The organism is Sphingobacterium athyrii, assembly GCF_003071065.1.
GTDB classification, from domain to species: Bacteria; Bacteroidota; Bacteroidia; order Sphingobacteriales; family Sphingobacteriaceae; genus Sphingobacterium; species Sphingobacterium athyrii.
The window spans coordinates 57,672-115,342 of the sequence record NZ_QCXX01000012.1; the positions used below are offsets into that span (position 1 = coordinate 57,672).

A 57,671-nucleotide genomic window follows, 5' to 3' on the forward strand; every position below is an offset into this window, starting at 1 on the left:
CCTTTAATAATATTCATTTTTATTTGCTATTGATTTTAATTTCTAATATTTCCTTCCATTGTTGATAATTTTCTTCGTATTGTTCCACATATTGGGGTTCCACGGTATAAACAGGTTTTAAACTCCTGAAAGCTTCGGTGAGATCACTATAATAGCCGCTGCCGATGCCTGCTCCCAAGGCCGCGCCAACACTACCATCATGATCATATACTTCCACAGGAACATTGGTCGCCCCCACGAATGAGTCGCGGAATACCGGGCTCATAAATAAATTGGCGTGTCCGGCACGGATCATCTGCGGATAAAGGCCATTTTCACGCATAATATCCAAGCCATAGCGAAAAGCAAAGGCAATCCCTTCCTGAATAGCCCGTAAGATATCGGATGTTTCATGTCTATTCAGGTCAATGGATGAGATCGAAGCACCTACCAGCTGATTATTTAACATACGCTCAGCACCATTGCCAAAGGGAACAACCTGCAAGCCCTTACTTCCAATCGGCGAAGTAGCAGCCATGGCGTTGATCCGATCGTAGGATAAATCTTTTCCCAAAAGTTTCCTGCCCCAGCTATTCATAATCCCCGTACCATTGATACAGAGCAATACACCTGTCCGGATCGCATCTTCCCGATAGTTGACATGAGCAAAGGTATTGACACGGGACTCTCGGTCAGCGATCAGCTGATCACTCACCCCATAGATCACACCGGAAGTTCCCGCCGTGGCAGCCACTTCACCCGGCTGTAACACATTCAATGACAAGGCATTGTTTGGTTGATCCCCGGCCTTGTAATTGATGGTCACTGTGGATGAAAGCCCCAGTTCTTCGGCCACTGCCTTCTTGATCTGACCATGCTCAGCAAAAACCGGTAATACTGACGGAATCAGTTTGGAATCAAAACCGTAATAATCCATCAGCGTTGTTGAAAGTTCATTCTGTTGAAAATCCCAGAATACCCCTTCCGATAAAGCAGAAATGGATGTACTGATGGATCCCGAAAGTTTCATGGCAATAAAATCACCGGGAAGCATGATCTTGTCAATTTTATGATAGATTTCGGGCTCGTTTGCCTTCACCCAAGCGAGCTTGGAAGCCGTGAAATTACCGGGAGAATTGAGATGGTGGTTTAAATTGAATTCCTTTCCGATCTCCTCAAAAGCTTTATTTCCCAATGCAACAGCCCGGCTGTCACACCAAATAATCGCATTGCGCAATACCTGTTGATCCTTATCGACCACAACAAGTCCATGCATTTGATAAGCGATGCCGATGGCCGTGATCTGCTTCGGATCGTATAAGCCCGTGGCATTGGCCTTGGATAAGGCCTGCTTGAAATAGCTCCACCAATCGAGCGGATCCTGCTCTGCCCAATTGGGCTGCGGCGAATAAATGGGTGCTTCAACAGCGGGATACTGCGTTGAACAGATCTTTTGTTGTGAGGACGCTTCGACAATGGAAACCTTGACCGAAGATGTACCGATATCTATCCCTAAAAAATACATCTGATTTTCTTTTAAAACTGGTTATTTAAAACAATAAGCGGAAACAACATTGCAACCGGTTGCATAAAAGTAGGATATGTTTCTGAATTTTCCAAAATATTCAATAAAATTATTTACTTTGGGGCGTGAATAAAAAAACAACGATTTATGATATTGCCCGGGCGCTTGGAATCACGGTTTCAACGGTTTCCCGTGCCTTGAATAACGTACCTACCATCAGTGAGGCTACACGGCAGCTGGTTCTGGCAAAGGCCAAAGAACTGAATTACAGTGTCAATAAAATTGCGTCTTCGCTCTCTTCGGGCAAGTCCAATACCATCGGCGTTATCGTGCCGACGATGCAAATCCACTTTTTTGCAGAAGCTGTTCACAGTATTGAAAAAGAATTAAAGAAACACAACTATAGCCTATTGCTCTATCAGTCAAACGAATCCTATACGGATGAAGTAAATGGTGTAAAAACCTTACTGGAAGCACAGGTAGACGGAATCATTGCTTCCCTCTCCCTAGAGACACAGGATATTGCACATTTTCAGGAAGTCATCAAACAAGGCAAATGCCTGATCATCTTTGACCGTACACATCAGGACATTGCCGCCCCTGTCGTCAAGCTAAACGACTTTGAGGCGGGTTATCTTGCGGCTAAACATCTGATCGAACAGGGCTATAAAAAAATTGGTTTTATCACCACAAACAAAGAAATCGCTATTTTTCAGGATCGTTTCAGCGGTTTTGAAGCAGCGTTGAAGGAAGCGGACCTTCCCCAACTCGATGAACTTATTGTAAAGGGCGAACTATCTATCGAGGCGGGGATAAAAGGCACAGAGCAGATTTTGAAATCTTCCGTTAAACCGGATGCCATCATTGGCGGGGATGACTTTACTGCTGTCGGGATTATTCAGGCGCTTAAAACTGCACAGATAAATATCCCCGAAACTGGTGTGATCGGTTTCGCAAATCAGACCTTCTCTTCGTTTATCACACCGACCCTGTCCAGTATCGATCAACAGGCCAACAAAATGGGGGAAGAATGTGCCAAGCTCTTTTTACAAATGGTCAAACAAAAGGATCCTTATGAAGATATCCAGCAGGTTGTCCTCGATCCAATCCTGATAAAAAGAAAATCTACCTGCAGAATAGACAAATAATTAATAACTTTGCCGAAATTTGAAATAAATGCAAGCCCGGCAGAAGTTTAGAATTCTAAGTATTTGCTTACTATTTGTTATCCAGGCACTCTTTCTAGTAGCCATCTTTGTTGAAAACACCAGTTCATATATTGTCCTGTCTTTCATCGGATTACTCTCTTTATTCATGTTATATAGCTACTTTAAGTCGCCTATACATCATCATATACATGAATATGAGTCGATCAAAATAGCAGTATGGGTGCCCGTAGGTGCTATTGCCTCCTATTATTTTAATCAGATTTTTGGCCTTGGCCCAGTGATGGGTGCTGCACTGACAGGAACATTGGCATCATTTATCCCCAATATCAATAAAAAGTCCGGTTATCTCCCCCACCTCCCTGCCGCCGTCTATTGTGGTGCCTTTGTCGGCATGTCCAGCGCGCAGGTTGCCCACGGTTTTTCTTTTATCCTGACCGCGAGTGTTTTTACCGCCATCTTTCTGGTCATTTCAAAAAGCCTGCTGAATGGGATCGGTGGCAAATTGGGAACATTGGCTTTTCTTGGTGTTTCGATGACCTATTTACTGCTTTATCTTTTCAAATAACATGGAAACATTCATTCTCTATCTTGTCGGAATTATCGGAAGTACAGCAACATACTATGTCAATACCCGATACAAACAGGGGGCTGTCCGTTCCTCCGCCTTATTGACTTTGATCGTGTCCGGTTTTCTCTATTTTTTTCCACAGCTATTGTCCAGCTATCTCACACAGTATATTCCAGCCGTATTTATCGGTGCATCTTTTATCGGAATGGTGTCCAAAACGCAGTTGTCCACTTATTTCGGGCTCTCTTTGGCCGGCGTAATCTTCACCACCATCCTGCTCAATACCAGCAAGTTCTTTAATGGATATGGCGGCGCATTGGGGACATCGGCCTGTATATCGCTGCTTGTAGTATTGAGTATCCCCTATTTTAAATCACCTAGAAAAATGACGGTCGGTTTTCTGCAGTTGCGCAAAACAATCTTAAAAAAAGGGCGCAGGAGAAAAAGAAGAGGTACAGATTTATCGAAATAATATAGGTAGATTTACTGTTACAACGCGAGCGGAATTATGCAATAATACCATCGAATTTAACGCAAATAAACCGTATGGCAATGATATAACTGAATTTAATGTAATTATAGGGCTGAATTTACTGCAATAACTAGTATAACCACATGAAACCATTCTTATTTTTCTTCCTCATTCAGGTCTTTCTGACCGAAACACTATCCGCACAAAAAAACACGATTCAGTTGCTGAACCAAGAACGCAACAGTAGTTACCGTGGACTAAGCGTAGTTGACGATCAGACGCTCTGGGTCAGCGGAAACAATGGAACAGTCGGATTAAGTACGGATGCAGGAAAAAACTGGCAATGGATCAACCCCATAGGCTACGAAAAAATCGACTTTAGGGATATTGAAGCTTTTGATGAAAATGAGGCACTGATTATCTCCGCCGGTTCCCCGGCCTTGATCCTGCGCACCACTGATGCCGGCAGAAGCTGGAAAGAGGTTTTTAAAGATACACGACCTGAAATATTTTATGATGGCTTTGCTTTTACACCTAAAGGTGTTGGTATCGCTTTTGGTGACGCCATCAACGGGAAGATGCCTTTATTGAAAACGACAGATTTTGGACAGACCTGGCAGGATATATCCTCCAATCTAAGCTATACCATTTTCGAAGGTGAGGCTGGTTTTGCCGCCAGCGGTACCTCTATCTTTAGTCTGCCGACGGGGAATTTCTGGATCGCAACAGGCGGAACGGTTTCCAATATTTACACGAGCAGTGATCAGGGGGACACCTGGCAGCGTTACAGTTGCCCCATCACGCAAGGGCAAAATAGCAGTGGGCCATTTTCCATAGCATTTCATTCACCCAAAAAAGGCATCGTCGTCGGTGGAGATTACCGGAATGACAAGAATACGGAAAAGGCCTGTTTTCTGAGTCATGATGGCGGTAAAACCTGGCATCCGTCCCGTCAGCCCCTATCAGGCTTTAAGTCAGCGGTGATTTATCTTTCAAGCAAAAAGCTTATTTGCACCGGAACATCAGGCACAGACCTGTCGGATGATCAGGGAAAAACATGGCATACCATTTCCCGGGAAAGCTACAATGCGGTGCAAAAAGCAAAAAAAGGGAAAGCTGTTTTTCTGGTTGGGGATAAAGGAAAAATAGCAAGGCTGGTCCAATAGGTCAACCTTGCTATTTTTTGAGCTTCCCAGCTTTTGGTGCCGGATGCTACGAAAAGAATTGACGTCTTTTCTCCGGGTAATCGTCTTATCTGCGTGACAGCCGCGACTCTTCCAGATCCAGCGAATACTCCAGTTCTTTGATCACATCGCTATCATATTCTTTGCTCTCTTTCATCTTCGCTAATCCATCGCGACGCAAAGCCAGAATTTCCAGCATAATTTTGTTATATAATCCCCGTACAGCTGAGAGTTGCGCACGGGTATCTTCTTCCTTAGCACGTTCAGAAGCATTTACGCTTCTGATAAGCTGCTCTTTGACCCGTGCAATGGTTTCATATTCCATCATTTCTTTGGCATAATGCTTATCCAGATAAGCTATCGAATCCCTACCGAGCTTAACACGGATCTCATCAATTTGTTCTTCCACGGATACCTGTTCGTCGACCTCATCAATTTTTATTAGCTTAATTAACAGCGGCAAGGTAAGTCCCTGAAACACCAAGGTCACTAGAATAACGACAAAAGTGATAAACAAAATAAGATTACGGTGCGGAAAAGCTGTTCCGTCATATAATGTCATGGGAATGGCCAAGGCCGAGGCAAGTGAAACAACACCTCTCATACCGGCCCAACCGACTACCAAAGGCAGTTTCCAGCCCGGACCTTTTTCTTTGACACGCACCCGCTTGAACAATAGACGCGGCACATAGGCTGAGAGATAAACCGCTACCAAGCGCAGGACGATGACAATAACACAGATTGCCAAGGCGTAATCTATGGCTTCTTCCATCGAGTACTCACCCAATCCGTTGATGATCACGGGAAGTTCAAGCCCGATCAGGATAAAAACAAAACCATTCAATAGAAAACCTATTGTCGCCCAAACCTCCTTGGTCTGGATACGGGTATGATAGTTCAGATAATCACCTGCACGGAAGGAAAGGAATAATCCGCCACTGACCACTGCCAGAACGCCCGACCATTCAAAATGCTCCGCAACAATATACATCAGGTATGGGGCAATCAAGGTGATCGGAGTTGATATGCTGGAGGATTTGGCCACGTAACGCAAAAAGAAATACAAGATATGGCCGATCACCAGACCAACAACGACCCCCATCACGGACAGAACAAGAAATTGTGTTGTTGCCGTACCCATGGCAAATTGACCTGTTAAAATAGCGATGGACGCAAAACGAAACACCGTCAGAGAGGCCGCATCGTTGACCAGGCTCTCCCCTTCCAGAATGGCAATCCCCCGTTTGGGTATACTGATCCCCTTTAACACCGAACTCGCAGCGACGGCATCTGGTGGTGATATAATTCCACCCAGCAGAAAACCCAAGGCTAAGGTGAAGCCCGGGATAATGCTGACCGAAAAATAAGCGATTGCCAAGGATGTGAAAAAGACCAGGCCAAAGCCCATGATAAAAATAGATCGGCGCCATTTCAAAAAGTTTCCCCAATTCGTATACCAGGCAGCCTCAAATAACAATGGCGGTAAAAATACCAAAAAGACAATATCCGGATCTATGCTAATGACCGGTGCTCCGGGAATAAGGGAAATACCTAAGCCGCCAATAACCAACAGGATGGGATAGGATATCTTTAAGCGCTGACTGAGGACAAACAGCATCGCCATAAAGAAAAATAGCACCATCACCAGCAGCAGATTGTTGTGTATAGTATGTCCCTGCTTTCCTCCTAAGGCAGATTTAACATCTTCATAAGGCGCCAGCATCGCGATATTATACTGCCTGATCTTCCAATCGTTGTCTATTTTGCTCACTACGCCGGTACCACGAAAGTACTTCGTATTTATCTTAAAGGTTTCATCAAACCAGGCCGTTGTACTATCGCCATTAAAATGCACATATCTGTTTTGATAGGTATAATTCCAGGCATATTTCGGGTTAAAATACTGTTCAGAGAATTTATCACTATGGTTCTTATCCCAACGTTCCTGTCGGTCTGCCCCCAATATAACCGCATCTGCCGCAAGTGAATTGATAAAAGGGCCAAACTTCGCTTCGCCCGAAGATTTATGCCAGGCATCCAGGGTAGCATTGATCGCGTTGACAGGCTCCTGAGCCTTAGACGAAACGGCAAGTAAAAACAGGCTTAAAAAACAATAAATCGCTATATAGGTCTTTTTAATCATAAATTATGAAAACGTGTTTTTATTTTGTGGAAATATATTTCCATGTAGATCATAAAACAAAAAGCTGCATCTGCAGCTTTTTGTTTTATTTAATTATTTCTTCGATCTCGCGAATGATCTTTTGAGCAATCTGCTCAGCAGCTTCGGGGCTAGGGCCTTCAGAGTAGATCCGAATGATTGGCTCGGTATTGGATTTACGTAAGTGCACCCATTCATTTTCAAAATCTATTTTCAGACCATCAATAGTGCTGTGCTCTTCATTTTTATACTTTTCTTCCATTTTCGCCAATAGATTGTCGATATCCAGTTCCGGGGTCAACGTGATCTTATTTTTAGACATAAAATATTGCGGTAATGAGGCACGGTATGCTGAAGCTTTCTTGCCCAGTTTTGCCAAATGTGTCAGGAAAATGGCCACACCTACCAAAGCGTCACGACCATAGTGCGAAGCCGGATAGATAACACCACCATTACCTTCACCACCGATTACGGCATCCACCTCTTTCATTTTGGTGACCACATTGACTTCACCGACTGCAGCAGCATAATATTCACCGCCATGTGCTTTGGTCACATCACGCAAAGCACGTGTAGAAGATAAATTAGATACCGTGTTTCCTTTTTTATGCTGCAGAAGGTAATCTGCCACGGCAACAAGTGTATATTCTTCACCGAATAGCTCGCCATCTTCCATCATAAATACCAGACGATCCACATCCGGATCGACAGCAATGCCCAAATCAGCTTTATTTTCGATGACAGCAGCAGATAAATCTGTCAAATGTTCTTTTAAGGGTTCCGGATTATGCGGGAAATTACCATTGGGCTCACAGTGAATTTTATAAATTGTCTGTACCCCCAATGCATCCAACAAGGCCGGAATAAATGTTCCCCCCGTACTGTTCACCGCATCCAAAGCAACTTTAAAGTTGGCTGCTTTGATCGCCTCTTTATCAACATATTCCAAGGCCAATACAGCGTCAACATGTTTTTGTAAGTATGAATAGTCTTTGTGCACCGATCCGAGTTCTTCGACGGCAGAAAAATCAAAGTCCAGGGATTCTCCAAGTGCCAATACTTCCTGACCTTCCGCATCCGATATAAATTCGCCTTTTGCATTTAACAGTTTAAGCGCATTCCATTGTCCCGGATTATGCGAAGCTGTCAGGATAATACCGCCAGCGGCTTTTTCCAAGGGAACAGCAATCTCGACTGTAGGAGTCGTCGATAATCCCAAATCAATCACATCGACACCGATACTCTGCAGGGTACCGATAACCAGATTACTGACCATTTCGCCTGAAACACGGGCATCTCTTCCGACTACAATTTTCTTTATGCCACTTTGTTTTACAATGATCGTTCCGTATGCAGCTGTAAATTTAACAATATCTATTGGCGTAAGTCCTTCTCCTGCACGACCGCCTATCGTACCACGTATTCCTGAGATTGATTTAATTAAAGTCATTTCCTTTGAATTGATTAACGTGTAAATTTAGCATTATGCCAATAAAATCTCGAATTAAAATTATAATTATTGAATTTTTAACGTATCTTTGTTGCAACAAAGTTGTTTTTAAAAGAAACAATCGTTTGCAATGAAATTATTTTTACTTTTGAAAAGCGAGTTTTTAAAAGTTTGGGAATTTCATTGTAATCAACAACATTTATGATTCAACAATTAGTACACATCGATCAAGAGATTTTTCTTGCCATCAACCAGGGCCTGAGTAACCCCGTGTTCGATTGGCTGTTGCCTATATTGCGTAATCCATACACTTGGGCTCCTTTATATCTTTTTCTGATCATTTTTTTCATCAAAACGTATGGAAAAACAGGTATACTGATTGTAGCGATGACCTTGATTACCTTTGGTATATCCGATGGTATTTCATCTCACTTGATCAAAAAGAATGTTAAGAGAATCAGGCCCTGCAATGATGTGGAGTTTAAGGAGAATGTCAATATCCGGGTACGCTGTGGCTCTGGATTTAGTTTTACCTCCTCTCATGCGGCCAATCACTTTTCCTTGGCTTTCTTTTGGATCGTGCTATTCCGCAGAAGATGGAAATATGTCCTATGGCTCTGTATTGCCTGGGCATTTCTGATTTCGGTCTCGCAAATCTATGTTGGTGTCCATTACCCCTTTGACATACTCTGTGGCTCCGCGCTGGGAATCCTGGTTGGATTGGCTACAGGTTACCTGTTTAAGCGGTTCGTACCTAGCTTTTTTAAAACTGAACAAGTATAATGAATTCAATTTTATTGATTTTAATTTTATTCATACCTGCATTTGCAAGTGGAATCGCTGTTTTTTTCGTCCAGAAAAAAGGGACAAATTTTCTAAAATTGATCCTTTCTTTTAGTGGGGCTTACCTATTTTCCATTACGGTACTGCATTTAATTCCGCATGTTTATCAGTCAACGAATACTTCCCCCGAGGTATTGGGCATCTATGTACTCGGTGGCTTTTTGTTCCAGTTATTCCTTGAGCAATTTTCCCAGGGGATTGAACACGGACACATCCATACGGAGCATGAGCATGGACATCATAGCCATCGTTTTCCGATCGGTATTATGTTTAGCTTATGCCTTCATGCTTTCTTGGAGGGAATGCCATTGGCGGCAACACATCAGACCGAACTCGCGTTAGGGATTTCGATCCATCACATTCCGGCAGCGTTTGCCTTAGGCAGTATTCTCATCAGTACGCACCTGAAAAAAAATACCATTATCATCACGCTTGCGCTATTTGCAGCGATGACGCCATTTGGATTTCTATTGAGTAAGGCCATCAGTGCTGGCGAAGTCGGTGATATACAGCAGTATTTTGATAAGATTATGGCTGTTGTCATCGGTATATTTCTACATATATCCACGACCATATTGTTTGAATCCGGATCTATAGACCATCACAAATTCAACAAGAAAAAGATGATTGCGGTGATTGCCGGCGTGGCCATTGCCCTGGCAAGCTTTGCTTTCGTTGGCGAACACGATCATGCACATGGCCATGGAGAAAGCCACCAAGAAGAACGGCATGATCATGATCATCATGACCATGCACATTAATTAGCCCCTTAATTTGTCTAATAAAGCACTGAGCTGGATGGCTTCTTTTTCACTGATCCTATTGGGTAGAATATCCGTCATCAGCATAGGCTCCTCAAGATTTTCAAGAATCTTCAGGCCCTTATCGGTGATGAACAGATCAACAGCACGTTTATCACCACCGGATTGACAGCGGGATACGAGTCCTTTGGTGACCATGCGATCCATCATCCGGGAAATATCTGGCGTGTTGCTCAGCATTCTTGATTTGATCAGGTTATTGGTGGCCGGTTTTGGGTATTGACCTCGTAGGATACGTAAGACATTAAATTGTTTCAAAGTGATCCCCTCTTTGCCTGCCCTTTGTTCAAGTTCATTATTGAGCCAATTGTACGTGTATAGGATGTTTACGGTACATCGATGCCATTCATTGCTGAATTTGCTTACTTTGATTTCCTGCTCGATTTTCATTTTGGTTGATAATTAATCCCTTTTTAATCGTAAAGATAGCTGTTTTTTACGCTAAATACATAACTATGACATTAGAATCATTCTAAATGGTAGAAAATCTGTATATTTGGAGGATACAAAAAAATAGGTAGATGCGTGATAAAAGCAGCTTAGATAAGCTAAAAAAAGGGGAAAAAGCGGTGATTATTGATTTTGATTCGCACGATATTCCAGCTAAATTTTTCGAATTAGGCTTTGTGCCCGGTACTGAAGTAGAAGTGAAACATATCGCACCGCTCGACGGTCCTATATGTTTAAATATTATTGCTAATAACGCCTTGATTGCCATTCGCAAATCAGAAGCTAAAGTCATCCTTATTGATCAGAAATAATGAATAACCCGATTATTGCACTTTTGGGTAATCCAAACGTGGGTAAAACTTCCCTTTTTAACCGGATTACAAAATTAAACCAGAAAGTAGGAAACTATCCCGGTATCACCGTAGAAAAACGTGAGGGCCAGGTAAAAGCCAACAATAAGACCTATCGCATCATTGACCTTCCGGGAACCTATACCTTGTTCCCCAGTTCAATGGATGAAGAAGTCGTCTTCAATACCCTGGTCAATAAAGAAAACAGCTTTAGACCAAATCTCGTTGTCGTCGTTGCCGAACCGACCAACCTGAAAAGATCCATCATCCTTTATCAGCAAGCGCGCGAACTCGGGCTGCCGGCCATCTTTGTGATCAATATGATCGATGAAGCCAAAGAAAAAGGAATCAGCATAGATATCGCAAAACTTGAACAGTTACTCAACACAAAAGTATACGAAACGAATGCACGCACTGGACAGGGCATCGATCAGCTGATCAAAAGCTTTGATGCGGTACCACCGATGTATATCAGCAAATTCCAGTTGCCGACAATAGCAAATGAAGCTTTGGAAGAAACCAAAAGGCTGTTTCCGTTGGATACAGAATACCATACCTGGCAATATTTGGCTAAAGGTGAAGTTTCGTTTCTCTCCAAAGAAAAAAACCAGGCTATTCAGCAAATTCGTGACAAACATGAGTTAAAAGCCGAGAAACTACAAAAAGAAGAAGCCATCCTACGGAGCAAATCCTTGGATCATAGCTTATCCGAAATTTATACCAAGGACGATGCATCCAACAAAAATAAGACAAATGCCATTGATAGGATACTACTTCATCCGATCTTCGGTTACCTGATTTTCTTTGGTATTCTTTTCCTGATTTTTCAGGCAATCTACACCTGGTCAGGACCAGCCATGGACTTTATTGATGGACTTTTTGGTGATCTTGCGGCTTATACGCAGACCACGCTTCCCGCAGGTCCACTCACGGATCTGTTAAGCAATGGTATTATCAAGGGTATTGGTGGTATCGTCATCTTTATTCCACAGATTGTTATTCTGTATATTTTCATTTCCATTATGGAAGAAACGGGCTATATGAGCCGTGTTGTTTTCCTGATGGATCGTTGGCTCAGACCTTTTGGACTAAATGGAAAATCCGTCATTCCGCTGATCTCGGGCGTTGCCTGTGCGGTACCGGCCGTCATGTCGGCACGTAATATCGAAAATGCCAAGGAACGACTGGTCACGATACTGGTCACACCGTTCATGACTTGTTCTGCCCGCCTCCCTATCTACATCGTATTGATCGGACTGGTAATCCCGGATACCAAATATGCTGGATTTCAATTGCAGGGTATGGTTTTATTTGTCATGTATCTCCTGGGAATATTTGCCGCATTGTTTTCAGCGATACTCTTGACCAAAATCATTAAATCCAAACACAAGTCTTTTTTAATATTTGAGCTTCCGACCTATAAGTCTCCGGACTGGAAAAACGTCGCTCTGAATGTGTGGGAGAAAACGGCAAGTTTTGTCTTCGGCGCCGGTAAGATTATCTTGGCGATTTCCGTTATCCTTTGGGCATTGGGCAGCTTTGGTCCAAATGACAAATTCGCCAAAGCGGAAGAATATGTGACACAAAGCAATCCTAACCTCACGGGCGAGGACCTCGACCATGAGATCTCTTCTTACCGACTGGAGCACTCCTTCCTTGGCTATCTTGGCATGGCAATTGAACCTGTAGTGGAGCCCCTGGGCTATGACTGGAAAATGGGAATCGGTTTGATCTCTTCATTTGCGGCAAGGGAAGTTTTTGTGGGAACAATGGCAACCGTGTATAGTCTTGGTGACGAAGTGGATATTGAAGATGAAGCTACGAAGACTACAGTATTAAGCAAAATGCGGAGCGAAATTAACCGTAACACGGGCTTACCAGCCTATAATTTTGCTTCAGGCATATCGCTGCTTTTATTCTATGCTTTTGCCATGCAATGTATGAGTACAATAGCAGCCGTGAAACGGGAAACCGGATCTTGGAAATGGACATTAATTCAAGTTGGTTTTATGACAGGCCTGGCTTATTTCAGTGCCTTGATTGCCTATCAGCTTTTAAAATAAATTAACGCGTTGTGCGAGTGCCATCATTTGGACGTTCACAACCTTAAAAATTAAAGATCATGGATAATTTAACAGTACAGTATCTCATCGTTGGAGTTTTGGTATTAGCGGCTGTATGGTATGTCGTTGGAAATGTCCGCAAATCACTGAAAGGTAAATCAAGTTGCTCCAAAGGTTGCGGATGCAGCTGCGGAACAGTGGAAAAACCTCAAAAAGCAAATTAATTTATCTTTTACTGTATCATTTGCAAACAAAATTTCGTTCTAAGGTAGAGTGGCCAAAAATCACACTAGCTACGAACAAAAGAAACGCTACCATTCTCATGGTAGCGTTTTGCATTAAATATCATGTTATTCAGCAACATAAATCAAGATTACTTACCAGTTTAACAAAAAGGGATGCCTAAGGTGCATAAAATACCTAAGGGTTTTATTAACTTTATGCGCTTAGGTCAAAATATCATGGTAACAACATGAATAATTTGTGGTACTTTGCGGCTAAGTTGCTGTGCATCATGATTCCGCGCTGGACAGCAGCGATATAACCGTTGAAGACCAGACCGGCCAACACTAAATAAGTAACCGTATTAACCATACAGATGGAGAAACAGGATAACAAGGATTCGAAACAATTAAAAAGGGGACTACAAAATAGACATATTCAGCTGATCGCTCTCGGCGGTGCCATTGGAACAGGATTGTTTCTGGGAATCGGAAAAGCAGCGACACTGGCAGGACCGGCAGTGATACTCGGTTACGCATTTGCTGGAATAATTGCCTTTTTCATTATGCGCCAGTTGGGAGAAATGGTAGTTGAGGAACCCGTTTCGGGGAGCTTTAGTTACTTCGCGAATAAATACTGGGGATCTTTTGCCGGCTATGCTTCCGGCTGGAACTACTGGGTGCTTTATATTTTAGTGAGCATGGCTGAGTTAACCGCTATCGGTGTATATGTCCAGTTCTGGTGGCCAGAAATCCCATTATGGGGATCGAGTTTATTTTTCTTCTTCGCTATCAATGCCCTGAACCTTGCTTCTGTAAAAATTTATGGCGAGACCGAATTTTGGTTTTCGATCATCAAGGTTGTGGCTATTATTGCCATGATTGTATTTGGAGTCTATCTCTTGGTCAGTGGCACCGGTGGCGAGCAGGCGAGCCTGAGTAACCTGACATCTCATGGCGGCTTCTTCCCGAAAGGCTGGTTTAACCAGACCGGAGACGGAAGTTATGAAGGATTGCTATCGGCCTTGGCACTGATCATGTTTTCCTTTGGCGGACTAGAATTGGTCGGCATCACCGCAGCGGAAGCCGAACACCCTGAAAAAAATATCCCAAAAGCCACCAATCAGGTCATCTATCGGATCCTAATCTTTTACGTCGGTGCGCTAATTATCCTATTTTCGCTCACCCCGTGGACAAATATCACAGCCGATACCAGCCCCTTTGTTCTGGTCTTTGACAAGCTCAATGGTTTTGAGTTTAGCCTATTTGGAAAAACATTCCAGTTCACAAAAATTATAGCCAACGCACTCAACCTGATTGTTCTTACTGCGGCCTTATCGGTGTATAACAGTAGTGTATATAGTAATAGCAGAATGCTCTACGGTCTCGCTGAGCAGGGTAACGCCCCTAAGTTTTTATCCAAACTCAACAAAAACCACGCACCTATCAATGCTATTCTAGTTTCGGCGGTGTTTGCCGCAATCTGTGTTTTCATCAATTATGTCGCTCCAAAAAATGCATTGGAGATCCTGATGTCGCTGGTCGTATCTTCACTGATTATCAACTGGGTAATGATTTCAATTACACATTTGTATTTTAGAAAAAATAAACTCGATGTACATGTTCAAACGAAATTCCCTTCGTTTCTCTATCCATTGAGCAATTACATCTGTCTGATCTTTCTGATTGCTGTACTGGGCATTATGTGGATAACAGGCATGAAACTGCCGGTTGAACTGATTCCCGTCTGGCTCGTATTATTATATCTCAGCTATGTATTGATCAAAAGAAAAAATAAGGATTAAAAGTCAATTTTAGCGGTTTCATCATTTCAGAAGCCAACGATCTCCGTTCGAAATTAAGGTCCCGATTGTTTTAGAAATCGGGACCTTTATTCTGTTAAAATAAGCCCAGTTGCGTACCTGCATCCGGTAAGCGGAAAAGATCTTTTCGCAAGGAAGGCAAGGTGCCATTCCCCATATATTTTTTGACCGACAATTTAAACAGATGCTGCAGGCTCTCGGCCATATTGCCATCCCCTTTTATCCGTCGTCCGAAATCAGTGTCATTAATCTTTCCTCCGTGACAAGCCTCGATCCAATGCAATACCTTTTCAGCACGATCCGGATAATTCTGATACAACCAATCTTTAAAGATGCCACCGATCTGTCCGTTAAGCCTTACGATGGTATAAGACGCTGTAATTGCTCCTGCATCTGCTCCCGAACGGATCAAATCTGAAATCTCATCGCTATTGATTCCCGGAACGATGGGTGCCATCATTAGCATTACCGGTACACCTATCCCAGTCAATCCCTCGATCAGTTTTAACCGCGCTGACGCTGTAGCGGTCCTGGGTTCCATCTTCTGCCGTACCTCTTCACGTAGCGAATTAATGGTCACTGCAACGGATACCAGATTCAGTGCTGCAAGTTCGCGCAAGAGATCAAAATCTCTTCGCATCAATACATTCTTGCTGATAATGGAAACGGGATTCCTGTATTTAAGCATCAATTCTAAAAGCGAACGTGTGATCCCCAATTTTCTCTCAATAGGTTGATAGCAATCCGTATTGCCGGATAACATAATCAAATCAGGCTGATAGCTCGACTTGCGAAACTCATGTTCCAGGAGCTGCGCCGCATTATGCTTGACCAGAATTTTACGCTCAAAATCCAGTCCCGCACTAAAGCCCCAGTATTCATGCGAATTGCGGGCATAGCAGTAAATACAACCATGCTCGCAGCCCTGATAAGGATTTATAGACCTTTCAAAGCGCAGGTCTGGACTATTGGATTTGGAGATAATGGACTTCGGATGCGTCGGAATAAACTGTGTTTTTTCGGCCCCAAGAAATTCCTCGTCCAACCCTTCAATGTGCTCCTGCACATACTGGTTAGAAAAAAATTTGTTATTGGGATTGATCTGTGCCCCCCTGCCCTTAAAATATTCTGACGGATTCATAATTTAAAATTACTAAAATTATTAGTAATATTCAAACTAAAAAATAAGTGCTGGAATTTATCAGTTGACGCTATGAGGTAAATATTGACCCTCCATCCATTTAATCGCGGCTTTTATCTTTTCATCATCTTTCAATGACGGGAAATTATCTCCGCCTAAAATATGAATATCAGGAACAAATTTGTCCCCATATACTTGGTTATTATTATCCCTGGCATAGCCTGCAGAATACGTAAAGGAAACTCCGTCCGAAAGGTGATGAAGATCTGTCATTGTAAGATAGCCAGCGGTAGGTTCACCTATAAATTTTGCATCTTTAATCTTTCTCAAGGCAACTGCTGTCTGTTCTCCGGCGCTACCTGTTATCGGCCCTGTAATCACAACAATCTTTTTCCCTTTAAAGGAACAGCTGTGCAGCGATGTACTTACCTGTTTTGTGTTGTTAATATAAATACTGCCGTTAACAAGTCTAATTTGCTCATCTTTCGAACCAGTATTTGTTATACTAAAAAGATTCCCATCGCCTAGCAAAGGTATTAAAGCGCCCAAGTCTATCCAGAGAGTTCCACCCATGCATAACCTTAAATCTACTATGAGGCCTTTTAAATCATAATTACTCAGCGAGCATAGTGAATCCTGTAACTGCTGCGCCATTTGTGACACACGTGTTACTGCAATTAAACTATCCTTAGATTCCTCGAGCGTGAGCTGTGAGGAAGGAAGTGAAAAATACCCATATTTATGATCAATAACAGCGGTTCGGAATGCATAATTTTCATTAAAAGCATATTGATATAAAATAGAGTCCGAAGTTGAGTGCTCATCATTTCGAGAAGATCTGACTGATTTTGTTTTAGTCATAAATATCCCATGCTTGTCACCTAATTCAGTATACAATCTTCGAATTGCCGGAAGAGCCTGTTCGACAGGATCCAGCACAGTACGGTCTAGCGTTTCGGAAGTAGTTATCTTTATACGATTCCAATTCACGCGGTTTTTATAAATTGATTTTGCCTCTAAAACACGAATGACCGAATCCAATATCGTATTCTGCTGTCCAAAAACGCTAGTTGTAGGACTGAAAATCATTAAGATTGCGAGTAAATATAGATTTCTTAAAATTGGCTTCATGGATTTAATAAGTCATTTCCTTACATCCAACGGATATACGTCCAAAAAACAATGATCTCAACGAAAAATACAATTTTATTTTCTACTGCACAAGTAAATGTAGTAGAAAATCCCCCCACTCATTAACATCTTATCGGAGCTTAGAACACTAAAAAACATTTTTAGCATTGATGATTTGAGTTTCGGTATTTTGGTTCATTTTCAAATAGTTCTTGATCTTCCATAATTGCTCAAATAAAAAGCAATTATGGCCGATTATTGCTTTTTATTTGAGCAATAAATTAAAGTTCCCATGATCACAATTTTCAACGCGCTTAAAATGCTAAAAAACAATTATGGATACAGCCTAGCCCACTTTTCCATATTCCAGATATAGATAAGATGGAGCTGCTTCAATTACCCGTTGAAGATGTCTATGAAATAGTCCTTTATGAAAATAGCTTAGCTCTATTGTCTACCAGAGATTGGATCGAACAAATAAAAATCCCTATACTGTAGCTACAGTATAGGGATTAGAATTCTTATGCTGAATTTTGGATCAGTTTTTACTATTTCATTAAGAAACCACCTCCTAAGAGATCATTTCCTTCGTAGAATACAGCCGACTGTCCGGGCGCGATACCTTTTACATTATGCACAAAATCTATACGTACTTTATCGCCCTCTTGTGAGATTGTCGACAAAGCACCGGAGTCTTTATAACGTACTTTCGAAATAGCTTCCATCGGTTGGTCAAGACCTGCATATTTCACGAAGTTTACATTCCGGACGTAAGCGTGTGACTTTTCAAGTTCATGCTCCTCTCCCAATACCACGGTATTACTTTCAGGAAGAATTTCGATCACAAACATGGGTTTACCCAAAGCAATGCCCAAACCTTTACGTTGACCGATGGTAAAATATGGGTAGCCAATATGCTTACCAACAACTGTTCCGTCTGAAAGGATAAAATTGCCCGGACCGATCTGTTGATCCAATGTAGGCACTTTATGTCTCAGAAACGCGCGGTAGTCGTTATCCGGCACAAAGCAGATCTCGTAGCTTTCCGATTTATTGGCAAGTTCCTTCTGTCCCATGTCAAGCGCCATCTGACGGATTTCCTTTTTCGTGAAGGAGCCCAATGGGAACTGTGTACGCGCTAGGTTTTCCTGCGATACTCCCCATAGGACGTAGGATTGATCCTTATTTTCATCCTTACCCTTTGATATCACATAACGGCCATTATCGTGCATACGGATATTGGCATAGTGGCCCGTAGCGATAAATTCACAATCCAGTTTATCGGCACGTTTCATCAAAGCTTCCCATTTAATGTGGGTATTACAAAGAACACAAGGATTGGGTGTACGCCCAGCAATATATTCCTCTACAAAATTATCAATTACAAAGTCTCCAAACTCATCGCGTATATCTAATATATAATGAGGGAAACCATAGTTTACGGCTAATGTACGAGCGTCGTTGATACTGTCGAGGCTACAACATCCCGTCTCCTTAGATGAACCACCCGCGGACGCATAATCCCAAGTCTTCATCGTAATACCTATGACCTCATATCCTTGTTCGTGGAGCATGACAGAAGCAACGGAGCTATCGACCCCTCCACTCATTGCAACTAAAACTCTTCCTCTTTTACTCATCGCTATTTATTGAAATGCAAAGATACAGCTTATTCCTTTTTCTCTATGTTAGTTTCTTGTAATTTTATCTCAATCAAAATCAACACTTTCGAAAAAAGAGGAAAAATAATCCACATAAAAATTTTAGAATTCAAATTATCACACTATATTTGCATCGCAATAGGGGAACAAACCCATAGCAAAAAAGCGGTGCCATAGCTCAGCTGGTAGAGCAAAGGACTGAAAATCCTTGTGTCCCTGGTTCGAACCCAGGTGGCACCACGCTTCAATCTGATGATCACAGATTTAAATAAAAGGTCAACTGGTGCCATAGCTCAGCTGGTAGAGCAAAGGACTGAAAATCCTTGTGTCCCTGGTTCGAACCCAGGTGGCACCACAAAAAAAGCTTGTTCAAATGAACAAGCTTTTTTTGTTGCTACTCCGCGATAATCGAACGATCTAAATGAACATAACCGCCATCAACGTGGATCAATTGTCCCGTCGTATGGCTTGACTTATCAGACAGTAAGAATACGGTGGTATCCGCAATTTCTTCTGCTGTTGTCATACGGTGTTCTAAAGGAATACGATCTGTGATCTTTTTCAAAGTTTCCGCTGGATTTGACAAAGTTTGTATCCAGGTATCGTATTGTGGCGTTGCGCATTCGGCAACAATAATCGCATTTACACGGATGGAATAAGGCAACAGTTCTACCGCCCATTCACGTGTCAGCGCATTCCGTCCACCATTGGAAGCGGCATAGGCCGAAGTATTGCCCTGTCCGGTTTCTCCTGTTTTGGAAGAAATATTGACGATACTACCTTTAGATGCTTTCAGGGCGTCGAGGGCGTGATGCGCCATTAAATAATAATGGATCAGGTTTTTATGGAGTGAGGCTACAAATTTTTCGTAATTACCAGAAGCTAAGCCTACCCCATCATTTTGTCCTGCATTATTCACTAAACCATCGATACGACCATAGACCTCCAGTGTCTTTTGTACTGCTTTTTCACAATCTTCAGGTTTGGACAATTCAGCTTCGATACACAAAGCATCAATCCCAAACTGTTTCACCTCTTCCCTGACTTTCTCGTTGTCGGCCTGCTTACGTCCAACAATGACAGGAATAGCCTGCTCCCTGGCCAAAGCATGCACAACAGCACGTCCGATCCCCTTCGCGCCCCCCGTAACAATAACAACTTTATCTTTTAAATGAAGATCCATAATAATTTTATTGAATTGTGTGTTTCATTGATGCCTCCAACCTGTCCGCATCCATGAATTCGTTTCACTGGTTATTGATTAAAACCTATGTCGACAACCTCGCGTTATTTATTCCCGCTATTTGGCTGTCTTAAAAAATCAGTATGCATTCTTTCCCTTTCATGCATACTGATTTCTTTCTTATAAATTATATACACGTATAGCATTCTCAGCCCAAAACGCCTTTTTTTCCGATGCTGTAAAGCTGCCCAGTTTATCCTCCACAATTGCGATACTTTCTTCATAGGAAGCTGCTAGGAGACATACCGGCCAGTCTGAACCATACATAATGCGGTCCTTTCCAAAACGTTGAAAAATATGTTCGATATATTGTGTAAAATCATCCAATTTCCATCCTGACCAATCTGCTTCCGTTGCCAGTCCGGACACTTTACATACGACATTTGGAAAGGCAGCAAGCTTATCGATAAACGCGGCCCAGTCATCAAACTCTTTTGATTTAATGGGCGGTTTGGCGATATGATCCAGCACAAACTGCAGGTTTGGATTCTGCTGTACACATTGCAATGTAGCCGCGTAATGACGTGGACGGATCAATAAATCGTAGGTGTAACCAAAAGCGGCCAGCGCTTTCAACCCGTTCAATACAGCGGGCCGAATCAAAAAATCTGGATCCAACTCCCCCTCAACGACATGACGGAAACCCTTGATTACCGGTAATTCTTTATAGCTGATCAGCTGTTGCTCAATGTCTTCGGCCTGAAGGTCGATCCAACCGACAACACCTTTGATAAAGGGGTAACTTTTGGATAGCTGCACCAGGTAGTTTGTCTCCGCGTCAGACTGATCGGCCTGAACGGCCACACTACCTGCGAATCCATTTCGCTCCAAAACAAACTGCATATCCAAGGGCGTAAAATCCCGTTGGATGACCTGCATTTCGTCGGTAATCCAACTGTCTCTAACGGGATCGTATTGCCAAAAATGCTGATGGGTATCTATACGCATAATAAAACCTAAAATGTTAGCTAAATTAATTTTTGGAATAAGCAACCACTGTCTGACGCGACTCGCCGAGGCCATCTGCTCCCAATTCGATCACATCACCTGCTTTTAAATAAATTGGAGGATTGAAACCAAGGCCTACACCAGCTGGTGTTCCCGTTGAAATCACGTCACCCGGCAATAGCGTCATAAATTTGGAGACGTAGGATACAACATGGGCAATCGAAAAAATTAAATCTTTGGTATTTCCATCCTGATAGGTTTTTCCGTTCACTTTCAACCAGATGCGCACATTATTGATATCCTTGATCTCTTCTTTGGTGGCCATAAAAGGGCCCATCGGAGCGAAGGTATCACAACCTTTTCCTTTATCCCAGGTGCCACCACGTTCCAACTGATACTCGCGCTCAGAGACATCATTGTGCAAGACATAACCCGCCACATAATCCAGCGCTTCATGTTCTTCCACATAAGAAGCTTTTTTACCGATCACAATACAGAACTCCACTTCCCAGTCTGTCTTTACAGAATCTTTAGGAATCATCACATTGTCGTATGGTCCTATTAAAGAAGTCGTGGATTTCATAAAAATAATAGGTTCAGCAGGAATTGGGGCATTGGTTTCCTTTGCATGATCCATATAGTTCAATCCGATGCAGACAATTTTGGACGGACGGGCAAAAGGTGCTCCGATACGTTCTTCCTGAGGTATTTCAATAAGCTTACCTGCATTTGCCTTGACGAATTCTTCCAAACGAGCCAAGCCGTCTTCTGCAAAGAACTGCTCATTGTAATCACCACCAAATGCACTTACATCGTAATTTACACCGTCAATCTGAACTCCGATTTTCTCTTTGCCGAAGGCTCCAAAACGTATTAATTTCATAGTTTTATAGATTTGAGATTTGTCTAGTATCTAATATTTAATTATTCAATTTAATAAAACCGCCATCAATAGGATAATCATTGCCGGTAATAAAACCCGCATCATCACTACAAAGGAAAAGTGCCAATTTAGCAATTTCTTCCGGTTGTGCCATACGGCCTATCGGTTGGCTTGCAGACAACTTTTCAAACATTTCCTCTTCTTTACCGGGATAGTTCTTCGCTATAAATCCATCCACAAAAGGGGTGTGTACGCGGGCTGGCGAGATACTGTTGCACCGGATGCCATAAGCCATATAATCACGTGCTACAGACATGGACATCGCATAGATCGCACCTTTACTCATGGAATAGGCAAAACGATCTGTAATCCCAACCCATGCCGCAATTGAAGCCAGATTAAGGATAGCCCCTGCCCCCTGCGCCTTCATGATTGGTACAATTGCATATAATGCATTGTATGCGCCCTTCACATTCACATTAAAAATGCGTTCGAAGTCTTCGGATTTGCAGTTTTCTAAATTGCCAACGTGAGCAATACCAGCATTATTCACTAAAATATCAATTTTTCCGATATTTTGGGCTATCGTGCCAATTTCTTGTTGATCGGTTACGTTACAACGATTGAACACAGCCTGTCCTCCTAGAGCCAAAATTTCTTCCACTACAGCATGCCCACCTTCCTCATTTAAATCCAAAATATGGACTTTCGCTCCTTCCTTAGCAAATTGCACACTGATCGCACGGCCAATTCCACTACCACCGCCTGTAATAACAGCTACTTTTTGTTCTAATTTTCCCATTGTTATTTAATTGTTAGTGTTAAAACTAGATCCGCCTCATCATTTGATGTGGGCAAATCCAATCGTAAACTATGATCTATATTACTGAATTTAATATCCTTATTTCCGATAAATGTCTTTACTTTCGTCACCTCATAAGGAAGTTTTGCAATAACTAATTCTTTTTTTCCCGGTTTAAGGACATGCAGAAACACTTGATTTCCTTTTCGCGTCAATGCATAATCATCCGTAGGTGCTATTCCCCCTGCTTCGGTTCCGTAAATGGTTTCACCGTATACAGCCAACCATTTTCCGAGCTCTTTTAAGCGATCTTGTTGATAGTCCTGAATCTCGCCATTCGGCATCGGTCCCACGTTCAGTAACAGGTTTGAGCCATGTCCGGCCGCTTTAACCAAGTAAGTCAAAACCTCTCTGAACGATTTACGTGTCCTATCTTTTAGTTCAAAACCCCAAGATCCAGCAATTGTACCGCATACCTCTTTGGGCAATTTGCCGACATCATGTGCGCTTGTTCCAAATCCGGTGGTATTCTCCCCCGGCAGGTCACGTTCAAACATCTGAAAGTCTTCCCCTTCAAAAGGAGCCAGATGATGATTATTTCCCACCAAACATTGGGGCTGTAATTTGTGGATCAATTCATAAATTTCGCTTAGATGCCAATCCTCCTTTGGTTTGTCCCAATGACCATCAAACCAGATTCCGTCAATTTGCCCATATTGCGTAAGGAGCTCGGTCAACTGGCTTTTCATAAACTGCACATAATGATTCCAATCGCCTTTTGTGGAGTCACGCCCTGCAATGCCACTACCTGTTTTACCTGCTGGCAAATAATCATTCCGATGCCAATCCAGTAGCGAATAGTAAAACATGACTTTGATTCCCTCGGAACGACATGCTTTAACAAGTTCCTTCACGATATCGCGCTTGAACGGTGACTTTTTCACAATATTATAATCCGAAGTCTGACTATCCCACATCGAAAAGCCGTCATGGTGTCTGGTTGTGAAAGTAATGTACTTGGCACCCGATTGCTTAAATAATTTTGCCCATTGTTTTGCATCAAAAGAAATGGGATTAAAAAATTTAGGCAGCAATGCATACTCATCCAGACTGATGTTCTGATTGTTCATGACCCATTCGCCATCCCCCAACACGCTATATACCCCCCAATGAATAAAGACCCCGAATCGAGATTGTTCAAACCACTCCCTATTTTTTTGGTTTTCAGGGCTTGGCTGGTAATGTTGCTGGCTATAGCTATAGGAAATGGATCCAATGAGCAAGGCCAGGCTGCAGATGACATGTTTTAATTTCATTATGTTTGATTTTGGTTATTTACAGAGAAACGCCCCTTCGCCAAGGAATAAAATCATCCTGTCCCAACAAGACTGCTTTAGGTTTAATTTCACCTGAAGCAACTTCAATCACATAATCAAGGATGCGATGCGCAGCCTGTTCAATGCTCTCCGTACCTTCGATAATGGTACCGCAATTGAGATCTATGATATCCGGCATCTTTTCAAAAGTTTTTGTATTGGTCGATAGTTTTACCACAGGTGTAATCGGGTTTCCAGTCGGCGTACCCAAACCTGTCGTAAATAGGACAATATTAGCTCCCGCAGCAACCTCTGCTGTAGTACTCTCGACATCATTACCCGGTGTACATAGTAGGTTTAGCCCTGCACCATTAGCAAGTTCGGGATAATCAATCACGGCCGCTACCGGTGAGGTACCCCCTTTTTTTGCTGCTCCTGCAGACTTGATCGCATCCGTAATCAGGCCATCACGGATATTGCCCGGAGATGGATTCATATAGAAGCCCGAACCATCTGCCTCCGCCTTAGCGTTATAGGTCCGCATTAAGCTCATAAATTTCTCCGCAGTAGGTTCATCCACACAACGGTCACTAAGTTCCTGCTCCACACCACATAGTTCCGGAAATTCAGCTAAAATGACCGAACCGCCCAAAGTTACCAGAATATCGGAAACAAAACCCAGTGCCGGATTGGCAGAAATGCCTGAGAACCCATCTGAGCCACCACATTCCAAGCCTATACATAGTTTATCCAATGTGGCTGGCTTGCGCTCATTTTTATCCGCCTGCATCATACCCGCAAAGGTCGCTTTGATCGCCTTTTGCATCAGTTCTTTCTCCGTACCCTCTTTTTGCTGTTCAAAGATATATAACGGCCGGTCGAATCCCGGATTTCTTTTCTCGATTTCAGCCTTTAAAATGGAGGCTTGCGCATGTTGACAACCTAAACTCAATACAGTCGCTCCCGCAACGTTTGGATGGGTTATATAACCGGCAAGCAAACCACATAAAGCATCAGAATCCATACGCGTACCACCACAGCCCATTTCATGATTCAGAAACTTGATACCATCAACGTTTTTAAATAAGCGTTCTTGTTCATTTGAAGCTGGATTGGCCAATAAGTCCTGCCCGAGAATCTGGTTCACATCTGCTCCGGATTTGTATAGATTTATTAAGTCTTCTACTTCGGCGATATAATTATTGGCTTTCACTTTATAGCCCAGTTTTTCTTCGAAAGCCGCTTTAAGCGTCAGAACATTCCGGTTTTCGCAAAATACCAATGGAATGACCAACCAATAATTCGCTGTCCCCACCGTACCATTCGATCGGTGAAACCCATTGAATGTTTTGTCTTTAAATGCAGTGACATCCGGTTTGATCCAAGCGGTCTTGCGGTCTCCCATTCTAAAATCTTCGGATGCGTGACGTAGATTTTCTGTTGTAATCAATTCACCGGCACTTAAATCCGCATTCAGTTTACCGACCAAAACACCGTACATCAATATTTCGGCATCTCGCTTCATTGGTTGAATGGTAAACTTATGTTTGGCCGCAACGGCTTGTTTCAAAGTGAACTCGTTGCCTTCGAAAACAATTGTCGTTCCTTCGGCCAAGTCCTGTAAAGCAACCAGGACATTATCCATCGGATGGATCTGTAAATAGCGCTGTATGGCCATAATTTAAACTAATTCAAATATTTTATTCATCATTACCCATTTCTCACCGGGTTTGGCTCCCGGGATCGCAGCCTGATATTTCCACATCAGTTGCTCCCACTCCTGTACCTTTTCATTGGCCGCATCCATAGCTGCTTTCTTTTCAAATGAAAAATCCGCACCAACTTCCATGTTCATAAATAGTCTATTCTCAAAACGATAGATCTCCATCTGCGTTACGCCAGCATCCAAGATCGATTGCTTGATCTCTGGCCACACCGCACGGTGATAGTCCTCGTACTCTTTGATCAATTGTGGATCATTGACAAGATCCAATGCCATGACATATTTTTTCATCTGTATATATTTGTTTTTTTTCGTGATGAAGCGATCAGATTTATTCGTCGAGTGTATGTTTTAAGCGGCATTCATAATTTTCCTTAGTTGTATTCATGAACTCTTTTACGCATTAAATTCGTACGCTAAGGTATTCATGACTCACTTCGTTCGGTTCACTCGCTCTGAATAAATCAGGATGATTTCATTGCTCTTTATTAATGTGATTTAAGATTTTCTGTTTCGGCAATACGCACGTTCCTATTTTGAAAGGCAAAGACTAATACCACTATAAAACAGACTAAAGGCACAAAATAACCGTATTGAAAATGGCCTGTTTTATCCGATATCAAACCCAAAAGCGGCGGCAATAAGGCCCCGCCTACAATAGACATAACGATTAAGCTGGAGGCAGATTTAGTATCTGCGCCAATGCCTTGTACACCAAAGGCAAAGATGGTCGGGAACATAATGGACATAAAAAATGCGATTCCGATCAAGGCATATAATGTTTGTACCCCCGTTCCAAAAATAACGAACAGCGATAACACGATCGTCACAAACGAGTAGATGATCAACAACTTGGACGCAGACACAAAACGCATAAAGAAAGTACCGATAAATCGACCCAACATAAATGCCAGTCCGGCAAAACCAGCGTAGTCTGCCCCATCTTTACCTGATATTCCCGCTACTTCGGTCGCATATAATACCAGAAAGCTTAAAATACAGACCTGCGCACCAACATAAAAAAACTGTGCAATAACAGCCCATCTTACATTTTTGTGTTTCAACGCGTGAAAAAAGCCAGCTTTACCCTCTTCCTCATCATCCTTGATATCCGGTAATTTGGTAAAGAAAAATAAAGCTGCGATCAATAAGATCAAGACCCCCAAAACAAGGTAAGGCATTTTTACGGAAGCAGTTTCCGACTGAATATAAGCCATTTTTGCCTGTTCAGCCATTTGCGCAAGTTCTTCCTGCGATTTGGGTTCGTGCGACAAAATAAATTTCCCGCCGAATATAGGTGCCAAAAAGGCTGCAAGTCCATTGAATGACTGTGCAAAATTTAACCTTTGAGCCGAGGTTGAAGGGTCACCAAGTATCGCCACATAGGGATTGGCAGCGGTCTCTAAGATCGTCAAGCCACAGGCAACAACAAATAGCGCACCCAAAAAGAAAACATAACTGATCGTGTTCGCTGCCGGAACAAATAAAAAGCAGCCCAAAGCAAAAAATAGCAATCCGATCAGAATGCCGGCCTTATAACCATAACGCTTCATAATAATTCCCGCTGGAATCGCCATCACAAAATAGGCGATAAATACCGCTGAGTCAACCAGAGATGCCTGGAAATGCGATAAACTAAAAGCATTCCGCAAATGTGGAATCAAGATCGGATCAAGGTTATGGATAAATCCCCAAAAGAAGAACAAGGAGGTCACCAAAATCAAGGCAAATGTGTAACTCTTTTTGTTAGTCATATATTCAAATGGTTATAAGTAGTTATTTTATGTAAAATAAGCCTAAAAAACCTAGACAATATTCAAGTATATTATCAATTTATTAAGCTATATTACCATATCCAAACAGAAATGAGTAACTTTAATGCATATATTTCATAGTCATGAAAGCACAGTTACTGCATTTAGACAACGACCTCACCCATTCATTCAATGCCAGAAGAGACGATACGCCGCAATATCACAATATTTGGCACTATCACGAAGAGCTCGAACTGATTTATTTTGCTGAAGGGTCTGGTACACAATTTATTGGCGATAGTGTACGACGTTTTGAATCCGGAGATATCACTTTGGTAGGCTCCAATCTTCCCCATTATTGGTTGTTTGATGAGATCTACCTACGGGATGATCGTCCGCAGGCGGCAGATATACGGGTACTGCATTTTAAGGAAAACTTCTGGGGGCATGAATTCACCAACTTGCCGGAAAACAAAAATATCAAAGACTTGATGCGAATTTCGAAACGGGGGATTGCACTTTCCAGTTCATGCCGGACGGAAACGATAGCGCATATTGATGCTATATTGGATAGTGTTGGCACCGCCCGCCTTATTCACCTGCTCCAGCTTCTTGTGACCATTGCTGCAGAAGAACAACATGACCTATTAACCAGCACAAGCTTTACGATTCAGTCACAGGACCAGGATGCGGACCGTATGCGCATTGCCATGCATTACATCGGTGAAAATTATCGGGATCAAATCCGTCTAAAGGAACTAGCCTCATTGACAGGTATGACTCCGAATTCTTTTTGTCGTTATTTTAAATCACAGCTCGGGAAAACACTTTTTCAGTTTCTAATTGAAATGCGTGTAAAGACCGCATGTAATCTCCTGATGGAAAACAAGCAGACAATCAAACAAATCTGCTTCGAATCCGGATTTCAAAACTTTTCAAGTTTCCACAAATATTTCAAGAATATCACGGGTACAACGCCCCTCAACTATCAAAAATCAAAAAGTTAAGACGACTTTGCCCAGCAAGGCGGAATCTTCCATTAAACGATGCGCCGCCGGGGCCTCCTCAAATGGAAGAACACGATACAGGACCGGTTTAAAATCTCCGGAAACAATCTTAGGCCACACCTTAGCCCAGATCTCATTACGCAATAGTTCTTTAAATTGACGATCCCTTGCTCTAAGGGTACTTCCAGTCAATGTAATCCGCTTTTGCATCAATTTCAGTAAGTTCAATTCCACTTTTGCGCCTTGCATGGCATTGATATAAACCAGATGCCCATCGGGGTTCAGAAGAGCTATGTTTTTTTCGAAATAAGCACCGCCAATACTATCCAAGATCACATCAACCCCCAGATCGGCCAATGCCAGCTGGAAGTCCTCGCTTTTATAATTGATTACTTTCGATGCACCAAGGGATTGGCAAAAATGGCCTTTTTCTTCCGAACTTACGGTCGTATAGACTTCCGCCCCAAATAGGGCTCCCAATTGAATCGCGGTACTTCCGATCCCGCCGGCTCCGCCATGGACTAAAAAGTGCTGCCCAGCCTGCAGTTTTCCCCGGCGAAAGACATTATCCCACACCGTGAAAACGGTTTCTGGAAGTGCTGCAGCTTCTTCAAAAGTCAGATTGGGCGGAATAGGAAGACAATGGCCCTCATACACGGCAACATAATTCGCATACCCGCCGCCAGCGACCAAGGCACATACCGGATCACCAATGTTCCAACGGTCGACCAGACGCCCCTTTTCGACAATAACACCCGCCACTTCTAGTCCCGGAATACGCGGATCGACACCAGCGGGAGCTGGGTAATTTCCTTTTCGCTGGAAGACATCAGGTCTATTCACACCTGCGGCCCGAACCGCGATTAGCACATCCAGATCCCCAACCTGGGGCTGGTCAAGCTCCTCAACATGCAATACTTCTGGAGCTCCTGGCTCGGTTATAACTACTGCTTTCATCTGTGAATACTTATTTATTCTATTTTTTTTTGTGCTCTTCTAGAGACCTCTATTTTTTCTTCCCAATATCCGATAGGCCTATCCATCGTTTAACTTCCATATCACCTATCCCGGAATGCCGACATCTTCGTCTGTGTATTTTATTAGGATTTCTTTGGATATTTTTGTAACCGAATATTGAGCGAGAGCATAAAATACCGGGCTAGACGATTATTTTGAACATCCAATATATCGTTACCGACAACAGCACGGGAGATTCCCGTATTCTGATTCATCAAATCGAATCCCTGAAACCGCAGCATACCCAGATTATTACGTCCAAAAGTATATTCCATATAGGCATTGATGATCGTTGGATTGATATTGCTCCATGAACTCGAATACCCCGCATTAAACTTTTGGGACAACTCCAGTCCTATGGTAAAATGCTTACCCATATACGCCTTTGAACCCAAGCCCACAATCCCCGAATGCGCCGTAATATTATCGCGAACGGGCCAATCAAATGTCGCCCGATTCAGCGAATAATTACCATTGAGCTCCGCCTCAAAAATATCGTTCCAGGCATAGCGAAATTGAATCGCCTGTGTGAATAAAAAATGTCCACCAAAGCTTTTCTTATCATTGACATACGATATATTGTTGTAGTAATCAGCATTCCCGTTAAGGCTCATCTGTAAGTTATCCGAAAACAAAGAAGCTGTAAAAAGATAGTAACTTTTGAGATCAAAATAGCCTTCAGTATTGCGGTACGTTGTTTTTTGCACTGTTGAATTAGGCTCGATCGTGCGGTTTGCCACAATTTTATCATTGACAAGGTTATAAGCAAGACTAGCTTCAAGATATTGTCCTTTACGTGTCATGGATTTACGATATTTTGAAACGATACTATGTGCAAATTCAGATTTCAGATCCTTATTCCCAATAACAATATTCTGGGTATTGGTATTATCCACTACAGGTTGTATCTGATAAAAACTAGGCTGATTATTTCGTCCATAATAATCTATGGCAAGATCCTCGTCTTTCGTAAACTTCCATTTTAGCCCTGCCGAAGGAACAAGATTGACATTCGGATAGGAAGTTCGTATGTTTTCATTTGTTAAAGCCCCGGTTAATTCCGATGCCTGGACCGCAAAACCCAAATTTATCTTAACATTTTTTCCTATATCCTGACGGTAGACCATCCCGACCTTATTATTAGCAAAAGAATAATCGTATTTTAAACTTAACGAATCTATCTCAGATTGAAGTGTATTATCGATAGTCGAACGACTGGCATCAATTCTTGTGTAATCAAAATCGTAATTGATCTCCAAAACACCGCCCAGATCCACAGGCTCAACAAGTGACAAGCGGCTTTGGATATTTTTACTTTCGTTATTGGATCGGATCATTTGATTTAGGTAAGTATTTGTGACCTTAGGGGGAGTCAGGCTACTATCTATTGCTGTATTATCATCACTTAATACTTCATCTTTATCCAAGGAGTTAAAGTCTGAATGAAAAGTATATAGTATTTTTCGGCCCGGTTTATCAAAACTACGCACATAAAACAGATTAAGGGCTGCTGCAGGGCTCTCGGTACTATTCGCGGCCTCATATTTACCCGTACTGCTCAATCTATTGTTTCTTATCCGCCGATCTTTTAATGTTCGGCTTGTGGAATTGGTCCAGGACAGTTTTGGAGAGATCTTTAATTGATCTTTAGACGACAGCTTCATGTCAAAGTCCCAGTCCATCTTGTGTGTCCGGTCAACCGACTTTATTTTGTAATCCTCATAGTTACTGATTGCTGTATTACTTCCTTTTCCAGAGCCATAGATGGACTGCAAAAAAGAATTTCCTACCGTATTATTATTACGCTGTGTAAAAGAATATTTTCCACTGGCGTTCACCTTTTTGGAAAGCGGACTGGAAAAACTTGCCCCAATAGAACTTATCTTATTAACACCATCGGTGGGATCAGCAAAATCCGCCAGTTCGCCCATCTCCCGTTCCCGCTCTCCTCCATTCGGAGAACCGAAGGAAAAGAGATTGGTATTTGTATTATTCATCGAAGACACCATGGAATATTCCTTTCCATTATCAAATCTATTCACCCCGATACTTCCCAAATAGCGCTCCGCGGTTCCCCCGCCCAATGTCGCCTGCCCAAAGGTGATTTTTTTCTTATCTTCCTTAAGAACAATATTCAGTACTTTCTCGGACTCTGCGCTTTTGATCCCTTTGGCCGTGGCTTCATCGCCATAAAAATCAATGACCTGCACACTCTTCACGAAATCTGCCGGAAGGTTCCGTGTAGCTGTAAGCACATCGCCACCAAAGAATTTTTTACCATCAACTTTTACCGAAGATATCGCTTTCCCAAAAGCATAGACGGATCCGTCTCTGGATACTTGCACGTTGGGCAAGGCTTTGAGCGCCTCCTCTAAAAGTGCCCTTCGATCGAACTGAAAAGCCTCTAGATTAAACTGCACGGTATCTTGCTTATAGACAATAGGTTTGTATTTTTGGATAACGATTTCTTTGAGCAAGGACACATGTGGAAACATGGTCAATTTCCCCACATCTAATTTGGCTGTGCTGCTATTATATAGTGGATAACTTCTTTCGAGAATACTCAAACCTATCTGGCTACAGCTTATGCGAATGTCGTTGCCCAGAACCCGTCCAAAGCGGAAATAGCCGGTAGCTGAAGTTGACGTAAATAAGGTATCACGCGAGCTCGTCAAATGCACACTAACACCTTTCAGCGGACTGCCGGCAGTATCTACAACAATTCCATAAACTTCTTTTTTTGTCGCCTGACCAAAAGTGCTTTTAGGCAGAAAAAATAAGCTTATAATGGATAACAAAAGTATAAACCGGATTATATCCCCGCCCCTTAGTTTCATCAAACAGACTTTGCAATAATACAATTCAATATAAGAATTCTTAAGCTATTAACGTAAAAAGTTGTGATTTTGTATAAAAAAAAACGAGTTGTTAGGAAAACAACTCGTTCTTTCAACTAATTTTTTATAATCTGTTACTCACCAGCAAAGGTAACCTTCACAAGATGTTTGTCAATTTCCCAACGGCCAGTACCATCCTCACCAATGACATCAAATAATTCCAGGATACGTCGCGCAACAAATTCCTCCTCTACCTGCTCTTCAAGGAACCATTGTACAAAGTTGAAGGTTACATAATCCTTCGCTTTGGCACATTTATCAGCAATATTATTAAATTGCTCTGTTACAAACATTTCCTGCTCCAAAGTCTGCTCAAATACACCACGGAATGATTCAAAATCTTGTGGGATACCTGTGATCTCCGGAGAGATTGCACGTCCACCACGATTGTTGATGTAGTTGAAAAGTTTCAACATGTGCTCACGCTCTTCGTTAGACTGCTTTGCAAAAAACTCAGCAGCATTTTCTAAACCTTGATCATCACACCATGAAGACATCGCCAGATATAGTGCCGAAGAGTGTGCTTCTACTTTGATCTGTGCATTTAGTATATTTTCGATCTCTTCTTTCAAAGAAGATTTTAATTTCAATAAATCTTTCATATTTACCTTAAGTTTAATTTCTAAAACAATATCAGGTGATATACCTTATCATCCGATTACATTACAAAGATACATCGGATTTGGAAAATCTGTATAAATAATCTGCAATACAAATTCAGTCTAAATTAGACAGGCAAACCGCAACTTGTTTAGAATCAATACAATTACAAATACCACTCATAGATACTTTCAATAACCCATAAATTTAATTAATGATAGGCCCATTACCCAAAAAAAACGTCGATTTTCAATAAATAAAGCAGGATAAGAAAAGGATACTTATTTAATTTTAATTTAAATAAGCAAACCATATAACAGAAAAAGCGGTATATCTCTTGTTTAGACACACCGCTTTTTCTGTTATTTTATATAAAATATCTGCTTATGCCAAGACAGCAAAAGGCGATACCTGTAGACAGGTCCGGATAACCGAATTTAATTCCATCATAAACTTAGCGCCATCCAGCAGCTCGCGAAGCTGAAGTACATCCTCTACGGCAAGAATGAAGCATCTCTCTGTCCGAAAAGGCATAACAATCTCAAAATCAGATGAACGCGTGGTATCATTGATCATGTATTCTACATCAATGGCATCCATACGCTTTTTGAATTTCAAAAAGTCTGACACCGAAAAAGATGTCGTTTCGTTATTATACTCCAACCAGAAGCAATTTTTACGGCTACATTGATAAACCGTACCAGCTGTAGTGGAAAATACTTCTTCAACGTGCGCTAATGGACAAACCAATTTTGACATTTTTATTACCTTCTCTTTTAAACTGCTCAAAAATAAATATTATTTATAATCAATCCAAGTAAAACAGCTAATTATTTTGATTTAATATAAATAAGCTCCCCGTCCGGTATTGCTGGTAAGTCGCGAATCTCCCCGAACAGGCTAAAAAAACAAGCAAGCCGAAGAAGCGAGCAGCGCTTGAATACCTAAAAAAAGGCCGGCACAACTCGATGGTTCCCATAAAAAAAGGAGGTCAGCTTAAACTGACCTCCTTCCTTATAAGTATGTAATATTTTTTAATCGTATTCTTCCTCTTCTTCTTCCTCTACAGAAAGTACTTCTTTGCGATTGCTAATAACTGTATTTTTTGTCTTTGTTTTATATTTGTTAATCTGCCTACGTAAGGATTCTACAGCGATATCCGTCGCCTCCTCAAAACTCTTCGCCTGCCCTTTTGCGAAAAGTTGGCTTCCGGGAATGTTCAGTTTGATCTCTGAAATCTTATTTGCCTCGTCATCGACATTTTCCAATCGCAGGTAGCATTCACCACCGATAATTGAATCCAAAAACTGCTCTAATTTTCCTGTCTTCTTTTTAATGAATTCGATTAACTTTTGATCTGCATTAAATCGAATGGATTGCACAGTAATGTTCATTTTTCCTCCTTTTTTTAAGCTTTTGGATGAGCTTGTTTATAAATAGACTTCAATCGTTCTGCTGAGTTGTGCGTGTACACCTGCGTCGCCGCAAGTCCTGCATGTCCCAACAGTTCTTTAATTGCATTTAAATCTGCCCCGTTATCCAGTAGGGCCGTTGCGAACGTATGCCTCAAAATATGAGGACTCCGTTTACCTTGTGTGGAAATCAGTGTTAAATAACGATGCACAATATCATAGATTAGCTTGGCATACGCTGGTTTCCCTTCTTTCGTAACAATCAGTAAGCTGTTATTAGTATCAACAAATTGCGACGCTTTTTGTTGCAAATAGTTTTTCAATTCTTTTACCAAAAGATCATTTATCGGAACAAGCCTTTCTTTGCTCCTTTTACCTAATATAAGAATATTTTTGTTAAAAAAATCTATATCCTGCTCCTTAATTTTCAACAGTTCGGCCAAACGAATTCCCGTCCCAAAAAGAAGTTCCATGACCATGTAATTGCGGCGTGACTCAAAATCATCCTGCTCTTGTTCCAGATGATCCAGCAGACGAACCAGTTTTTCTTTCTCCACAACGACAGGTAGCTTCTTTGCAGTCTTTAAGGCCTTAATAAGGGTCATCGGATTTTTATCCAGGCAGTCCTCACGTTGAAGAAATTTAAAATAGGTCCGCAACGAAGACATGCTTCGATTGACTGAACTCGCATTCTTACCGGACTCCATCATCTTCGCGAAGTAATGCCGTAAATCCCGGTAAACAACATCCGATAACACAAGTCCCTCAGCATTTAAAAAAGACCAAAACATCTCCAACTCGTGCCGATAGGCAACAACCGTATGTTCTGAATATCTTTTTTCAATCTGCAAATACCGAATAAACTCCTTTTCCAACATAATTTCCCTCGCTATACTATCCTCAAATTACAAACTTAAAAGCACAAAAAAAAGGGAAAAGCAATGCTTTTCCCTTTATATTTTTAAATTCTCAGCGAATCAATTAGTTAGCCACATCTTGATTCAAAGATTGTTTGTAAATCGCTTTTTTCACTTGAATGCGACGAGTTACAGATCTCTTTTCATAAGCTTGACGTGAACGCAACTCTCTTAAAACGCCAGTTTTCTCGAATTTCTTCTTGAAACGTTTTAATGCTCTATCTAAAGATTCTCCTTCTTTTACATTTACGATAATCATGCGTTGTATATACCTCCTTTCGTCGCTTTTAAAATTTAAAGTGGGACAAAGGTACGATATTTACATTGAATAAGAAAAGAAAAATAAATTTTATATTAATCCAAATTCCTCCAAAATCGTTCTCAAAGGTTTCTCCTTGGTACACAATGCCGTATGCCAGCCTAATTGCTTCGCTGTGGCCAAATGCTGCGGGCTATCGTCGATAAATAACGTCTCCGCAGGATTTAATTCCTGCTCCGCCATGACCAATTCGAAAATCTCGGCGTCCGGTTTACGCATGCCCACCAAATGCGAATAATAGGTTTTTTCAAAAAATCCTTCGTTGTCGGCAACAGCATATTTTTCATAAATTGCATTCATACAGTACGCATAATGAATAGCATTATTATTGCTCAACAAAAAAGTACGGTACTCTTCTTTCAATTGCAATAATAACGCATGATGCCCCTCCGGAACGCCAATCAATAAACTGTTCCATGCGCCATCAATTTGCGCGTCGGTCAGGGCTGGATTTTTGGTAATCGCACGAATCCCATCCCGGAATTGCGCAGCACTAATTTTTCCCTTGTCAAAATCGTCAAAAAGTGCACTTTGGCCATGATGCCCAAAAACTTCGTCAACATTTTCTATACCTAACTGAGTAAAAGCAACTTTCAATTTCATAAAGTCGATCATGAAGATTACATTTCCATAATCAAGAACAATATTTTTAATTTTTTCCATCGAATTATTTTGAAATACCGATACAAATATCGATAATTGCATCGTCAAAACGGCATAACCGATGCTAAAATTGACAAAACAAACGACCTGCTCCTATAGCTCAGTCGGTTAGAGTAGAAGACTCATAATCTTTTGGTCCCTGGTTCGAGCCCAGGTGGGAGCACAAAACAAAAAGTCGCTTTTCCATATTGGAAAGCGACTTTTTTGCGTTTAATTCCCGCTCTTCACCTATTTTCGCCGGATAGTACCTATTACCGTCTGCACAGGTTTACCATCTGTTTTAGCCATTTTACAATTCGTTAGAACAAATGCCCAGGATAACAACAAACCGGAATGTCGTTAGATATCTTTTCTATTATCATCTGAATCAATATCAATCAGTTTGTTGTACGGATCCACACCGACTTGTGTAGGTTTTTGATCTACAACCAATGTCAACGTATTATTGATCTGATCAATACGATGTTTTTTGAGGTAAATTTCCTGTGGTTTGCCATTGTTCTTATCCGCCGCTTTTGAAAAAACACCAACCTCAATATAGTCCCTCAGCGGCAAGGATTTCAATGTCACCCGATCTGATTTTTTAAATAACAACGGTTTGCTTCCTTGATCATTGTAACTCTTTTTCCCATTGGCATCCACGCGATACTTAGCCACTTCGAATTGAATATCCACTTGATATTTTCCATTTTTCAACTTTCTAGTACTCACCTTCTCCACTTTATTATTGTACAGGGTGATCGTCTCAAACATGTCTTTAATCAGATAACGCAGGGAGTCAGGTGTCGCTCTGCGAAAGTAATCCACAAATTCCAAGGATGTTGTATAAGGTGGATTTTGGAAGGCCGTACTTTCCAAATAAGCTTTTGCTGTTTGGTTGAATACATCTTCCCCAAGGTAGTCACTCAGCGCGTACAATACCAATGAGCCTTTTTGATAATGGATATACATTTGGTTCTCATTGTACATGAGCGGTTTTTCCCCTAATTTCTCCGCGCTTCTTCCAGTTAAGTAGCCATCCAGTGCGTCTTTGAGAAACTTGCGCATCTGTCCTTTTCCATACCTCTTTTCCAGTACTTTCAAAGAGGAATATTCAGACATACTTTCTGACATCAATGTGGCTCCCTGTGTATTGGCACCGACAACTTGATGTGCCCACCACTGATGCGCTATTTCATGCGCGGTCACAGCATAAGGATAATCCACCGCATCGTCTTTTTTCTCATCCACATCCGCAATAAAACCTATCGCCTCCGAGAAGGGAATGGTATTGGCAAAAGACTGCGCAAAAGTTCCGGCTGTTCGGGGAAATTCAACGATTCGAAGTTGCCGATGTTGATAAGGACTATATTGGCTGGTATAATAGGCCAAGGAAGCCTTGCTCGAGGCCATCATCCGATCAAGATTGTAGGTATGCCCTTTGTGGTAATAGATTTCCAAATTAACCCCATTCCATTGATCCTTTTTCACTTCATATCGAGCGGAATTAAAAGCAAAGAAATTCAGAATCGCTGAATCCATTTTATACTGGTAATATTTTCTTCCGTTTTTCTCCCACTGTTTGGTCAAGTACCCCGGAGCAATGGCCAATTGATCCCTATCCGTACTTACAGTTGCCTCAAACCGAATCCAGTCTGCATCATTTGAAATATAATTGTTCTTTCGCGCATTGGAATCCGTAGGCAAAGCCATACGATCCCGGTAAGGTAATCCATATTTTTTACGGATATCATTATCCACCAGCTCGCCCCGATCTAAATAACCGATATTCGGAAATAGCATATTGTTAATGAAAGTTCCATTGCCTTTAACAGGAGACTTTTCATTGACCCACGTATTAACCGGACTAACTGTACTAAAGTTTAAGATGATAGAATCCCCCGGTGCCATTGGCTTGGCCAACTTATAGATATTGAAATTATAAATATCATCGGCCGATATCAGCTTATGAGGCACATCGAAAGAAAAGGTATAGTCATAGTCATTATAATTGACAAAAATAGAGTCTATGGTAAACGTAGTCTTATTCTTAAGCACATAAGAAGCCTGTGCTTTAAAGCTACGCGTGGAAGGATGGATATCCATATTGAACTTGATGTCAACAACACGGGGCTGAGGCCGAAATTGATATTTTTTGTACTTCTTTTCCCATTCCACGGACTGCTTTTCATGATCAAGACTTGTATAATAAGGATTTTTAATATGGTTCTCATAATATATGCCCGCACCGATCCCCACAAAGCCAATAAAGCTCAGGAGAAGGACAGTTATACTCGCCGGGCTTAAGTTTGTTTTTAATATTTCCCAACGCTCCCTCATCCCCGAAAATCCACCTCTACGCCAAAGTAAGAGGGCTATCGTAAGAAAAAACACCGCAAATAGCAGCCAATAGACACGATAGGTTAAAAAGGGTAAGATATAGCCAAAACCGTCCATATCTGAATAGTCAAGCCCCGGCCCTTGGTTAAACTGATAAATCGCCTGCTCCACGCCTACCATCGATAAAAATGGCAATCCGATAAATAAGGTTAACAGGACAAAAAAACCAGCCAGATAATTTTTGAAGAGCGTATGTACAAAGATGGCCACAAATAGCCATACGATATTTGCCAACATACCATACACCATCAAGTGCATGATGTATTGCCCGATTTCGAAATGATAATAATGATGATAGACCTGAAATGCCATACAGGTGAGCATCACCACTGCAAGCAAGGTCAGTTGCATTAAGATGATCGCGATTATTTTGGAGCCCATGAGCGCCCAGTTCGGAACTGGTGTCGCATCCAATAATCCGCCCATCCGTGTAATGCTGCCACGATGAACCAATAAACCACTGAAGAGAAAAGTCAGAATCAACAAAAAGAATTTAAAGGTCGTTCCCGGTATCATCAGCATTTTCCAGGTAACAGGATAAGTCGAGGTACCGAAAATCGCACCGATTGTACTAGCCATCAAGATGATAAACAATACGCCGACCAGGGTTAGAATCAAAAAAACCGGATTTTTAACAATGTATCGATAGTCATACCGCGCAAGTGTCCAAGTCGTTTTCAAATAGTGGACGATTGAAAAGTCGTAGTTCACTTTCGGTAGATTGAGCCGAAAAACACTGTCAAAATTATTTTTTGTCAATCGTTTTCCTTTCTTGCCTGTCTTCACTGAAATGGAATCCTGTGAGAAAGAAAATAAAAGGTAAAATCCGCCAATAAACAATGCGGCTACAGCAAGCCATATCAGACGATTATAGATAATTGCTCCCAGAAAAGGAAGATTGTTTGTGTTCTTTTCTTCAGGAGACCAATATTGCGTATAGTAAGAAATGGCGCTATCACCAAAGGGATCTATCAATGCCCCAAGATAACGATGATCAGCGTTTGTTGTCAGATTCTGCACGAGTACCTGTACAATAATAAGCACCAGCACCGCAACAAAACCTACATATACATTACGGGTAAAAGTGACCAATACAAAAATAATAGCGCTGAGAATAACCAGATTGGGGATAACCTGAATAAGATAGGTCTGGAAGTAGGCTAAAATATGTATGGGACCCAACAAATCTGGATTAATCCCTGGAACGAACTGTGCAACAACAATACCTAAGGTGGATGCCAGTACGATGACGAGTACGACGGCTATCGATCCAAAAAACTTGCCCAATAGATAATCTGTTTTGGTAAACGGATAACTAAAGAGAATGGTATGTACATTATATTGAAAATCCCGATAAACACAGGCCCCCACAATCGAGGGAATTAAGAAATAGATAATGGAAGACATCCCGTTTATCATCTCATTAATAGCCCAAGGCGAATTTCTGATGGTATTGGATGATGTCGTCGCTGTGACGCCATCAAATATCCCTAGTGAGGACAACATGATGAACAACGACAGGACAAAGAATAAAGCCATATAAATATAGACGGCAGCATTCTTAAACCAACGTGTAAACTCAAAATTAAAAATTGGACTAAACATGGCGCTGGTCAGTTTTTAGTGCAACAAAATAGACATCTTCCAGTTGCCCTTGTGCATTTACGAAGGATTCATCTGGCTGCACATCACTATAAACCCGGATATTGAGCGTATTATCCTGATTATAGTTTGTAGAAATTACATTATACTTCTGTGTATACTCATCCAATTGATCGCGGCTAATGATCCGTACCCAGATCTTGCCTTCCAATTGTTCTATTGTCTCCTTTGGCGTGCCGCGCAATAGTATTTTACCCCCATTGAGAATAGCAAGTTCATGGCATAATTCGCGGACATCATCCACAATATGTGTCGAAAAAATAACCGTATGATTGGTTCCGATCTCCCGCAATACATTTAAAAAACGATGCCTTTCAGCCGGATCCAGTCCCGCAGTAGGTTCGTCAACAATAATCAGTTTGGGATCGTTCAGCAATAACTGGGCAATGCCGAAGCGTTGTTTCATTCCCCCCGAATAACCACTCACACTCTTGTTTCGGACATCCCAGAGGTTGGTTACTTCCAGTACACGCTTGATGATAGCCTGCCGATCAGCACCCGTCTTAATCCCTTTGAGTTTCGCGAAATAGTGTAATAAATCTATCGCCGAAAGGTTCGGATAAACACCAAATTCCTGTGGTAGGTAACCCAAAATTTTTCGCAGTTCCATTTGCTTTCCAAGGACATCAATATCACCAAAAGTAATGCGGCCATGATCGGGTTTCTGAAGAGTAGCTATAGTGCGCATCAAGGATGATTTTCCTGCTCCATTTGGTCCGAGGAGACCAAACATTCCCGGCTTTATTTCTAAGTTTACTTCGTCTAGTGCTTTTACACCATTAGGATAGGTTTTACTGAGATTTTCTATTGATAAATTCATAAATAAGTTTAACTGTTAATAATTCGTTAGTATACAGCAACGACAATTTGTTACAACAATATAACAAAAGTTCACAAGAAAACAGGTAGATCTACCTATTTTTCAATAAAATATCAACTAAAAACAGTTATTGCCCATACAGTTCATCGAGGTATGAAAACCGTATAGGCAGATTGGAATGGCCGCTTAGAGCTTTAACTCAAATAGACTTACCGTGGCCTTATCATAGTGTGCGGGCAGACCGGATGTATCGCGAAGTTTCTTTAATCCCAGAAATTCGAAACCACATCTGGTATAATGTTCAATAAGTCCCTTATTTTCCCCCACCGTGTCCAGGCGAACAAAATTCTTATTATTTGCAATGGCATATTCAATCGCCCAATGCACAATGTACTGAACGAGATTCTTACCTCTAAAATCGGGATTTGTGGCAATGCGATGAATATAAACCGCCGGATCTTCATTTCTTTCTTCCCAGATATCAGGGTCGTCGAATGTAGTCGCCCAGACACAGGCAATATCCCGACCGGCAACCATTTTCCATTGCCTATGCTCTTTCAGTTCCTGCTCAATAAGCTTCCGGTCAAATTCAGGCCAAGAAACCATGGATTTTGCTTTTTGAAAATCTGTCGCAAACTTATAAAACTTAAAAATCGAATCAATATCCTGCGGGGTGCTATTCCGTATCTGTAATTCCATTATTATCACTTAATTACTGTTATCAACTTTGCCTGAAGCATACACAAAAATACACTTCCGCGAATAATGATAATGGATACAGATCATTGCTATATTAGGGTATCAGTTTCTGCTGCCATTTGCCCAAATTGCCACAATAATAGCTGTTGGCTACAACGGAATAAACTTTCATCCCAAGATCCCCAATATCCATTTTACGTCAAAAATATCTGTCACTTCCACCAATTGATCCGTCTCGTTGTTACCTAATACAGGTTGACCAGCCCCTGCCGCCAGCTTAGCGACAAGCCGGCCACGGTCTGCCACATTCGTACAAGGCAAAAACACCGAAAGATAGTTGCCAATTTTTCGACCATCATCGTGTACCAGATCCGAACCATAGATAACCACACTGGGAGAAATAAGAGAGGCACTTACAATAGGCAGCTCTGAATACCCATTTATTTTTTTATCTAGCCTGTCAAAATCCAGGCTCCCGCCAAAACATGACTGATAAAACGTAAGCGCCTTTCTACAATCCCCCGAAAATGTGATAAAAACCCCGCTTCTTAACCGTTCCATATCCTAAACAAATTGAATTAAACTATGCATCCGGTATGACGGGCTCCACAAGTTTTTTCATTTTTTCCAACGATTCCTGCCATCCCAGGTAACACATTTCGGCGGGGATAACTTCAGGAATTCCTGTTTGTTCTATTTTAAGTTCAGTACCACAGCTGACTGCACGCAGCGAAACTGTCGTTGTCATTTCTCCGGGTAAATTGGGATCATCAAAGCGGTCAACATATTTGATAAATTCATTGGGTATGATTTCCAAATATTCACCGCCAAAGGAATGACCATTGCCCGTACCAAAATTGATAAATGTCATCTTGAATTGACCGCCTACTTTAAAGTCCATCTGCTGTACGGTACAGACAAAACCATAAGGGGGTAACCAGGAGGCATGCGCTACCGGATCCGCGAATGCGCGGAAGACTTTTTCAGGACTCGCCTGAATAACCCGATGTAAAGAAACACTATTTGTTTTCATCTCGTTTGATTGTTTATAATGTAAATAGATAATATGATCTTTTTGTTCTTTCTAATAAATTTTTGATCAACCCATCCTTTCCGATGGGAACACCATGATATTAAGATACCGCTGATGCACCTGTATAGGTATGCTGCTGTGCGGCACGACTTGTACCGGCTATCTTTGACCGATAGACATAAGATAACATCAGTATACCCAGTACGATAAGGGGCAATAACATAAAGGTTATATTTTTATCCACGCAGGCATGACTGATAAAGGCAAATACCAAACTGAATGTCAATCCTGCATAAGCCCATTCTTTTAATTTAGCCGGAAACTGTGGAATGGCAATAGCGATGACTCCGAGCACTTTACAGATAATAAGAGCATAGGCAAAATAGTCCGGGTAACCTAAAGGTTTGGTTCCAGCATTCATATATTGCGGTGCAAATAGTAATGTGCCAAGCGGCATAACGCCTTCCCAGATAACAATTAATATCGTCGCTATCCAGAAGATAATTTTATTCTTTTTCATGATGTTGCTATTTTAAGGTGATTAATTCGTTGATTCAACATGTTTTACAAAATTATTAAGGATCGACTGCCAGCCTTGTTGCTGAAATTCAGGATCATTCATCTGCTCCGCATCAAAAGTGGTGCTGATAATTGTCTTTCCATCTCTTTCAGAAAACAGTGTGCTTACTGTCCGGCCGTCAGACATGGTATAGGCGATTTCCCGATGCAATTCAACCCTATCATAAGTTCCTTCAAAATCGAACCCAAAACTGCCATCCTTTGCTTCCATCCGATTTTTAAAAGTGCCATTCACACGCAAGTCGTTTTGACTGCTCGGACAATGCCAGCTTGGATCTGCAGTATTCCATTGCATAATATCTGCTGGTGCGTTCCATTGTTGCCATACTTTTTCTACCGGTGCATTTACTGTGGCTTCCACGTTGATTTTTGTTTGTGTTTCCATGATTTCTTTTTATTTGTTTATAATGATATAGCAAAGATGCAAAGGATTTTAAAGCCCGGCGTATTGTAAAACCGACAACTTTAGGGGTGGATTACGACAAAAACAATTTGTACCTTTATCACATAAACCCAAAAGATATGCAAGTCTCAGTTTTTGTCCCCAAATACGGTACTATTGAAGGTATTACGCCAGCATTTAGAACCTTTCATACGGCCAATGAATTTTTATCGGCTTTTGGAAAAAAACCGATATTCAATGTTGAGTATGTAGGCCTGAGTGAATATGTGCCAGCCAATAGCGGCGAGTACACCATAAAAACAAATCGCTTACTGCAAAATGTCGATCGTACCGATCTACTGATCATACCGCCGACTTTTGGTGATATTGACACCGGAATAAGGGACAATGCCGAAGCCATACCTTATTTTAGAAAACTTCACTTAAAAGGCACCCGCTTGGCCAGCTTATGCGTGGGAGCTTTTCTTCTGGCAGAAACTGGGCTTTTAAATGGAAAAAAATGCTCGACTCATTGGGCTTATATCAGCGAGTTCAAGGAAAAATACCCCGAAATAGAAATCGAAGATGGCGCCGTTATCACCGAAAACGACAATATATACAGCAGCGGCGGCGCCAGCAGCCTTTGGAATTTAATTCTGTATCTCGTCGAAAAGTTTTCCGACCGCGAAACAGCTGTTATGATAGCTAAATATTTTGCGCTGGATATCAGTCGGGACAGTCAGTCACAGTTTGCAATATTCCGTGGACAGCGAAATCACGACGATGTGGATATCCAGAAAGCACAGGATTACATCGAACTGAAATATGAGGAAAGAATTACTGTTGAGGACCTTGCGAATTTTGCAAACATTGGCCGCAGGACTTTTGAGCGCAGATTTAAAGAAGCGACAAACAATACACCGGTCGAGTATATCCAGCGTGTGCGGATAGAGGCTGCCAAGAAATTTTTTGAGGCATCAAGGAAAAATGTTTCGCAAGTAATGTATGATGTGGGTTATACAGACACCAAAGCCTTTCGGGATATCTTCAAGAAAATAACAGGCCTTACGCCCATAGAATATCGGAACAAATTTGCCAAAGTAGCCTAATAAGATAAAGACTACCTCGCAAACGCAGCGGAATGGCATGGAATAAAACAACAAGCCACACGATAATCGTGTGGCTTGTTGCTGAAGTTGCGTTAAACTTACTTCTTAAGCATCATTTCCCGGATATATTTTACCGGTGAATTGCCAAAACTTAAAAATTTCTCATTGAAGGCTTTCAGCTTAAATTGAGCACCCTCCTCCTTTTTAACAGCTTCTCTTAAATCGTAGATTTCTTTATATCCCGTAAAATAGGAGGTCAACTGCACACTGCTAACGGATACTCTTTTCCACTTTCCAGCGGCTTCGGCCTGTTGTTGAAATGCTTCATCAACCAATAAATGCATTGCATCTTTTTCACTCATATTCTTCACATGCACACTATAATCCAATATTGCATTACACACAGTCCGCAGATGCCATTTATACCACATCAACCACATTTCAGGTGCATTGTCACCATAGCCATTTTCCAGCATCATCTGCTCGGTATATACGGCCCAGCCCTCGATCATCGCGCCGTTGCCCAAAACACTCTTGATTAAGCTCGGTGACTGATTGGCATACACCAATTGCGTATAATGTCCGGGAATAGCTTCGTGGATATTCAAAATCTGCAAAATATAGTGATTGTATTCCCGCAGATAGCTTTCTGAAGCTTCTTTGGTCCATCCCACAAGACTACCGACATTGTAGTATGTATTTCCACCTTTATCGTAGGGACCGGGAGCACTGATAGAGGCTCCGGCCACACCGGCCATGTAAGCAGGTTCTTTCCGCACAACCAAAGGCTTACTGTCATCAATATATAAGAGATCCTTCTTCTTCACAAATTCCACCAGTTTTGGAATCTGTGCTTCAATTGCAGACTGAAAATCTTCCGCTTTGACGTGGTTGACTGACAAGGTATCAATCATCTTGCGGATCAGGACCAAACTATCTGTGGGCTGCACGGCCTTTCCAAAATACTTTGGCCATAGCTGCTTACTGATTTTATGCATTTCGGTATGCAAATAACGCTTACGTGCCCTTGCTGCATCGTAGATCTCCGCAGCGGTAGATCCTGACTGAATGTCAAATTTAAACTTTTGATCATATAATTCCTTCCCTAATCTAAAACTTCGCGGAGACGGGTTGGATGTCTCCTTTAAATAGGTCACAAATCCCTTTATTGCTTTTACAGCTTGGTCGGCTTTCGTTTGAATAGCTGCTTTTTCAGTTGCCGGAAGATTGGATTTTTTTAGAGAATCACGCAGATCCGTTTCAAATACGGATAATCCGCCCAAATTTTGCTGTATGGCCAAATCTGTCAATACCAAAGCTGGACTCTTGATCTGCCCTTTTGCGGCTTCATAATAGGCTGGAATTTTCGCCATGCGCTGTTCAATAGCATGTAGGCGGTCGTGCAGTGGAGCATAGTTCTCAGCCAACATAAAGGCGATGGTGCCGCTTACATTATAGGCAGAGGGGTTCCATTCGTAAGCCCGCTCCTTTTCGATCGACCACACATTGGATTCCAGATAATTCTGAATCAAATGGTAGTCCGTTTGTTGCGAGAGATTCAGATCATGCAGATCAAAGCTTTTTAACTGATCGAGCTGCTGTTTTGAAAATTCCAAGCGTGATGCCCTGCTTTTAGCATCAGGAATCGTCAATAACGAATCGTATCGATGAAAACCTACCTGTGTGGCCCATTCCGGATTTTCTTTCCAGAGCTGCTCGATGAATCTATCTTCGTAAGCTTTAAAACTTGCATTGGAGGTCGTATCCGCAAGGGCTTTTTTGGTATCGGAACCCGACCCGCAGGACGCCAGCATTCCAAAACTCAGGATAGTGAACGTATATGTTATCAGTTTCATTGGAGTAATTTGACTAAAAATAGCAATTGTTGTTGATTGTTGATCAATCACCTCAAGGATTTTACAATTCACATCGCTGCATCTTTCCGATCTTCAGTCAAGTATGGAATTTGCCTGCAAAGGTCCGCAATCGTCCTGAGGATGCCCATTAGAGATCCAATAGAAAATTATTAGAATTTTGTCAGAAAAAATAAAACATAAGTAATTAATAAACAATACATTAAAAACAAATAAAAAAATATTTAGCGCCTTATGTCCAATTTCTTTAACTTCAATCATTATTGTAGTGTAAAACAGTTACACTTAAAACAATAATAAAATGAAACAACGAATCAATTTTTTCGCAAAAGGCCAAAACGCGATGAAGGCTATGTTTGGATTGGGAGCTTATCTAGGTAAATGTACCATCGAACAAGAGCTTTTGCATCTGATTTATTTTAGAGTATCACAGATCAATGGCTGTGCTTATTGCCTGGATATGCATTCAAAAGATTTGCTTGCCACAGGTGAAAATCCACAACGTCTATTTTTATTGGACGCTTGGCGTGAAGCACCACTTTATAGTGCACGTGAACGCGCCGCGTTGGTCTGGGCTGAAGCAGTAACGAAAATAACCAATGGAGATGTACCTGACGAAGTTTACGCCATTGCAAATCAGGAATTTTCTGAAGAGGAACTCATCGACCTGACTTTAGCTATAACCACGATCAATGCATACAACCGTTTTAATATTTCTTTCCGCACTGAAGCTGGCGGATACAAAGTGGGCCAACATAAAGTGCAGACAGCATAACTAAGCTAAAACGAGATAAATCAATTTATTTAACAAATTAAACGCGAAGCATGAAGGATTTCATCTTATTATTTCGGCAGGCCGGCGGAGAACAGCCTCTTTTGAACGAAGAAGAAATTGCCAAAATAAACAAAAAATGGGAGGATTGGATCGGTGGTATTGAAGCACAGGGAAAACTATCTGACCACGGCTCACGTCTTGAAAAAAGTGGAAAAGTATTAAAACCGGGCGGGATTATTACGGATGGCCCGTTTGTGGAGATCCGGGAAAGCCTCGGGGGTTTTATTGTCATCTCCGCAGAAAACCTTGAAGAAGCGACGACATTGGCGCATGGTTGTCCCATTTTGGAATCTAGCGGCAGCGTTGAAATCAGGGCACTTTTGGTTTAAAAAAAACTTTATGGGCAGTTGTATGCTATGCAACTGCCCTATTATGTATGATGGAATCTAACTTTCTAAAACAGCTTTTTCAACAAGAATTCACCAAGATCGTCGCTGTAATTTCAAAACGTTTTGGGCTACAACACATCGAAACTGCCGAAGATATTGTCAGTGAGACTTTTTTGCTGGCTACGGAATCATGGCAAACGAAAGGTTTGCCCGCAAACCCAACCGCCTGGCTGTATACTGTAGCTAAACAGAAAACCTTAAGTCACTTTAGAAGGAATAAAATTTTCGAAGACAAAGTGATTCCGGAAATACATCAAAATCAGCGTGCCGTGGATTATACCGATGAATTTAGTTTCACACAAGAGAACATCAAGGATAGTCAGTTAAAGATGCTGTTTGCCATCTGCACTCCTGCGATTGCCAGTGAAGCCCAGATAGGTCTTGCACTGCGGATTCTCTGTGGTTTTGGGATTGAAGAAATTGCCGAAGCCTTTCTTTCAAACAAGGAAACCATCAACAAACGGTTGTTCCGGGCAAAAGAAAAGCTTCGCACAGAAAAGATCCAGCTTGAATTGCCTTCTGAAAAGGAAATCGTGAAAAGGCTGGATAACGTATTGCATATTATTTACCTTTTGTTTAACGAAGGGTACTACTCCAAGACCCAGAATGAGATTCTGAGAAAGGATCTGTGTATTGAGGCCCTACGCCTGGCGCTCATGTTATCCACTTACGAAAAGACAAATGTCCCCAAAACGAATGCACTCATCGCGTTAATCTGTTTTCACTCCTCACGCTTCGATGCCCGACACAGTATCGATGGAGAGTTCATTCTGTATGAACAACAAAATGAGAAACTTTGGAACCAAGCCTTAATCAATCAGGGAATTTATTTTTTGAATCTGTCGGCAGATGGCGATCAATTGACCTCCTACCATATCGAAGCAAAAATTGCACAGTGGCATTGTGCAAAAGCAGATACCGTAGAAAAATGGAACGAAATCCTTCAGCTTTACGATCGTTTGCTGGCGGTGAATTATTCGCCGGGTGCAGCACTCAACAGAAACTTTGCCTTATACAAAGCTAAAGGTCCAAAAACTGCACTGACCGAGGCAAAAAAACTAAATCTAATGGATAACCACTTTTATTATACACTCTTGGGAGAGCTCTATAAGGATATAGATCGACAAAAAGCAATCGCGAACTTTCAGCGTGCACAGGCATTGGCAAAAAGCTCCCTGGAACAGGAAACTATCCAACGCAAGATCAATATGCTGTAAAGTTCGCGATCCGTTACACTTTGTCAGCTCTTATAATCAGCTGATTCTTATGCCTTAGCTGATCATAGATCCCTTTTTTGAGTTTTGCCAATACGTCATAAAAAGTTCGTAAAGTTCGCTGGGTTCGATTGCTATCACAGAAGCCGAGTACATGATATTTAGCTGTTGTGACGCTTCATCATAAGCCATTTTCCATAACATCGCTGGAAGCCGGTCTTTATAATTGGAAGCATTGCCTAAAGTGACAATCACTAACGTATCTCCACCTACTTTCTGTAAGTTTATTGCTGTGACGTCATCCCAATTACCGGCACCGAAAGCTTTTGCCATTGGTGTAGTTTTTCCGGAGAAATGACTTTTATGTAATGAAATCTGCGCAGACTTGTCCCGAAGACTTAATAAGCTATTCACCAAGAGACCTAGCATTATAAGCAATATTCCGCCCGAGAATACCGCAGGTTTCACTTTTAGTTCACCGTCAAATATTCCGATACAGTACAAAAAGAGCAATAAAAGAACGATACAAATCACGCCTGACAGGCTTAGAAGCTTAGCAGTTTTGCTTCTATTTCTATATAAGTTTACTTCCTGATCCATTTTAGTTGCCCCAGTTGACATTAAGATTATGCTTTTCGGCATACGCTTTTCCTAGAACATATACCTCATCAAATGTTTTATCAATCCCCGGCATGTAATCGTGCTGTATTTTTTGTAGCAATGCCTGCTTTTCTTCAGCAGATCCCTTTGTATCACAAAGTTTAGCATAAGCAGTATACTCATTTTTATAGACTGGCAGCACCTTTTCAAATAAGGCGATGGATTTTTCTTTTAATGCTTTTGCATCATCATCCGAAACATTGAGTGCATTGATATCTTTTAATGCTTTCTCTACTGTCTGGATCTTGATGTCCACGGATTTCTGCGCCTCATCACCTGCGTTCTTACTCGCGGGGATATCGGCAAATTCAACAGTCTCCTGTTCGAGGCGTTTACCAAAACGATCAGGAGCAAAATCGGCTATAAGATTGGTATTTAGAACAACTTTTCCGAAAAAATTTTCTGGGCTTGGAGCTTGGCAGGCGGTGAAAAATAGACTCGCCGACATGAAAATAACAAATAGTAAGTGCTTCATATAAATTTTTATTTTGTCCGAAATTAACTAATATTAGTTAAACCGGCAAACCATCCAATTCTTCACTATTGCATCCTTAATAGGCTAAAAAAACGTATACCGCACCAACCCCGATATTATCTTTTGCATTTCACTTGACCAACACGCTAAATTTTAATAATTTAGCAGTTATAGAACAACAGATTAAAAACCGCTGATTATGGGCTTTGATATTAGTTACCATCCTATTTCTGAAGAACAGATTAACGCCTGGTACTTTGAATTGATTGCAAATCCTGAAAAAATAGAAACGCTGGCATCCGAGTATCAAATTGATGATTTCTATAAAACAAAATATCAGGACACCATAAACGCCGGTCGGGAAACAGATCAAAATGATTATTTCGACAAAACACATGGTTTCTTTATCGCCGTCGTTCAAGGTTTTTTTGAGACCTATTTCTATGTCCGTGGCGGCGCATTATCTTTTTCAACGAATACACTATTAGATTCCTATTATAAAAAATGGGAAGAATTTATTCCAATAGCTTCGCTCACAAAAAAAATACAAAACAAGCTTATTGAAAATTATTGCTCCGGCGTATATATTTCAGCCGATCAGGTCATTCGCCTGTTGGAAGACTATCACCATAATCCTGAAATTAGGTCGGAATTGGATCAATTATTTTCTGAGGGACGCATCACGATTTTCTTAAAGGCATTGAATTTTGCCAAAGAGCGTGGTCTAGGCCTCCTGGAAGCTACAGAAGTTGTGGAACCTCAGCCTTTTGATCTGAATGAGTCTAAAAGTTATTCTAATCTCTTTAACTGCGACAAAGAAGGTCCATTGCTTTATCAAACCACAGCATTCGAGCAGATCAAAGACATCGAACAGCGTAATGGTCTCCCTGAAAATGAGATTCTACCCAATGTGAAAGTTGAAAAAGTACATGTAGATCCTGCGGAAACAGATACGGAGAATACACATGAAATCAGCAAAAAGAAAAACTTCTGGAAGCGTTTATTTGGTTAAATCCGAGCACAGAGAGACAATGTTACAAATCCCACCGACACATTCACCTGACAATGAAATCCTTAGCTCCAGGATCGTCCACGCAGCGATAGACCGGGTCTTTGAGGCTTGCGCCAATCCCGCTCATTTGGAAAATTGGTTGGGGCCTGCAGGATTTACCAATACCTTCGAAGAATTTTAACCCCTTTCGTCCACTCCTATTATTCGCTGCCATGTACCTTGTTTTATTCCTTATCATTGCTTTTTTTGCGGGATTAAATTATCTACTTCGTTCCGCTGTTAAAAAGCAAAATAAAAAGATATCTTCCGTTGAATATACTGTTGTTATTGGCTACATACTATCCATAGCTTTATTTGGAGCTGGTCTGTTGACCCATTCGAGTCAATATCATGAGGCCGTCGATCCCGTTGATGGCGCCTGCTACCTACCTTTTGGTGGGAAACATGCCTTATCGCTGTTTATCTATTTTGTTGCTTTCAATGTTGCTGTAATCGCCGTTTGGATAAAGGGCCGGCAAATACCACCGATCCCTTTAGTCCTTGCCCTTATTATTTTGATGTTGGGATCTATAATCAGTATCTTTGTGCTGACTCAGGTAAGCTATCACGATACATCAACCTTAAGTAGCTATGTCGGGAATGAAGGAACCTTTTACTTTATTTTCACACCGCTTTTCTGTTTTTGTTTTGGCATAGGTTTTATCTGGAAGATCATTCAGGAGGAGAAGGCAACAGCGATCCACAGAAACTATCGAAATCCCATACTGAACAAGATCAATAGGCAGCTTTCGTCCAAGATGGACTATCCGGTATGGGCGCTGATCTTACTCGTTCCTTTCTTTGTCGTCATGACTGCTATTCTTATCCTATTTGGCCAGGATAGTGACTCAATGGCCAAAGTATTCACCGAGACCACTACCTGGGCTTTTTCTCAGAAAATGCATCCACCTATTTTAGACCATCGGGGACATTACCTCTGTACCGTGGCAGCAAAAGGTGATCCAGCAATTGTAAAACCCTTACGCTTAGGGAATCGGCATGGAAATACGATCATCGTTAACCGTCAACTGTTGGTGGCCAATGCCTTTGAGGAAATCTTAAGCGACCTATCTCCCAAGTTGCATCGTTATGTACGTTATTTTTACGACAGATACGGATACAACATCTCTACCAGAATCAACTCGGTCGGGGCATCAAACCTAACCTATAGGGTAATGAAACCACTTGAGTATACTTTTCTCTTCTTCCTTTATCTATTTTATGTAGAGCCCGAGAAGAAAATCGCCAAGCAATACACCTAATCATTTCAATCTTTACATCCTTCAAATAAGCACCAATATTCAATGCATTGGAGGATCATGACATTTTTTTTATATGGATCAGACAGATTATTTTATTGTCCTAACCGGGGGACCCGGAGTCGGCAAAACTACATTACTCAACAAGCTAAAAAAAGAAGGCTATAGAACCGTGCCCGAAGAAGCACGTCGAATCATTCAAGAACAGGTGGCAAAAAACGGCGATGGCTTACCTTGGAAGAATAAGCAACATTATGCCTCATTAATGTTGGCAGCGTCCAATGCTCGTTACCTTCTCGAAATCAAAGAAAACACCCAACGCCAAGAGTATGTCTTTTTTGACCGAGGTATTCCAGATACACTCGCCTATATCGACATGGAAAAGTTAACTGTTGCAGCTCCCTTACTTGAAGAAGCTAAAAAATACCGTTATCATAAAAAAATATTTATCCTTCCGCCATGGCAGGAAATTTATGAAACCGATCATGAGCGAAAGCAGACTTGGGAAGAAGCCGAAGCTACATTCCATCAGATGAAAAGTGTCTATGAACGGCTTGGATATGAGGTCATAGAAGTACCTAAAACATCCGTCGAACTACGCTATCAATTTATTTGCGAATCGCTCGGGTTAGCTACTCACTGATCTTTCATTAAGGTTTCGATGCGACGATCCGGAATTAACCACATGATGGCTACTGTACCATACATCAACAGACTGACGTACGGATTTATAAAAGATATACCGATCCCGAGAAAATACAAGGCTGTAGAAATGTTCTCCTTGGTCTTCGATTTGACGGCACGTTTTAAAGCGGACTCTTCTCCTTCCGTCTGGACCGCAAAATATTCAACAATATTGTAGGCTACGGAACACATGATCAATACAACGCCATAGGCAATAATGGGATCACGTTCAAAATGGGATTCACCAATCCAGTTGGTTGTCAAAGGCATCAAGGAGAGCCAAAATAAAAGGTGTAAATTTCCCCATAATACTTTCCCATTGACTTTCTGAACAATCTGAAAAAGATGATGGTGATTATTCCAATACAGCCCGACATAGACAAAACTGACTACATAGGAGACGATTTTGGGAAACAGGGGTTTTAAACTTGCAAAAGTGTAACCTTCAGGTACTTTTAGTTCGAGTACCATAATGGTAATGATGATGGCCAATACGCCATCACTAAATGCTTCCAGCCGACTTTTAGTCATTGTTATAAATCGGAGTTAAAAACTGATATTGCAGTCCCAGGCGAAACACATTCAATCGTGCCGGCCCGGGATCGGCGCCAAGCATTCCATCATGATAATCCTTCAAGCCCCAAGAATAGCCTGCAAAAATCGTATAACGGTCATAATTGACATTAAACTGTAATCGCGGGCGGATATCGACATCAATTACTTTACCTCTATCCCGTTCAAAACTTGTCTTATTGCCACTCTTATCTTCGATACTTCCGTTTTCCTTGATGCTCAACGTCTTCGCTACATCAACACCGAATTGCATATCCATTGTCATCGGTTCAAAATAAACACGATAGCCGACAAAGGGATTAAAATTCAAAAATTGTTGGTTGAGCTTGGTCAGTCCACGACTGCCATTTGCGAATTCGTTGCCTTCTAGGTCAACCTTGGTCTGTAAACGTTCAAAAGCACCTTCTACACCTAAAAGAAAATTATTTGCAAAGACATAACGGTAGTTCACTGCAGCCCCCAAATTAATTCCATACTTTTTACCGTAAGGATTATTGGTATAATAATCCTGCTGACCAGAGCCATTTAAAGTGCTTTTAGCGATGCTTCCAGACCCCGTAAAATTGGAGACACCGGAAGTTACACCGACACGAAGTTCATGGGATTGTGAAAAAGCCGCAAACGGAACGATACAGGCTATACATGCAAGAAGTAAAAATCTCTTCATCATAAAAATATAAAAACAATCTAAAATTAAGAAAATTTAGGCGATTGAGCTCACATTGCCATTTTATTTTTCAAACAATTATTTCTTGTTCTATCATGCCGAATACGCTGTCAAATTCAGGTAGTCAAATAAGTCCTTCTTTTCCATATTTCTTGAACTACATCAATGGAATTGAATCAAATGGACTTTAATTTTGTTGTATCAAATCAAAGGAATACATCGTATGAAATATATCTTAGAGAATCCTGTCAGCGGTCATATTGGCCAGCAAAAATATAAAACGACCATTCTATGGCGCAACGGTGAATTGATTACCGATGAACCTGAAAAATTGGGTGGCAAAGATCTCGGGCCTGACCCATACACCCTATTGGTCTCTTCCCTCGTTTCCTGTACATTAGCAACCTTACGGATGTATATTGACAGAAAAGAACTTCACATCGATGAAATACAAGTCACGGCCAATATGTATTTACGAATTGAAAAAGAGCAAGTAGTGACCTATTTTGACCGAGAAATTTCATTCGGGCATGCAATCGAAGAAAACACGGTATTACGTTTACAGCAAATTGCTGATGAATGTCCGATTTCAAAGATATTAAAAGGTAATGCCGTGGTAAATACAATCATGAAAACAAACAATTAAATGAAAAATTTAATCATTATTTTGTTCGGAAAAAACGAGGAAATTCTCCACACACTACAGCGGATCATAACAGGTACAAATGGCTGGCAAGCGGTCATTCAACAAGATCTCCTCACTTGTAAGAAATACCTCTCCAGTTACCCTGGCGACATCCTGCTGCTGAGCTCAGGTTTATCAACACAGGAAGAAACCGAGATCATAGACCATCTTTCTTATTTAGACCATCCAATTGGTTTGATAAAACATTATGGCGGTGGAAGTGGACTTTTGAAAAATGAAATCTATAGTTTATTCCCAGATTTGATTCCTGACAAATAAATGAATTCACCGGGAATGTTCTGTTTTTTTCGGTTATTAAACCAGTTCAATGAGAAACACTCCTTAGCAGGCTAATTTTGAATACATAAATCGTAAGATCATGAATAAAAAAAACTTTATAAAAAAGGGACTTTTAGGTTCCGGAATATTTGCATCAAGTACTGAGTCAGCAGATGTCATGAAGAATGACATCGATGAAATAGAACCTTTGGAAACACTGGATGCCAATGCGTTGCAATACAACTCCGATCAACTGGAAAACCATAGTGTACTACACAAAGCAACAAGCCGGGGTTATGCGGATCATGGCTGGTTGCGGAGTAACCATACCTTTAGTTTTGCCAATTACCATAATCCCGAACGTATGCATTTCGGTGTACTCCGGGTACTGAATGATGATATTGTTGCCGAAGGCAGGGGGTTCGGATTGCATCCGCACGACAATATGGAAATTATCAGTATTCCCTTGGAAGGGGACCTGGAGCATGAAGACAGTATGGGCAATCAGGCCATCATCCGAAAGGGAGATATCCAGGTGATGAGCGCAGGAACAGGTATCATGCATAGTGAGTACAATAAAAATACCGATCAGATTGTTAAATTTCTGCAGATCTGGGTCTACCCGAACCAACGCAATGTAGCACCCCGATACGATCAGATCACCTTGGACAAATCACAAAGACACAATAAGTTTCAACAGATCCTCTCACCTGATCCTGCCGACGAAGGAGTATGGATACATCAGGATGCGTGGTTTCATATGGGTAATTTTGACAAAGGTGTCGAAACAAATTACAAAGTTAAGCAAGCTGGAAATGGCGTTTATATTTTCGTCTTAAGCGGAAGCGTCAACGTAGCGGGACAAGAGTTGGAAACGAGAGATGGCTTTGGTATCTGGGACGTTTCGGAAATTAAACTCATGGCCACTTCGCCCGATACGGAGATCCTCCTGATGGATCTTAACATGATATTAAATTAATGCACTATCATCTGGGAGCGACAAATAAGCGAGATACGATCAAAATAGGGCCTCACTTTATTGCTTTTACCGTCGGCTAAATCCAGCGGTATGCGTAAGCCAGATGCTCGTATTCCTGATCGGATTACCATTGCATAAAAAAGGGGAATGTTAACATTCCCCTTTTTTATCGTCGTTGCAAAATCTACTTTAAAAACTGATCGAATTGAGTTTCTTATCAACTAGAATACCGTCTATCGCTTTTAAATTGAAGTTAACATTACGTTTGGCTTTCAATTTGATCTTAAATAACACTTCCGAGCCATTCAGTGTTTCCTTATTGCCCAAATTCACAAAAGTAGGATACAAAGCTTTGCTGCCGTTTGTATGAAGACGGTCATTGGTATAGTTATTCATTTCCTTCAGGTGTAGCGGATCTATTCCCACAAACTCAAAATCGCCCTGATTATAAGGCAATGCGAAGCTAAGCGCATTCACTGCTTTAAGGTTTTCGCCGCTTACGGTGATTTCAACGATATCGCCAGATTTTAAGGACGTCCTGGATGCTGTCAATTTTAGCTTACCAGCAACTTTCTCCGCTCTGGTTGGTTTGGCTCCCCCCTCGATCGACACGGCAACATTTGAGATATCATAGGCATCAATCAACTTATTTTTATTGACATCACCATTACTCACATAGCCTTCAAAATCACCATCCCCCATTCTTAATCCGGTATAATTAATATAAGAAGTCAGATCGTTATGGTCGATCAGGCGATCGTTGTTGATATCGCCGGGTAAATAGCTAGTCGATCCAGGCACCTTAAAGACATAGAGCTCACGACCTGAACCGAAGCCGCCGACAGCCTCCGAAACCGAAATCTTAATAAAG

Annotated in this window: 58 protein-coding genes and 3 tRNA genes (2 of these 61 cut by a window edge); 24 read left to right on the forward strand and 37 right to left on the reverse strand. The window is 41.4% G+C overall.

What is annotated here, in order from left to right; all coding sequences use genetic code 11:
• Together xylA and DCO56_RS28385 are read right to left on the reverse strand one after the other, a co-directional pair.
• Nucleotides 1-17 carry the beginning of a xylose isomerase gene (xylA, locus tag DCO56_RS28380; protein WP_108637044.1) on the reverse strand. The gene continues 1,312 nt to the left of window position 1, outside the view, so only the first 17 of its 1,329 coding nucleotides appear in the window; it begins with the start codon at nt 15-17; its stop codon lies off the left edge, out of view.
• A gap of 2 nt (nt 18-19) precedes the next feature.
• Nucleotides 20-1,504, reverse strand: coding sequence for a xylulokinase (locus DCO56_RS28385; RefSeq protein ID WP_108637045.1), 1,485 nt, complete (start codon nt 1,502-1,504; stop codon nt 20-22).
• Between the two features lie 125 nt (nt 1,505-1,629).
• Between DCO56_RS28385 and DCO56_RS28390 the strand changes: the two genes are divergently transcribed.
• From DCO56_RS28390 to DCO56_RS28405, 4 genes are all read left to right on the forward strand, one after another.
• Complete coding sequence (locus tag DCO56_RS28390) at nt 1,630-2,652, forward strand: LacI family DNA-binding transcriptional regulator (RefSeq protein WP_108637046.1); 1,023 nt, start codon at nt 1,630-1,632, stop codon at nt 2,650-2,652.
• Between the two features lie 166 nt (nt 2,653-2,818).
• Nucleotides 2,819-3,238, forward strand: a complete 420-nt coding sequence (locus DCO56_RS28395) for a hypothetical protein (RefSeq protein ID WP_241254937.1) — start codon at nt 2,819-2,821, stop codon at nt 3,236-3,238.
• Nucleotide 3,239: 1 nt separating this feature from the next.
• Nucleotides 3,240-3,713: a hypothetical protein gene (locus tag DCO56_RS28400; protein WP_108637048.1), complete on the forward strand. Its 474-nt coding sequence runs from the start codon at nt 3,240-3,242 to the stop codon at nt 3,711-3,713.
• 143 nt (nt 3,714-3,856) lie between these two features.
• Nucleotides 3,857-4,879, forward strand: coding sequence for a WD40/YVTN/BNR-like repeat-containing protein (locus DCO56_RS28405; protein WP_108637049.1), 1,023 nt, complete (start codon nt 3,857-3,859; stop codon nt 4,877-4,879).
• Between the two features lie 85 nt (nt 4,880-4,964).
• Here the strand turns inward: DCO56_RS28405 and DCO56_RS28410 are convergent, their stop codons facing one another.
• On the reverse strand, nt 4,965-7,040 hold the full coding sequence (locus DCO56_RS28410) for a Na+/H+ antiporter (protein ID WP_181390704.1): 2,076 nt from the start codon (nt 7,038-7,040) through the stop codon (nt 4,965-4,967).
• Nucleotides 7,041-7,125: 85 nt separating this feature from the next.
• Nucleotides 7,126-8,508, reverse strand: a complete 1,383-nt coding sequence (glmM, locus tag DCO56_RS28415) for a phosphoglucosamine mutase (protein WP_108637050.1) — start codon at nt 8,506-8,508, stop codon at nt 7,126-7,128.
• A gap of 201 nt (nt 8,509-8,709) precedes the next feature.
• Here glmM and DCO56_RS28420 point away from each other — a divergent pair, with 201 nt between their 5' ends.
• Nucleotides 8,710-9,291, forward strand: a complete 582-nt coding sequence (locus DCO56_RS28420; RefSeq protein ID WP_108637051.1) for a phosphatase PAP2 family protein — start codon at nt 8,710-8,712, stop codon at nt 9,289-9,291.
• A complete protein-coding gene (locus tag DCO56_RS28425) occupies nt 9,291-10,112 on the forward strand; it encodes a ZIP family metal transporter (RefSeq protein WP_108637052.1) in 822 nt (273 codons plus the stop codon). The genes DCO56_RS28420 and DCO56_RS28425 overlap by 1 nt, the downstream gene beginning before the upstream one ends.
• Here the strand turns inward: DCO56_RS28425 and DCO56_RS28430 are convergent, their stop codons facing one another.
• Complete coding sequence (locus DCO56_RS28430) at nt 10,113-10,562, reverse strand: MarR family winged helix-turn-helix transcriptional regulator (protein WP_108637053.1); 450 nt, start codon at nt 10,560-10,562, stop codon at nt 10,113-10,115.
• A 131-nt stretch (nt 10,563-10,693) separates the two neighbouring features.
• Between DCO56_RS28430 and DCO56_RS28435 the strand changes: the two genes are divergently transcribed.
• The 4 genes from DCO56_RS28435 to DCO56_RS28450 all read left to right on the forward strand — a co-directional run bounded on the left by DCO56_RS28435 (nt 10,694) and on the right by DCO56_RS28450 (nt 15,061).
• The gene (locus DCO56_RS28435; RefSeq protein WP_108637054.1) at nt 10,694-10,933 is read left to right on the forward strand and encodes a FeoA family protein; all 240 of its coding nucleotides are present in this window, start codon (nt 10,694-10,696) and stop codon (nt 10,931-10,933) included.
• Entirely contained in the window at nt 10,933-13,035 is a 2,103-nt protein-coding gene (gene feoB / locus DCO56_RS28440; RefSeq protein WP_108637055.1) for a ferrous iron transport protein B, read from the forward strand. The genes DCO56_RS28435 and feoB overlap by 1 nt, the downstream gene beginning before the upstream one ends.
• A gap of 59 nt (nt 13,036-13,094) precedes the next feature.
• Nucleotides 13,095-13,259, forward strand: a complete 165-nt coding sequence (locus tag DCO56_RS28445; RefSeq protein WP_108637056.1) for a FeoB-associated Cys-rich membrane protein — start codon at nt 13,095-13,097, stop codon at nt 13,257-13,259.
• Nucleotides 13,260-13,633: 374 nt separating this feature from the next.
• Complete coding sequence (locus DCO56_RS28450; protein WP_108637057.1) at nt 13,634-15,061, forward strand: amino acid permease; 1,428 nt, start codon at nt 13,634-13,636, stop codon at nt 15,059-15,061.
• 94 nt (nt 15,062-15,155) lie between these two features.
• Here the strand turns inward: DCO56_RS28450 and DCO56_RS28455 are convergent, their stop codons facing one another.
• From DCO56_RS28455 to mnmA, 3 genes are all read right to left on the reverse strand, one after another.
• Nucleotides 15,156-16,220, reverse strand: a complete 1,065-nt coding sequence (locus DCO56_RS28455) for a PA0069 family radical SAM protein (protein WP_108637058.1) — start codon at nt 16,218-16,220, stop codon at nt 15,156-15,158.
• Nucleotides 16,221-16,280: 60 nt separating this feature from the next.
• Nucleotides 16,281-17,351 carry a S41 family peptidase gene (locus DCO56_RS28460; protein WP_108637059.1) on the reverse strand — a complete coding sequence of 357 codons (1,071 nt, stop codon included), beginning with the start codon at nt 17,349-17,351 and terminating at the stop codon, nt 16,281-16,283.
• A 548-nt stretch (nt 17,352-17,899) separates the two neighbouring features.
• A complete protein-coding gene (gene mnmA, locus DCO56_RS28465; protein WP_046672147.1) occupies nt 17,900-18,991 on the reverse strand; it encodes a tRNA 2-thiouridine(34) synthase MnmA in 1,092 nt (363 codons plus the stop codon).
• A gap of 188 nt (nt 18,992-19,179) precedes the next feature.
• Between mnmA and DCO56_RS28470 the strand changes: the two genes are divergently transcribed.
• Nucleotides 19,180-19,252, forward strand: a tRNA-Phe gene (locus DCO56_RS28470).
• A gap of 42 nt (nt 19,253-19,294) precedes the next feature.
• A tRNA-Phe gene (locus tag DCO56_RS28475) sits at nt 19,295-19,367 on the forward strand.
• A 39-nt stretch (nt 19,368-19,406) separates the two neighbouring features.
• Here DCO56_RS28475 and DCO56_RS28480 read toward each other — a convergent pair.
• The 8 genes from DCO56_RS28480 to fucP all read right to left on the reverse strand — a co-directional run bounded on the left by DCO56_RS28480 (nt 19,407) and on the right by fucP (nt 27,681).
• Nucleotides 19,407-20,195, reverse strand: coding sequence for an L-fucose dehydrogenase (locus DCO56_RS28480; RefSeq protein ID WP_108637060.1), 789 nt, complete (start codon nt 20,193-20,195; stop codon nt 19,407-19,409).
• 180 nt (nt 20,196-20,375) lie between these two features.
• Complete coding sequence (locus tag DCO56_RS28485) at nt 20,376-21,203, reverse strand: amidohydrolase family protein (RefSeq protein WP_108637061.1); 828 nt, start codon at nt 21,201-21,203, stop codon at nt 20,376-20,378.
• A gap of 25 nt (nt 21,204-21,228) precedes the next feature.
• Nucleotides 21,229-22,086, reverse strand: a complete 858-nt coding sequence (locus tag DCO56_RS28490) for a fumarylacetoacetate hydrolase family protein (protein ID WP_104383188.1) — start codon at nt 22,084-22,086, stop codon at nt 21,229-21,231.
• Nucleotides 22,087-22,123: 37 nt separating this feature from the next.
• The gene (locus DCO56_RS28495; RefSeq protein ID WP_108637062.1) at nt 22,124-22,888 is read right to left on the reverse strand and encodes an SDR family NAD(P)-dependent oxidoreductase; all 765 of its coding nucleotides are present in this window, start codon (nt 22,886-22,888) and stop codon (nt 22,124-22,126) included.
• 2 nt (nt 22,889-22,890) lie between these two features.
• A complete protein-coding gene (locus DCO56_RS28500; protein ID WP_108637063.1) occupies nt 22,891-24,204 on the reverse strand; it encodes an alpha-L-fucosidase in 1,314 nt (437 codons plus the stop codon).
• Nucleotides 24,205-24,223: 19 nt separating this feature from the next.
• On the reverse strand, nt 24,224-25,882 hold the full coding sequence (locus DCO56_RS28505) for a UxaA family hydrolase (protein ID WP_108637064.1): 1,659 nt from the start codon (nt 25,880-25,882) through the stop codon (nt 24,224-24,226).
• A 3-nt stretch (nt 25,883-25,885) separates the two neighbouring features.
• Nucleotides 25,886-26,218 carry an L-rhamnose mutarotase gene (locus tag DCO56_RS28510; RefSeq protein ID WP_108637065.1) on the reverse strand — a complete coding sequence of 111 codons (333 nt, stop codon included), beginning with the start codon at nt 26,216-26,218 and terminating at the stop codon, nt 25,886-25,888.
• A 197-nt stretch (nt 26,219-26,415) separates the two neighbouring features.
• Nucleotides 26,416-27,681, reverse strand: coding sequence for an L-fucose:H+ symporter permease (fucP, locus tag DCO56_RS28515; RefSeq protein WP_108637066.1), 1,266 nt, complete (start codon nt 27,679-27,681; stop codon nt 26,416-26,418).
• A 143-nt stretch (nt 27,682-27,824) separates the two neighbouring features.
• Here fucP and DCO56_RS28520 point away from each other — a divergent pair, with 143 nt between their 5' ends.
• Complete coding sequence (locus DCO56_RS28520; protein ID WP_108637067.1) at nt 27,825-28,688, forward strand: AraC family transcriptional regulator; 864 nt, start codon at nt 27,825-27,827, stop codon at nt 28,686-28,688.
• On the opposite strand, the gene DCO56_RS28525 is transcribed toward DCO56_RS28520, so the two are convergent.
• From DCO56_RS28525 to DCO56_RS28560, 8 genes are all read right to left on the reverse strand, one after another.
• Complete coding sequence (locus DCO56_RS28525) at nt 28,677-29,645, reverse strand: NAD(P)H-quinone oxidoreductase (RefSeq protein ID WP_108637068.1); 969 nt, start codon at nt 29,643-29,645, stop codon at nt 28,677-28,679. The genes DCO56_RS28520 and DCO56_RS28525 overlap by 12 nt on opposite strands.
• 143 nt (nt 29,646-29,788) lie before the next feature.
• Nucleotides 29,789-32,542 (reverse strand): TonB-dependent receptor, encoded by a 2,754-nt coding sequence (locus tag DCO56_RS28530; protein ID WP_108637069.1) that lies wholly within the window; start codon nt 32,540-32,542, stop codon nt 29,789-29,791.
• Between the two features lie 134 nt (nt 32,543-32,676).
• On the reverse strand, nt 32,677-33,204 hold the full coding sequence (locus DCO56_RS28535) for a ferritin (protein ID WP_108637070.1): 528 nt from the start codon (nt 33,202-33,204) through the stop codon (nt 32,677-32,679).
• Between the two features lie 382 nt (nt 33,205-33,586).
• Nucleotides 33,587-33,961: a DUF6686 family protein gene (locus DCO56_RS28540; RefSeq protein ID WP_108637071.1), complete on the reverse strand. Its 375-nt coding sequence runs from the start codon at nt 33,959-33,961 to the stop codon at nt 33,587-33,589.
• Nucleotides 33,962-34,236: 275 nt separating this feature from the next.
• A complete protein-coding gene (gene hpf, locus DCO56_RS28545) occupies nt 34,237-34,596 on the reverse strand; it encodes a ribosome hibernation-promoting factor, HPF/YfiA family (protein ID WP_108637072.1) in 360 nt (119 codons plus the stop codon).
• A 14-nt stretch (nt 34,597-34,610) separates the two neighbouring features.
• Nucleotides 34,611-35,492 carry a tyrosine-type recombinase/integrase gene (locus DCO56_RS28550; protein ID WP_108637073.1) on the reverse strand — a complete coding sequence of 294 codons (882 nt, stop codon included), beginning with the start codon at nt 35,490-35,492 and terminating at the stop codon, nt 34,611-34,613.
• A gap of 103 nt (nt 35,493-35,595) precedes the next feature.
• Entirely contained in the window at nt 35,596-35,790 is a 195-nt protein-coding gene (rpsU, locus tag DCO56_RS28555) for a 30S ribosomal protein S21 (protein WP_046672133.1), read from the reverse strand.
• Between the two features lie 90 nt (nt 35,791-35,880).
• A complete protein-coding gene (locus tag DCO56_RS28560) occupies nt 35,881-36,513 on the reverse strand; it encodes an HAD family hydrolase (protein WP_181390705.1) in 633 nt (210 codons plus the stop codon).
• Between the two features lie 89 nt (nt 36,514-36,602).
• Here DCO56_RS28560 and DCO56_RS28565 point away from each other — a divergent pair.
• A tRNA-Ile gene (locus DCO56_RS28565) sits at nt 36,603-36,676 on the forward strand.
• A 176-nt stretch (nt 36,677-36,852) separates the two neighbouring features.
• Here the strand turns inward: DCO56_RS28565 and DCO56_RS28570 are convergent.
• The 7 genes from DCO56_RS28570 to DCO56_RS28600 form a co-directional block, all read right to left on the reverse strand.
• Complete coding sequence (locus tag DCO56_RS28570) at nt 36,853-40,497, reverse strand: M1 family aminopeptidase (protein WP_108637075.1); 3,645 nt, start codon at nt 40,495-40,497, stop codon at nt 36,853-36,855.
• Nucleotides 40,490-41,374: an ABC transporter ATP-binding protein gene (locus DCO56_RS28575; RefSeq protein WP_108637076.1), complete on the reverse strand. Its 885-nt coding sequence runs from the start codon at nt 41,372-41,374 to the stop codon at nt 40,490-40,492. Before DCO56_RS28575 ends, DCO56_RS28570 begins: the two co-directional genes overlap by 8 nt.
• A gap of 186 nt (nt 41,375-41,560) precedes the next feature.
• On the reverse strand, nt 41,561-42,073 hold the full coding sequence (locus tag DCO56_RS28580; protein WP_108637077.1) for a GNAT family N-acetyltransferase: 513 nt from the start codon (nt 42,071-42,073) through the stop codon (nt 41,561-41,563).
• Between the two features lie 168 nt (nt 42,074-42,241).
• Nucleotides 42,242-42,634 carry a VOC family protein gene (locus tag DCO56_RS28585; protein ID WP_108637078.1) on the reverse strand — a complete coding sequence of 131 codons (393 nt, stop codon included), beginning with the start codon at nt 42,632-42,634 and terminating at the stop codon, nt 42,242-42,244.
• A gap of 22 nt (nt 42,635-42,656) precedes the next feature.
• The gene (locus DCO56_RS28590) at nt 42,657-43,106 is read right to left on the reverse strand and encodes an SRPBCC family protein (RefSeq protein ID WP_108637079.1); all 450 of its coding nucleotides are present in this window, start codon (nt 43,104-43,106) and stop codon (nt 42,657-42,659) included.
• A gap of 100 nt (nt 43,107-43,206) precedes the next feature.
• Nucleotides 43,207-43,626, reverse strand: coding sequence for a DoxX family protein (locus DCO56_RS28595; RefSeq protein ID WP_108637080.1), 420 nt, complete (start codon nt 43,624-43,626; stop codon nt 43,207-43,209).
• Nucleotides 43,627-43,647: 21 nt separating this feature from the next.
• Complete coding sequence (locus DCO56_RS28600) at nt 43,648-44,070, reverse strand: SRPBCC family protein (RefSeq protein WP_108637081.1); 423 nt, start codon at nt 44,068-44,070, stop codon at nt 43,648-43,650.
• A gap of 137 nt (nt 44,071-44,207) precedes the next feature.
• On the opposite strand from DCO56_RS28600, the gene DCO56_RS28605 reads away from it, so the two are divergent.
• Complete coding sequence (locus DCO56_RS28605; RefSeq protein ID WP_108637082.1) at nt 44,208-45,176, forward strand: GlxA family transcriptional regulator; 969 nt, start codon at nt 44,208-44,210, stop codon at nt 45,174-45,176.
• 98 nt (nt 45,177-45,274) lie between these two features.
• Here DCO56_RS28605 and DCO56_RS28610 read toward each other — a convergent pair whose 3' ends face one another.
• Nucleotides 45,275-47,032 (reverse strand): DUF885 domain-containing protein, encoded by a 1,758-nt coding sequence (locus DCO56_RS28610; RefSeq protein ID WP_108637083.1) that lies wholly within the window; start codon nt 47,030-47,032, stop codon nt 45,275-45,277.
• A gap of 319 nt (nt 47,033-47,351) precedes the next feature.
• Here DCO56_RS28610 and DCO56_RS28620 point away from each other — a divergent pair, with 319 nt between their 5' ends.
• Genes DCO56_RS28620 through DCO56_RS28630 form a run of 3 tightly spaced genes read left to right on the forward strand, consistent with a single transcriptional unit; the run spans nt 47,352 to nt 49,491 of the window.
• Nucleotides 47,352-47,825 (forward strand): carboxymuconolactone decarboxylase family protein, encoded by a 474-nt coding sequence (locus DCO56_RS28620; RefSeq protein ID WP_108637085.1) that lies wholly within the window; start codon nt 47,352-47,354, stop codon nt 47,823-47,825.
• A 50-nt stretch (nt 47,826-47,875) separates the two neighbouring features.
• Nucleotides 47,876-48,214 carry a YciI family protein gene (locus DCO56_RS28625; protein WP_108637086.1) on the forward strand — a complete coding sequence of 113 codons (339 nt, stop codon included), beginning with the start codon at nt 47,876-47,878 and terminating at the stop codon, nt 48,212-48,214.
• A 47-nt stretch (nt 48,215-48,261) separates the two neighbouring features.
• Nucleotides 48,262-49,491 carry an RNA polymerase sigma factor gene (locus DCO56_RS28630; RefSeq protein ID WP_245935933.1) on the forward strand — a complete coding sequence of 410 codons (1,230 nt, stop codon included), beginning with the start codon at nt 48,262-48,264 and terminating at the stop codon, nt 49,489-49,491.
• A gap of 54 nt (nt 49,492-49,545) precedes the next feature.
• Here the strand turns inward: DCO56_RS28630 and DCO56_RS28635 are convergent, their stop codons facing one another.
• On the reverse strand, nt 49,546-50,109 hold the full coding sequence (locus DCO56_RS28635) for a hypothetical protein (RefSeq protein WP_146191162.1): 564 nt from the start codon (nt 50,107-50,109) through the stop codon (nt 49,546-49,548).
• On the reverse strand, nt 50,090-50,623 hold the full coding sequence (locus DCO56_RS28640) for a hypothetical protein (protein WP_146191163.1): 534 nt from the start codon (nt 50,621-50,623) through the stop codon (nt 50,090-50,092). The genes DCO56_RS28635 and DCO56_RS28640 overlap by 20 nt, the downstream gene beginning before the upstream one ends.
• Before the next feature lie 199 nt (nt 50,624-50,822).
• On the opposite strand from DCO56_RS28640, the gene DCO56_RS28645 reads away from it, so the two are divergent.
• The 3 genes from DCO56_RS28645 (at nt 50,823) to DCO56_RS28655 (ending at nt 53,576) form a co-directional block, all read left to right on the forward strand.
• Entirely contained in the window at nt 50,823-51,635 is an 813-nt protein-coding gene (locus DCO56_RS28645) for a hypothetical protein (RefSeq protein WP_108637089.1), read from the forward strand.
• Between the two features lie 212 nt (nt 51,636-51,847).
• Nucleotides 51,848-52,936: a DUF6688 domain-containing protein gene (locus DCO56_RS28650; RefSeq protein ID WP_108637090.1), complete on the forward strand. Its 1,089-nt coding sequence runs from the start codon at nt 51,848-51,850 to the stop codon at nt 52,934-52,936.
• A gap of 73 nt (nt 52,937-53,009) precedes the next feature.
• The gene (locus DCO56_RS28655) at nt 53,010-53,576 is read left to right on the forward strand and encodes an AAA family ATPase (protein WP_108637091.1); all 567 of its coding nucleotides are present in this window, start codon (nt 53,010-53,012) and stop codon (nt 53,574-53,576) included.
• On the opposite strand, the gene DCO56_RS28660 is transcribed toward DCO56_RS28655, so the two are convergent.
• Both DCO56_RS28660 and DCO56_RS28665 read right to left on the reverse strand, forming a co-directional pair.
• Nucleotides 53,570-54,148 (reverse strand): TMEM175 family protein, encoded by a 579-nt coding sequence (locus DCO56_RS28660; protein WP_108637092.1) that lies wholly within the window; start codon nt 54,146-54,148, stop codon nt 53,570-53,572. The two genes, DCO56_RS28655 and DCO56_RS28660, sit on opposite strands and share 7 nt — an antisense overlap.
• Entirely contained in the window at nt 54,141-54,860 is a 720-nt protein-coding gene (locus DCO56_RS28665; RefSeq protein WP_146191164.1) for an outer membrane beta-barrel protein, read from the reverse strand. The genes DCO56_RS28660 and DCO56_RS28665 overlap by 8 nt, the downstream gene beginning before the upstream one ends.
• Nucleotides 54,861-55,080: 220 nt before the next feature.
• Between DCO56_RS28665 and DCO56_RS28670 the strand changes: the two genes are divergently transcribed.
• The 3 genes from DCO56_RS28670 to DCO56_RS28680 all read left to right on the forward strand — a co-directional run bounded on the left by DCO56_RS28670 (nt 55,081) and on the right by DCO56_RS28680 (nt 56,800).
• Entirely contained in the window at nt 55,081-55,503 is a 423-nt protein-coding gene (locus tag DCO56_RS28670; RefSeq protein WP_108637094.1) for an OsmC family protein, read from the forward strand.
• Nucleotides 55,504-55,821 carry a hypothetical protein gene (locus DCO56_RS28675; RefSeq protein WP_108637095.1) on the forward strand — a complete coding sequence of 106 codons (318 nt, stop codon included), beginning with the start codon at nt 55,504-55,506 and terminating at the stop codon, nt 55,819-55,821. It abuts the gene before it with no gap.
• Nucleotides 55,822-55,921: 100 nt separating this feature from the next.
• Nucleotides 55,922-56,800: a pirin family protein gene (locus DCO56_RS28680; protein ID WP_108637096.1), complete on the forward strand. Its 879-nt coding sequence runs from the start codon at nt 55,922-55,924 to the stop codon at nt 56,798-56,800.
• A 189-nt stretch (nt 56,801-56,989) separates the two neighbouring features.
• Here the strand turns inward: DCO56_RS28680 and DCO56_RS28685 are convergent, their stop codons facing one another.
• Nucleotides 56,990-57,671, reverse strand: partial view of a TIM-barrel domain-containing protein gene (locus DCO56_RS28685; protein WP_108637097.1) — the 3' end only. Its footprint extends 3,185 nt past the window's final position; 682 of the gene's 3,867 nt are visible here — the last part of the coding sequence; its start codon lies off the right edge, out of view; its stop codon occupies nt 56,990-56,992.

Bases quoted from the DNA above. Each gene is read 5' to 3' on its own strand.
- DCO56_RS28385 (WP_108637045.1), bottom strand. From the start codon at position 1,504: ATGTATTTTTTAGGGATAGATATCGGTACATCTTCGGTCAAGGTTTCC.
- DCO56_RS28395 (WP_241254937.1), top strand. From the start codon at position 2,819: ATGTTATATAGCTACTTTAAGTCGCCTATACATCATCATATACATGAA.
- DCO56_RS28400 (WP_108637048.1), top strand. From the start codon at position 3,240: ATGGAAACATTCATTCTCTATCTTGTCGGAATTATCGGAAGTACAGCA.
- DCO56_RS28405 (WP_108637049.1), top strand. From the start codon at position 3,857: ATGAAACCATTCTTATTTTTCTTCCTCATTCAGGTCTTTCTGACCGAA.
- DCO56_RS28410 (WP_181390704.1), bottom strand. From the start codon at position 7,040: ATGATTAAAAAGACCTATATAGCGATTTATTGTTTTTTAAGCCTGTTT.
- glmM (WP_108637050.1), bottom strand. From the start codon at position 8,508: ATGACTTTAATTAAATCAATCTCAGGAATACGTGGTACGATAGGCGGT.
- DCO56_RS28420 (WP_108637051.1), top strand. From the start codon at position 8,710: ATGATTCAACAATTAGTACACATCGATCAAGAGATTTTTCTTGCCATC.
- DCO56_RS28425 (WP_108637052.1), top strand. From the start codon at position 9,291: ATGAATTCAATTTTATTGATTTTAATTTTATTCATACCTGCATTTGCA.
- DCO56_RS28430 (WP_108637053.1), bottom strand. From the start codon at position 10,562: ATGAAAATCGAGCAGGAAATCAAAGTAAGCAAATTCAGCAATGAATGG.
- DCO56_RS28435 (WP_108637054.1), top strand. From the start codon at position 10,694: ATGCGTGATAAAAGCAGCTTAGATAAGCTAAAAAAAGGGGAAAAAGCG.
- feoB (WP_108637055.1), top strand. From the start codon at position 10,933: ATGAATAACCCGATTATTGCACTTTTGGGTAATCCAAACGTGGGTAAA.
- DCO56_RS28445 (WP_108637056.1), top strand. From the start codon at position 13,095: ATGGATAATTTAACAGTACAGTATCTCATCGTTGGAGTTTTGGTATTA.
- DCO56_RS28450 (WP_108637057.1), top strand. From the start codon at position 13,634: ATGGAGAAACAGGATAACAAGGATTCGAAACAATTAAAAAGGGGACTA.
- DCO56_RS28455 (WP_108637058.1), bottom strand. From the start codon at position 16,220: ATGAATCCGTCAGAATATTTTAAGGGCAGGGGGGCACAGATCAATCCC.
- DCO56_RS28460 (WP_108637059.1), bottom strand. From the start codon at position 17,351: ATGAAGCCAATTTTAAGAAATCTATATTTACTCGCAATCTTAATGATT.
- mnmA (WP_046672147.1), bottom strand. From the start codon at position 18,991: ATGAGTAAAAGAGGAAGAGTTTTAGTTGCAATGAGTGGAGGGGTCGAT.
- DCO56_RS28480 (WP_108637060.1), bottom strand. From the start codon at position 20,195: ATGGATCTTCATTTAAAAGATAAAGTTGTTATTGTTACGGGGGGCGCG.
- DCO56_RS28485 (WP_108637061.1), bottom strand. From the start codon at position 21,203: ATGCGTATAGATACCCATCAGCATTTTTGGCAATACGATCCCGTTAGA.
- DCO56_RS28490 (WP_104383188.1), bottom strand. From the start codon at position 22,086: ATGAAATTAATACGTTTTGGAGCCTTCGGCAAAGAGAAAATCGGAGTT.
- DCO56_RS28495 (WP_108637062.1), bottom strand. From the start codon at position 22,888: ATGGGAAAATTAGAACAAAAAGTAGCTGTTATTACAGGCGGTGGTAGT.
- DCO56_RS28500 (WP_108637063.1), bottom strand. From the start codon at position 24,204: ATGAAATTAAAACATGTCATCTGCAGCCTGGCCTTGCTCATTGGATCC.
- DCO56_RS28505 (WP_108637064.1), bottom strand. From the start codon at position 25,882: ATGGCCATACAGCGCTATTTACAGATCCATCCGATGGATAATGTCCTG.
- DCO56_RS28510 (WP_108637065.1), bottom strand. From the start codon at position 26,218: ATGAAAAAATATGTCATGGCATTGGATCTTGTCAATGATCCACAATTG.
- fucP (WP_108637066.1), bottom strand. From the start codon at position 27,681: ATGACTAACAAAAAGAGTTACACATTTGCCTTGATTTTGGTGACCTCC.
- DCO56_RS28520 (WP_108637067.1), top strand. From the start codon at position 27,825: ATGAAAGCACAGTTACTGCATTTAGACAACGACCTCACCCATTCATTC.
- DCO56_RS28525 (WP_108637068.1), bottom strand. From the start codon at position 29,645: ATGAAAGCAGTAGTTATAACCGAGCCAGGAGCTCCAGAAGTATTGCAT.
- DCO56_RS28530 (WP_108637069.1), bottom strand. From the start codon at position 32,542: ATGAAACTAAGGGGCGGGGATATAATCCGGTTTATACTTTTGTTATCC.
- DCO56_RS28535 (WP_108637070.1), bottom strand. From the start codon at position 33,204: ATGAAAGATTTATTGAAATTAAAATCTTCTTTGAAAGAAGAGATCGAA.
- DCO56_RS28540 (WP_108637071.1), bottom strand. From the start codon at position 33,961: ATGTCAAAATTGGTTTGTCCATTAGCGCACGTTGAAGAAGTATTTTCC.
- hpf (WP_108637072.1), bottom strand. From the start codon at position 34,596: ATGAACATTACTGTGCAATCCATTCGATTTAATGCAGATCAAAAGTTA.
- DCO56_RS28550 (WP_108637073.1), bottom strand. From the start codon at position 35,492: ATGTTGGAAAAGGAGTTTATTCGGTATTTGCAGATTGAAAAAAGATAT.
- rpsU (WP_046672133.1), bottom strand. From the start codon at position 35,790: ATGATTATCGTAAATGTAAAAGAAGGAGAATCTTTAGATAGAGCATTA.
- DCO56_RS28560 (WP_181390705.1), bottom strand. From the start codon at position 36,513: ATGGAAAAAATTAAAAATATTGTTCTTGATTATGGAAATGTAATCTTC.
- DCO56_RS28570 (WP_108637075.1), bottom strand. From the start codon at position 40,497: ATGTTTAGTCCAATTTTTAATTTTGAGTTTACACGTTGGTTTAAGAAT.
- DCO56_RS28575 (WP_108637076.1), bottom strand. From the start codon at position 41,374: ATGAATTTATCAATAGAAAATCTCAGTAAAACCTATCCTAATGGTGTA.
- DCO56_RS28580 (WP_108637077.1), bottom strand. From the start codon at position 42,073: ATGGAATTACAGATACGGAATAGCACCCCGCAGGATATTGATTCGATT.
- DCO56_RS28585 (WP_108637078.1), bottom strand. From the start codon at position 42,634: ATGGAACGGTTAAGAAGCGGGGTTTTTATCACATTTTCGGGGGATTGT.
- DCO56_RS28590 (WP_108637079.1), bottom strand. From the start codon at position 43,106: ATGAAAACAAATAGTGTTTCTTTACATCGGGTTATTCAGGCGAGTCCT.
- DCO56_RS28595 (WP_108637080.1), bottom strand. From the start codon at position 43,626: ATGAAAAAGAATAAAATTATCTTCTGGATAGCGACGATATTAATTGTT.
- DCO56_RS28600 (WP_108637081.1), bottom strand. From the start codon at position 44,070: ATGGAAACACAAACAAAAATCAACGTGGAAGCCACAGTAAATGCACCG.
- DCO56_RS28605 (WP_108637082.1), top strand. From the start codon at position 44,208: ATGCAAGTCTCAGTTTTTGTCCCCAAATACGGTACTATTGAAGGTATT.
- DCO56_RS28610 (WP_108637083.1), bottom strand. From the start codon at position 47,032: ATGAAACTGATAACATATACGTTCACTATCCTGAGTTTTGGAATGCTG.
- DCO56_RS28620 (WP_108637085.1), top strand. From the start codon at position 47,352: ATGAAACAACGAATCAATTTTTTCGCAAAAGGCCAAAACGCGATGAAG.
- DCO56_RS28625 (WP_108637086.1), top strand. From the start codon at position 47,876: ATGAAGGATTTCATCTTATTATTTCGGCAGGCCGGCGGAGAACAGCCT.
- DCO56_RS28630 (WP_245935933.1), top strand. From the start codon at position 48,262: ATGATGGAATCTAACTTTCTAAAACAGCTTTTTCAACAAGAATTCACC.
- DCO56_RS28635 (WP_146191162.1), bottom strand. From the start codon at position 50,109: ATGTCAACTGGGGCAACTAAAATGGATCAGGAAGTAAACTTATATAGA.
- DCO56_RS28640 (WP_146191163.1), bottom strand. From the start codon at position 50,623: ATGAAGCACTTACTATTTGTTATTTTCATGTCGGCGAGTCTATTTTTC.
- DCO56_RS28645 (WP_108637089.1), top strand. From the start codon at position 50,823: ATGGGCTTTGATATTAGTTACCATCCTATTTCTGAAGAACAGATTAAC.
- DCO56_RS28650 (WP_108637090.1), top strand. From the start codon at position 51,848: ATGTACCTTGTTTTATTCCTTATCATTGCTTTTTTTGCGGGATTAAAT.
- DCO56_RS28655 (WP_108637091.1), top strand. From the start codon at position 53,010: ATGGATCAGACAGATTATTTTATTGTCCTAACCGGGGGACCCGGAGTC.
- DCO56_RS28660 (WP_108637092.1), bottom strand. From the start codon at position 54,148: ATGACTAAAAGTCGGCTGGAAGCATTTAGTGATGGCGTATTGGCCATC.
- DCO56_RS28665 (WP_146191164.1), bottom strand. From the start codon at position 54,860: ATGATGAAGAGATTTTTACTTCTTGCATGTATAGCCTGTATCGTTCCG.
- DCO56_RS28670 (WP_108637094.1), top strand. From the start codon at position 55,081: ATGAAATATATCTTAGAGAATCCTGTCAGCGGTCATATTGGCCAGCAA.
- DCO56_RS28675 (WP_108637095.1), top strand. From the start codon at position 55,504: ATGAAAAATTTAATCATTATTTTGTTCGGAAAAAACGAGGAAATTCTC.
- DCO56_RS28680 (WP_108637096.1), top strand. From the start codon at position 55,922: ATGAATAAAAAAAACTTTATAAAAAAGGGACTTTTAGGTTCCGGAATA.